Source organism: Candidatus Poriferisocius sp. (assembly GCF_965219775.1).
In the GTDB taxonomy this organism is placed as follows: Bacteria; Actinomycetota; Acidimicrobiia; order Acidimicrobiales; family Bin134; genus Poriferisocius.
This window is the reverse complement of record NZ_OZ244793.1, coordinates 1,089,317-1,145,812: the sequence shown is the minus strand read 5'-3', so window position 1 is coordinate 1,145,812 and position 56,496 is coordinate 1,089,317. Positions and strand designations below refer to the sequence as shown.

Genomic DNA, 56,496 nt, shown 5'->3' with positions numbered 1-56,496 from the left:
TGCCTGTGCCCGGAGGTCCGGGCCATCGGCGGTCTGTTCTCTGTGGCACTTTCCTTCGAGTCGCCCCGACTGGCTCACGCCAGCACCGTTGCCCTCTGGAGTCCCGACCTTCCTCAGCGTCGCCCTCCGGTGGCCGGACACCCGGTACCGAAACGACGACGCCGCGGCCACCCGGCCGACTCACCGTGCCCCCAGTCTGCCAGGCAGGTCTCCGGGATGCGAGAGGGTTTGGCCCGGACGCAAGGCGGCTTGGACCAACAGCAGATCACAGTCCGATGTCGGAGAGTTCCGGGTACCAGCGGGCGGCCCGGCCCACCGCGTCGTGCCAGCGATCGCGGTCCACGCCCTCGGCCGGTTCGACCACTGCCCGGGGCGACCACGTGTCGGCCACCTCCTGCCAACTCGACCATTCCCCCAGCGCCCGTCCGGCCAACACCGCCGCCCCCAGGGCGGTGCCCTCGGGCACCGGGCACAACTCCACCGTGCGCCCCAGGGTGTCGGCCAGGATCTGGGTGAACACCGGGTTCTGCGACATCCCCCCGTCCACCCGCAGCCGCTCCAGCCGGTGGCCGCTGTCGGCCTCGGCCGCCTCCACCAAGTCGGCGGCCCGCTGGGCCACGCCCTCGAACACGGCCCGCACGATGTGGGCCGCGGTAGTGCCCCCGGTCAGGCCGAACAGGGCGCCCCGGGCGCCGAAGTCCCAGTGCGGGGTGCCCAGCCCGTAGAGGGCCGGCACGTACACCACGCCGCCGGCGTCGGGCACGCTCGCCGCCATCTCCTCCGACTGGGAGGCGTCGCTCAACAGGCCCACGTCGTCGATCAGCCAGCTCATATTGGACCCGGCGGCGATCATCATGGCCTCCACCCCCCAGACCACCGCCCCGCTTTCCTGCCAGGCCACGATGGGGAAGGTGCCCCGGTCGCTGCGCTTCTCGGCGATGGGCCGGTCGCCGCCCATGCACACGTCGAGGAAGGCACCGGTGCCGAACGTGAGCTTGGCCTGCCCCTCCAGCACACAGCGTTGGCCGATCAGCGAGGATTGCTGGTCGCCGATGATGCCGGCGATGGGCGGGGCCCCCGGCAGGGCGGTGGCCGCTCCCACCACCCCGGTGGAATCCACGATCTCGGGCAGGCAGCCAGGGGGCACGCCCAGGCGGTCCAGGATCTCGGGGGACCAGCCCCCGGCGTCGTCGGCCAGCATCCCGCTCATGGCCGCGTTGGAGAGATCGACCACGTGGGCCGCGCCCTGCGAGAGGCACCACACCGCCCAGGTGTCCACCGTGCCGAAGCACAGGTCACGGGTGCGGTCGGGGTCGTGCTGGTCCAGCAGGTACACCAGCTTGGTGGCCGATTCGTTGGGCACCATGGGAAGCCCGTCGGCTTGCCAGGCCAGGCACTCGCCCACCGTGCGGAGGTCCTGCCAGCCCAGCGCCGGCCCCACCGGCTCACCGGTCCGCCGATCCCACACGATGGCCGACCCCCGCTGGTTGGTGACGGCCACCGCGTCCACCCCGCCCACCTCGTCGACCACCTCGGTGGCCGTGCGCAGGATCACCTCGGCCATCTCGGTGGCGTCGAACTCCACCAACCCCGGCTCGGGCATATCGGGCGGGGTCCGCTGCTGGCGAAAGCACCGCACCCCGGAGCCGTCGGTCACCGCCGAGCGGATACTGCTGGTGCCGACGTCGATGACACAGACCTTCATGGGGAACCTCCTGGGGGTGGGCCGGACCGTTCGGCTGGATTGTCTCGACACCGGCGAATTGGTCCACACTAAGCGAGTGAGTCTCGACCTGCATGGGGGATGGGCCGGCGTCTTTCGGCAGGTGACCACGGGGGGGAGCCTCTCCTCGGAGGCGGCTCATGCGGTGATGGCCGAGATTCTGGCGGGACAGGCCACCCCCGCCCAGATCGGCGGGTTTGTGATGGCCCTGCGCACCAAGGGTGAGACCGCCGACGAGTTGGTGGGGCTGCTGTCGGCCATGCGGGAGGCGGCGGAGACGGTGCCGGTGGACGCCGCGGTGCTGGGCTTGATCGACACCTGCGGGACCGGCGGCGACCACAGCGGCAGCATCAACGTGTCCACCGCTGCCGCGTTGGTGGCGGTGGGGGCGGGGGCCAAGGTGTGCAAGCACGGCAACCGGTCGGCGTCGTCACGCTGCGGGTCGGCCGATGTGCTGGAGGCCCTGGGGGTGGTGATCGACCTCGGCCCCGAAGCGGTGGCCCGGTGCGTGACCGAGGTGGGGTTCGGCTTTTGTCTCGCCCCCCGCTTCCACCCGGCCCTGCGCCACGCCGGACCCGCCCGCCGGGAGTTGGCGGTGGCCACGGTGTTCAACTTCCTCGGTCCCCTGGCCAACCCGGCGGGGGTGCTCCGCCAGGTGGTGGGGACCAGCGACCGGACCATGGCCGAGATCATGCTGGACGTGCTGGCGGCCACCGGGTCGCAGCGGGTGATGATCCTGCACGGCCACGACGGTTTGGACGAGCTGTCCACCACCGGCCCCACCGACGTCTGGGAGCTGCGCAACGGCGAGACCGGGCGCCACACGGTGGATCCGGCCGAGTTGGGGTTGGCCCCGGCGTCCGCCGCCGATTTGGTGGGGGGCGACGCCGCCGACAACGCCGGATTCCTGCGGCGGGTGTTGGACGGTGGGGCCGGTCCCCATCGCGACATCGTTATGCTGAACGCGGCCGCCGCCCTGGTGGTGGCCGAGGTGGTGGACACGCTGGCCGACGGCCTCGAAGCGGCCGCCGCCTGCCTCGACGACGGCCGGGCGGCCCGGGTGCTGGAGGACGTGGTCCGCGTCACCAACCACCTCACCAACCACGCAGCGTCCGCCGGAAAGGAGCAGTGATGAGTACGGAAGCGAAACCGGGCGATAGTCCCACCACCGAGGAGTTGCGAGAAACACTGATGGCCGCGGTAGAGGTGGCCCGAGCGGGCCAGAAGGAGAAGCCACCGGTTGAACCCCCGGCCCGCCTGAAGCAGCTCCTGGCCTTCCGCAAGTTTCCCGAGCGGGCCCTCGGTCAGGTGCGGGAGGTGGTGGAGGCCGACGAGGAGTTTCGAACCCGGGTGGTCGAGGCCCTCGAGGAATCCGAGGTAAGTCGGGTGGGATGGCTGTGGCTGGCCCGCCCCGAGGGTTGGGAGCAGGAGCGCCTTGCCCTGTCCGAGGAGGCCGAACGGGAAGCGGAGCTGGCCACCGAGGCCCAACGCCTCGTCGACTTGGAGCAGGGGCTGCACCGGGCCGAAGCGGCCCAGAAGAAGGCCGAGCGGCAGCGCGACAAGGCCGACCGGGAGCGGGATCAGGCCAAGTCGGAGGCCATTCAGGCCCGGGCCGACGCCCACCACGCCGAGGAGGCGGCCGGGGAGCTGGAGTCCCAGCGTGATCAGGCCCACGCCAAATTGGAGGCCGCCGAGAAGAACCTGGAGCGGGTACAGCGACGGGAGGCCCGCACCGAGGCCAAGCTCAAGAACGCCCGCACCCAGATCGACCGTCTCAACAAGGAGCTGCGGGATTCCCGCCAGCAGCACGACGAGGAGGCCGGCAGCCTCAAGCAGCGGTTGGCCACCGCCGAGGAGCGCCTGGCCATGGCCCAGGACGCCGGCTTCGAGTTGCCCCTCGAGGACGAACCCGTCTTCGTGCCCCCACCCCCGCCCACCCACCGAACCCCCGCACCCCTGCCCCCCGGCCTGCTCAAGGACACCGTGGACGCCGCCGAGCACCTGTTCCGCACGGTGCCCGAGTTGGTAGTGCTGATCGACGGCTACAACGTGGCCTTCAAGAGTTGGACCGACCTGCCGGTGCGGGAACAGCGGGTCCGCCTGATGCAGAAGTTGGGGGAGTTGAGTTCCCGCTACTCGGGGGCCGAGTTCGTGGTGGTGTACGACGGCACCGCCACCGACTACGACTACATCCCCACCACCGCCCGCTCGCTGGGGGTGACCGAGCGGTTCTCGAAGCCGGGCGTGGAAGCCGACGACGTGATCATCGACTTGTGCGACGAGTATCCGCTCAACCGCCACATCGTGGTGGTGTCGGAGGACAATCGGGTGCGCAGCGGGGCCCGCGACCGCGGGGCCAACCTCGTCCACCCCCGCAAGCTGCTGGAGATCATGGGCCTGGAGGTGGACGATCCCCAGGGGTGGGCCGGCTTCGAGGATCGGTGAGTTCGGTGGATGCCTCCCCAGGCGGCTCGGCATCGGTGAGCTCGGTGGATACGTTCCGGGTGTTGGCAGCCGGGCGGGCCGCCGGTCTCGACGCGGTGGGCGTGGCCCCCGCCGCCCCGTTCACCGGCACCCGGGCCACCCTCGTCGAACGGCGCCAAGCCGGCCTGCACGGGGGCATGGCTTTCACTTATCGCAACCCCGACCGCTCCACCGATCCTTCCCGAACCCTGCGCGGGGCCCGCTCGCTGGTGGTGGGCGCGCTCGGCTATCGGCGCCCGTGTCCACCGGCGCCCGACCGGGCCGTGGGCCGGGTGGCCGCCTACGCCCGCCGGGATCACTACGCGGTGTTGCGCCACGCCCTGGGCCAGGTGGCCGAGGTGCTGCGGGAGGCCGGGCATCGGGCGGTGGTGGTGGCCGACGACAACGCCCTGGTGGATCGGGAGGCGGCCTACCGGGCCGGCCTGGGCTGGTACGGCAAGAACAGCAACATCTTGCTCCCCGGCCAGGGGAGTTGGTTCGTGCTCGGTTCGGTGATCACCACCGCTGCGCTGGAGCCGTCTCGACCGGTCGAGGACGGGTGCGATCCGTGTCGGCGCTGTTTGGACGGCTGCCCCACCCAGGCGATCGTCGCCCCCGGCGTGGTGGATGCCCGGCGGTGCTTGGCCTGGCTGGTGCAGGCCGACGGCGACTTCCCCCTGGAGTACCGCGAGGCCCTGGGCGACCGGATCTACGGCTGCGACGACTGCCAAGAGGTGTGTCCCCCCAATCGGCAGGCGGGTACAACCGCCGATGGCCCAACCGATCCTAGGGGCACCGCGGGGGTGGACGCGGGGGCTGAGGTTGCCGACACCGCGGGGACCAACGCCGGAGCCGAGCCTTCGGAGGCCAAGGGGACCGACGCCGGAGCCGAGCCTGCCGACACCACGTGGGTGGACTTGGTGGCGCTTTTGGGGATGGACGACGAGGAGCTGATGGAACGGTTCGGCCGCTGGTACATCCCGAGGCGTGAGCCCCGCTACGTGCGGCGCAACGCCCTGGTGGCGTTGGGCAACTCCGGTCGGGGCCACGATCCCGAGGTGACCGCCACCGTCGACCGCTACCTCGGCGACCCCGATCCGATGCTGGTGCGCCACGCCGTCTGGGCGGCCGAACGCCTGGGCCGGGGCGTCCCCGCGGCGGTGTGAGCCATGGCCCGGCATTTGTTGGTCACCAACGATTACCCGCCCAAGCTGGGCGGCATCCAGAACTACCTGTGGGAACTGTGGCGACGGTTGCCGCCCGAAGAGGTGTGCGTGCTGACCCGTTCGCACCCCGGTGACGCCGCCTGGGACGCCCAGCAGAACCACCAGATCATCCGGTCGCCCAGCCAGTTTCTGTTGCCCACCAAGGCCATGGCCGCCGAGATCAACGAGCTGGCCGCCGAGATCGGGGCGTCATTGGTGCTCTACGACCCCGCCGTGCCCCTGGGGGCACTGGCTCCCCGGCTGTCCCACCCCTACGGGGTGATCATCCACGGGGCCGAGGTCACCGTGCCCGGACGTCTGCCCGGAGCCAAACAACAACTGGCCCGGGTGCTGCGGGGGGCCGAGGTGGTGATCACCGCGGGCCGCTACTCGGTGGCCGAGGCCGAGCGGGCCGCCGGGGGCCCGCTGCCCGCGGTCATCGTGCCCCCCGGTGTGGACGTGGACCGCTTCAAACCCCTGGATGACGCCCAGCGGCTGGCCGCCCGCCGCCGGTTCGGGCTGCCCACCGACGACCCGGTGGTGGTGTCCATCAGCCGGTTGGTGCCCCGCAAGGGCATGGACGTGCTGATCGGGGCCACCGCCCGCCTGGCCGACCGCCACCCCGGCCTGACCCTGGCGGTGGCCGGGGCCGGACGGGACCGGGCCCGGCTGGACCGCCTGATCGGTCGCACCGGGGCCCCGGCCCGGCTGCTCGACCGGGTGGACGACGCCGACCTGCCCGATCTCTACGGCTGTGCCGACGTGTTCGCCATGATGTGCCGGAGCCGGTGGGCGGGCCTGGAGCAGGAGGGGTTCGGCATCGTGTTCCTGGAGGCGGCCGCCGCCGGGGTGCCCCAGTTGGCCGGCCAAAGCGGGGGAGCGGCCGAGGCCGTGGATCACGGGCGCACCGGTCTGGTGGTGGATCAGCCCCACCACCGGCACGCGGTGACCGCCTCTCTGGACGCTCTGTTGTCGGATCCGGGCCGCCGCGGGCGGATGGGGGTGGAGTCCCGGCTGCGGGCGGTGGCCGAGTTCTCCTACGACCACCTGGCCGAACGCCTGCGCACGGTGATCGCCGAGGTCATCGCCCGGATCGAGAAGCCCTAGCGGGGTGCCTCGGGTGTCGGTATACGGCTGGTCGGTGACCAATCTGTCGATGCGCAGTCCGTCGGTGACCGGATTGTCGGGGAAGCCCTGATGGCATGGCCCGAGCGCTTGGTGCCCTCGTCGGTGGACGGCCGGGGCGTGTTGCGGGCCGCCTGGTGGGGCACCGGCGGCTTCACCGTGATGGCGGTGGCCATCACCGTGGTCGGCGATCCGTTGGCCGTGCCTTTTGCGGTGGTGTCGCTCGGACTCCTGGCCGTCGGCAGCGGGGCCATGCTCTGGGCCTTCCAGCGGGCCCTGCAGCGCAGCCGTCACCAGGTGATCGCGGTGGGCGGCCTGTATTTTCTGGCCGGTTGTGCGCCCCGTTCGGTGCGTTTCTCCATGATGGGAGCCCTCGTCGTGGAGCTGGTGGTGGCCCTGGCCACCGCCTCGGCGCGCCCCTACACCGCCGCCGCGTTCGGTATCCTGGTGCCCGTGTACGCATTGGGTCTGTCCGGCGCGTGGGGAGCCGCCCACGGCGAATTCCCGCCTCGCCCCACCGACGGCCGCAGCCCACCACGCCACGACCCCCGCAGGAACGGTGACGATGTTTGACCAGGCCACCAAGAGCATTTCCATCGAGGCCTCGCCCCAGCGGTGCTTCGACGTGGTGTGCGACTTCGAGTCGTATCCCGAGTGGGCCACCGAGGTCAAGCAGGCCGAGATTCTCCGGCGAGACGACGACGGTCGGGGCGGGCTGGTGTCGTTTCGGGCCGCGGCCATGGGCCGCAGCACCACCTACCTGCTGGAGTACTACTACGGGTCGAACCCCCTGCGGGTGTCCTGGCGGCTGGTACAGGGCGACCTCACCCGGCGCCTCGACGGGGAGTACTGCTTCAACCCGGTACTCGGCGAGCCCGACCGCACCGAGGTCACCTACCACCTGGCCGTGCAGATGGTGATGCCCCTGCCGGGGTTCGTGAAGCGCCGGGCCGAGGCCCGCATCATGCACACCGCCCTGGAGGATTTGCGCCGCCGATCCGAGGCCCCCGTCGGAAAGTAGGTTGGGCCGGTGGAGTTTCGTCGGATCAACAACCTGCCCCCCTATGTCTTCACCATCATCAACGACCTGAAGGTGGAGGGTCGCCGGGCGGGCCACGACATCATCGACCTGGGGTTCGGCAACCCCGACCTCCCGTCCCCGGACGTGGCGGTGGAGAAGCTGGCCGAGGCGGCCCGCAACCCCCGCAACCACCGCTACTCGGCCAGTCGGGGCATCCCCAAGCTGCGTGAGGCCCTGGCCGGCTACTACGCCCGCCGCTTCGGGGTGTACCTGGACCCCGACACCGAGGTGATCAACACCATCGGGGCCAAGGAGGGCTTCTCCCATCTGATGTGGACCCTGCTGCAGCCCGGCGACGCCGCCTTGGTGCCGTCGCCCTCGTACCCCATCCACCTGTACGCCCCGCTGTTCGCCGGGGCCGAGGTGCGGGAGATACCGCTCAGCACCGGGTCCGACTTCTTCGCCACCATGCAGGAGCGGTGGCAGTACTCCTGGCCCAAGCCCCGCATCATCGTGCTGTCGTTCCCCCACAACCCCACCGCGGCGTGTGTGGATCTGGACTTCATGGCCGAGGTGGTGGCCTTCGCCCAGGAGCACGACGTGCTGCTGGTGCACGACTTCGCCTACGCCGACCTGGGCTACGACGGCTACCTGCCGCCGTCGATCATGCAGGTGGACGGGGCCAAGGACGTGGCCGTGGAGCTCTACTCCATGACCAAGTCGTTCTCCATGGCCGGGTGGCGGGTGGCCTTCATGGTGGGCAACCCCGAGGTGGTGGCCGCACTGGCCAAGCTCAAGTCGTACCTCGACTACGGCACCTTCCAGCCCATCCAGATCGCCGCCACCGTGACCCTGAACGAGGCCCCCGGCTTTCCCAAGGAGGTGTGCGACATCTACCAGGGCCGCCGCGACGCCCTTTGCTCGGGCCTGAACCGCCTGGGCTGGCCGGTGGAGCCGCCCCAGGGGACCATGTTCGTGTGGGCCCGGATTCCCGAGCCCTACCACCAGATGGGGTCGGTGGAGTTCGCCTCCATGCTGGTCCGGGACGCCCGGGTGGCGGTGTCGCCCGGGGTGGGCTTCGGCCCCGGCGGCGAGGGGCACGTGCGGTTCGCCCTCATCGAGAACGAGCAGCGCACCGCCCAGGCCGTCCGCCAGCTCCGCCAGACGCTGACCGAACTCGGGTAGCGCGGGGAACCCGAAGCTGCCGGTGAGCGTCGCGGTGTTGGTGCAGCGCCAGTCGAGGGGTTGACGTCGTGCGAGTCGGGGTCTTGCCGCAATGAGGGTCGGGGTGTTGACCGGGGGTGGCGACTGTCCGGGGCTGAACGCGGTGATCCGGGCCATCACCCGCAAGGCCGAGCGTCACTACGGCGACACCGTGATCGGCTTTCTGGACGGGTGGCGGGGGGTGCTGGAGGGCGAGTTCATCGAGGTGGACGTGCAGCGCATGCGGGGGTCGCTCCCTCGGGGCGGCACCGTGTTGGGCACCTCCCGGCTGTCCCCCCGGATGTACGACGACGGGACCGAGCGGGTGCGGGCCACCATGGAGGCCACCGGTACCGACGCGCTGATCGTCATCGGCGGGGAGGGCACGCTGTCGGCCGGGGTGGCGATGAACGACGCCGGGGCGGCCAACGTGGTGGGGGTGCCCAAGACCATCGACAACGACATCGGCCTGACCGAGCTCACCTTCGGCTTCGACACCGCGGTGGGGGTGGCCACCGCAGCCATCGACCGGCTGCACACCACCGCCGAGTCGCACGACCGGGTGATGGTGGTGGAGGTGATGGGTCGTCACGTGGGCCACATCGCCACGTGGGCGGGCATCGCGGGAGGGGCCACGCTCACCCTCATCCCCGAGGAGCCCTTCGACATCGCCGCGGTGGCCGAGGCCATCATCACCCGCCACAAGCGGGGACGCTGGGCGTCCATCGTGGTGGTGGCCGAGGGGGCCCGGCCCAAGGAAGGGACCATGGAGCTGCCCGAGCCGGAAATCGATCAGTTCGGCCATGTTCGGCTGGGGGGCATCGGCCACACGGTGGCCGCCGAGATCGAGGCCCGCACCGGGTTCGACACCCGGGTGACGGTGTTGGGCCACGTGCAGCGGGGGGGCACCCCCAGCGCGCTCGACCGGGTGCTGTGCTCGTGGTACGGGATCGCCGCCATCGACGCCGTCCACGACGAGGACTGGGGCACGATGGTGGCCTTCCGGGGCGGGGAGATGGTTCGGGTGCCGCTGGTCGACGCCGTGGCCGAGCTGAAGCCGGTCAGCCCCGCCCTCTACGACGTGGCCCGGGCCTTCTTCCCCTGATTTCGGATTCGGGGTCTGCTGCCGCCGGGGACGCTCGGGGACGCCACCAGCCCTCGTAGCCGTGGGGTCTGGCCGCTCTAGGAGAAGTCGAGGGTGAAGCCGGGGGGCAGGGTGGGCTCGGGCTCCGGAGTGGGTTCCGGGGTGGGCTCGGTTGTGGCGGTGGGCGTCGGTTCGGGCGTCGGGGTGTCCGGTGGCGGGGTCGGTTCGGGGTCGGGGGCCGGGGTGGGGCTCTCGGTGGGTTCCGGTTCGGGTTCGGGCTGGTAGTCGGGGTCCACCGAATGGAAGTCGTCGCGTGAGACCGGCACGTCGCTCTCCCCGGTGTCGGTGGGCAGGGGCACGGGGTTGTCGTTCAGCAGCAGGGAGAATCGGGTGGAGTTGGTGGTCGCGGTGGCGGTGAACACCAACTGGGCCACGGCGAGCTGGCGGTTCTCGCCTTCCAACCGCTGCTCGAACACCTCCGACTCCAGGGCCACCGTCACCAGGTCGTTGGCCGAGTCGACGCTGACCGAGGTCACCTCCACGTCGGCCGGCAACGCGGTGGACAGGGCTTGCTCCGATTCGGCCTCGTTGGGGGCCGAGAACAGGGCCTCCAGCACCGCGGTGGCCCGGGCCGGGCTGGCCACGCTGCGGGCCACCGGGGCCAGCAGATTGTTCTCGTCGATCAGGTAGATGAGCACCTCCTGGGTGATCAGGGGGGTGGGTGCGGGCGACTCGGTGGGTTCGGCCAGCACCTCGGGCACGTGCGATTCGTCCAGGGCCCGGGGGCGGCTGTCCTCGGGCACCGAGCAGGCCGCGCCCACCAGCAGCATGGCCGCCACCGCGGCCCGTGCTGCTCGCCGGCGGGTCCGAGCCCGTTGCCGGTGGGTCCGAGCCCGTTGCCGGTGGATTCTGGCCCGGCTCATGGCGCGGCCACCGGGAGATACACCACGAATCTGGCGCCGGGCCGTCCGTCGGGCCGATCCTCGCACCACACCCGGCCTTGGTGCAGCCGTACGTGCTCGGCCACCAGCGCCAGTCCCAGACCCACCCCGGTGGTGGCTCCCCGCTCGCCCGCCCGGCGACCCCGGGAGAAGCGGTCGAAGATGCGCTCCCGCTCGTCGAGGTCCACCCCCGGTCCGGCGTCCTCCACCGCGATCTCGATGCCCCGGGGGCGGTAGCGCAGGAAGATCCCGGTGGCCCCCCCGGCGTACTTCTGGGCGTTGTTCACCAGGTTGTCGATCACCTGCACCAGCCGGCGCTTGTCGGCCCGTACCCGCACCCGGGCCGCCGCCGGGTCACAGGTGATGGGAATGGCCTCCGTGCTGGTGGCGGCCACCGCGTTCTCCACCAGTTCGAGCACGTTGAACACGTCCAGGTCCAACTCGGCGGTGCCCACGTCGAAACGGGAGATCTCCAAAAGGTCTTCCACCAGGTGCTCGAACCGGTCCACGTCCTCGGTGAGCAGGTCGAGGGCGGTCCGGGCCCGTTCCGGCAGCTCGGCCCGGCGGGTGTTCATCACCTCCACCGAGGCGCTGAGCGTCATGAGGGGCGATCGCAGCTCGTGGCTCACCTCGGAGGCGAACCGCTCGTCGCGGGCGATGCGGTCCTGCAGGGCGCTCACCATCTCGTTGAAGGAGTCGGTGAGGGCGATGAGCTCCCGGTCGGCCCCGGCCTCCAGCCGGGTGCTGAGATCGCCGTGGGCGATGGACCGGGCGGCCTCGCCGATGTCCACCAGGGGGCGGAGCACCCGGCGGCTGGCCCAAAAGCCCAGTCCGGCCGAGGCCAGGGTGACCCCTCCGCCCGCGCTGGCCAGAAGGATGCCCAGCGAGCCCAGGGTGTCCTCGATCTCGTCCAGGGGGGTGGCCTCGTAGTAGGAGGCGTTGTGGCCGGGGATGGGAATGCCCACCACGAAGAAGGGCTTGTCCCGCACCCGGTAGCGCATCCGGGCGGGGGAGCCGCTCTCCACCGCCCGGCGGAGTCGCTCGTTGATGTCGCCCTGCTCGAACTCGAACGACGGCTGGAACCAATCGCCGCCCACCCGCAGCACCGGGCGGGAGCCCTCGGGCGTGGCCAGGGTGCTGACCAGGTTCTGGAGCGCCTCGGATTCGATGTCGGGGCTGAGGCGGCGGTTGACCACCGAGGCGTTGAACCCCACCGTGGCCAGGGCGTCGTTCTCCCGCCCGTTGAGGAGGTTCTGACGGGTGACGGCGAACACGGTCACGCTGAGCAACGCCGACAGCAACAGCGTGGTGAACACGAAGGCCAGGATGATGCGGGTGCGCAGCCGCAGCCGTCGGGCCCGGGAGACGGCCCGGCGCCACCAGCGGGCCCGCCGTTCTGGGCGGCGGGTGTCGGTGCCCGACCGCGACCAGGGCTTCACCAGGTTGGCCACACCGCTAGGCGACGAGCTTGTAGCCGATGCCGCGCACGGTGACCACGTAGCGCGGGTTGGCCGGATCGACTTCGATCTTGGTGCGCAGGCGGCGGACGTGGACGTCCACCAGCCGGCCGTCGCCGAAGTATCCGAGATCCCACACCCGCTCCAACAGCACCTCCCGGCTGAGCACCTTGTTGGCGTTGGTGGCCAGCTCCACCAACAGGCGGAACTCGGTCTTGGTGAGGTGGGCCTCCTCGCCGCTCACCGTCACCACCCCCTGTTCGGGCAGGATCTCCAGGGTGCCGAAACGCAGGTCGCTCAGCGCGGTGTCGGCCGTGCGGACCCGGCGGAGCAGGGCCCGGATGCGAGCGGACAGCTCCTTGGGGGCGTACGGCTTGGTCAGGTAGTCGTCGGCGCCGGCTTCCAGGCCGGCCACCACATCGTGGGTGTCGGCTCGGGCGGTGACCATGATGATGGGGACGTCGCTGGTGCGGCGCAGGGTGCGGCACACCTCGAAGCCGTCGATGTCGGGGAGCATGATATCGATGAGCACCACGTCGGCCGGGGCCTCGGCGAACGCGTCGAACGCCTCTTGGCCGTTGGCCGCCTCCGCCACCTCCCAGCCCTCGTCCTCGAGGGCCAGGCGAACGGCGGTGCGGATCCTCTTGTCGTCCTCAATGGCCAGGATGCGAGTTCCCACCCCCAAATGGTGCCCGATTTCCGCGGGCAAAGGGTGGCACGGGCCGAGGTTGGGTTTTGGCTCGGGCCGACCGGCGCTTCTTCCGGCGCGGGATTCTTGGTCTCGGGGGGTGGGGGTGGTGTGGGAGCGGGCTACTGGGGCGCGCTAACTCGGCTCGACCTGATCGGCTCGGGTGCGTTGCAGCAGCTCCAGCAGGGCGGGGGCCACTCCGGGGGTGGCGGCGAAAACGAAGGTGGGGCTGGGCGGACCCCCGTGCAGGTCCTGCACGATGGCGCCGGCCTCGGCACAGATGAGGGCACCGGCGGCGTAGTCCCAGGGGTTGAGCCCCACCTCGAAGAAGGCGTCCACCCGGCCGCAGGCCACCGCGCAGAGGTCCAGGGCAGCGCCGCCCACCCGTCGGATGTCGCCGATGAGCGGGAGCACCTCGCGCAGGATCTCGGCCTGGCGGGGCCGTTGGTCGTGCCGGTAGGAGAAGCCGGTGGCCACCAGGGCCAGGGCCGGATCGGCGTCGGGGCGCACGGTGATGGGTGCGCCGTCGCGGCGGGCCCCGCCGCCGGAGTGGGCGGTGAACACCTGATCGAGCACCGGGTCGATCACCGCCCCGGCCACCACCTCGCCGTTCACCTCGGCGGCCACCGACACCCCGTAGCCGGGATGGCCGTACACGAAGTTCACCGTGCCGTCGATGGGATCGATGATCCAGCGCACCCCGCTGGTACCGTCGCGCCCGGAGCCCTCCTCGCCCAAAATCCCGTCGTCGGGACGGCGGGAGGCCAGGAACTCCACGATGGCGGCCTCGCAGGCCACGTCCATGTCGGTAACCAAGTCGGTGCGCGACGACTTGGCCGAGACCTGCCGTTTCGCCCCGGCTTCCTCCCGCAACAGCGAAGCCGCCACCCCCGCCGCCTCAACCGCCAGCACTTCCAGTTCGCCCGGTCCGGGCAGACCGGCAGATGCTTGGGCAGGGTTCCTCGACAGGCCTTCAGCACTCGACACCGCCAAGACCCTACGCGCCCCGCCGAGGGGCGTTGTGGCTGATTTCCTACGGGCGAGAGAAGCGACCCGACGATCTCTCCAGGCAATTCACCGAACGCGCCATGACCCTACGGCCCATCCCCGGTCGAGTCTGGGGCTTGCTCACGCACAAACTGGCCATCGACGGTGCGCAGCCTGATTTCTGCGGGCGGATCCAGCAATTCGGCGAGTGGCACCGGGGGGTGGGGGTCACCGGGGTAGGGGTCGAGACTGAAGGCCGGGAACGACACGGTGTCGGTGGTGTCCACGAATCCCAGTAGCCCGCCCCCGTGGAGCACACCGAACACGCCGGGCTCGTGGCTGCGGGCCTCGGCCTGCAAGGGCAAGGCAATCCGCTTGCCTTCGAGTTGGGTGGCGAGGGCGTCGATGTCGATCGGACTCAGCAGGGCCAAGCCCACGGTCAGACTCTTCATCCCGGCATGAGCCGGATCGAGATGAAGGGATTCCTCGACGGCAACCGAGAGGTGGATGGTGGAGACCTGGGCGTCACCGGAGTCGAAGTCGTGTACCTGCATGGTCGACGGCCAGCCCGACACTTGTGGGCCGTCGGGCCAGGAATACCCCTTGCCACCGGTCACCTCACGCACTGTTCCGACCACAAACAGGTCGGACACGGGTTCGACCCGAACCCCGTCAACGTAGAACGCGGTGAGCGGCGTTGTCTCCCGAACTGACGAGTACAACGGCTGAGCAAACGAACCGGAAGCACTGAGTTCCATAATCTGATCAACAACCGAAGCACTCGATCCCTTCCCTTCTCCGCCGTTGCTCCCACACCCCGCCACGACCAGCAGCAACGTACAGAAGATCACCGTGACCAAAGGCCAAGGAGTCGACCAAAGAGATCGAGACGTGGGTAAAGGGTAGCAAGATTGTTCCATTTGCTTTCCTAACCGGGTGATTGATGTGCCCTTCACAAAAAGAGATCGTCGCAACTTGGCAACTGCTTGCAGCTAAACCATTTGCCTGATGATAGGTCCAAGAATTCAAAACAACAAGATCCGTAAAGCAATTTGTCAAATCCATTCTTCGATTTAGCCTCTGGTTCTGTTTCAAATGACCAGTCATGGAAGAATGCATAACAACAGGTGTAATGATCCAACAGAGTGTTCAGAAGGTAGAGATATTTCCAGGACATCACGCTGCTAGGGTGGAAGCCGTTCGCTTGAATGCGATGCAGCCGCCGTGTGAGCCTTGGGATCTACAGAAGTGGTGTTGTAGGGACAAGGGCTGAAGTTTCGGAAATGGCTGCTGTGGCATCGAAGAGATGTCGAAAGACGGTCAATGCAGTTTACCGGTGCATCAAAATCCCAGGGGTACTGGCACACTTACGGATGTCCCGCTGATCGGTCAGGATGGCTCGTCCTCTGTCAGCGCGGCGCGGAGGAGTGTAGCCAGTTGTTCCTGTTGGCCAGTCGTGAGTGATGCCAGCGCCTGCGTTCGTTCGACTTGGAGGGAGGAAAAGGTCGCGTCGACGCGTCGGCGGCCAAGTGGGGTGAGTCGGATGTTGAGGCTTCGGGCGTCTTGCTCGGACGTGTGTCGTTCGATGAAGCCGGCACCGTGGAGACGCGAGAGTCGGCCTGTCATGCCGGCGCGGGTCACGAGCAGCTCATCGGCCAACGCGCTGGGAGTGGTGCCATGACCGTTGCGTCGGACTGCCGCACACACGGAGTAGTCGCCGTATGCGGCGAATCCGTGGGTCTTGACGGCTGCGTCGTATCGGGCGGCCAGGAGTGCCGCCAGGCACTGGATGCGTATCGCGATATCGAATACTGCGAGATCCTCTTTCGGGTGGAGGCGGCTCCAGGCCTCCCGGGTCACATCGGGGTCGTCAAACGTCTCGCCCATGTCCGCATGGTAGTTGACTTGACATCGTTCGTTAGGTGACTAACGTATCACAATAGTTAGTTAGCGTACTAAAGATAAGGGCCTACTGCGTGAGTCAGGTGAGGCGTTCGGATGGGAGGAGTGCTGAAGTGAGACTGATCAATTCTGCTGGGCGGACGACCCTCTTGGTTTGCCTCGTCATCGTCACGGTCGGCGCGGCGTGCGGGCCCTCGTCGGGAGATGATCCGCCGACTGTCGATGCCATCACCGTCCAAGGGGAGGAGCGGTACCCGATGGACACGTTGGCCGAGGCCCGCTCGTTCTCGAGTGCCTGGGCTGTTGTCGAGGTCAAGAGCGAGACGGCGGGCTCTGTTGCGGGTGGTGGAGCGCAGCACGGCGAGGGCTATGCCTCTCGAAGTGTTGAACTTGACGTGAAGTCGGTCGTCTGGAAGGCCGACTCCTCCGTGGCGATACCGGACACCATCAACCCCATGGTGACGGGCTACGCGGTGCGCGACGGCAATCGCATCCCGATGATTCTCGAAGGGGCTGAGCGCATGGAACTGGGCAAGGAGTACCTCGTGGGGTTGATCGCGGAACCAGAGGGGATCACTCTGGCGTCACCTCGGGCAGTCTTCTCAATGACCGATGACGTGGTCACGGCGTCTGAAGAAGGACATGGCCGCGGTCCCCTTGCCGACACCCTGGGAGGTCTGAATGCCGAGGAAGCCGGCCAGGCACTCGCCGACGCGACCCCTGCCGTCTCCGACAGCGTCGGTTCATTCGATGATCGACTGGAGCAGTACAACGACTGAAGGCCCGACAGCCACTGCCCATTCCAATATGTCTCCGTCTCCTTGGAGGCAACAGAAACGTCGAAGCGGCACAGGGCTTCTGAGTAGGGCCTACGTCGATTTCGGCCGACGCAGAACGAGCCAGCCGCGTCCACTGCCTCCCCGCCACCGTGGCCATGGCCCCACCAGTAGAATGTGAAGGTACCCCTCACCCCCCGAGCCCGGAGGCAATCACTCCACCAGTGGGGGAGGCTCTGAGGTCAACGTGACTGCTCAAGGCAAGAAGCGCAAGATCAGAATCGTGATCGTTCTTGCGGCTTTCTCGTTGTTGGCCGGTGTGGCCGTGGTGTTGGCTGTCAGCGGAACCAGCAAGGCGCCTTCCGGGGTCAGCGAGTCCGAGTTGTCCGCGGTTCCCGGCTTCGGTCGAGCGCCGGCCGACGTTGGCCGAGACGAGACCATCGCAGCGTGGGAGGCGCATCAGAGAGAGGAGTTTGTCGCGATGTGCATGGCCCAGGCCGGTTCCGCTGAGGCGGAGTGTCTGGGCGAGGCCCAAGCGGCGATCCCTGGAATCTGGGCGCTGCGTCGCGAGTTTCTCCCGGAGATCCAGGCTGAATTGGCAGACCTCCCCGACGGGCCGGAATTGGCGGCGACACGAGCAGAGCTGGCGTCATGTGCCGCCCGTTACGGAGTCAAGGCCGACACAATGGCTGATCTCGAGCAAAGCCTCATAGACGGCGTGTCGGGTGCCGGAGAGGCAGTGATGGCTTGCGAAGAAATCTGGATCGAGGGTTTCAGCCTTGCCCGAATCGAAGCCGAGAACGCTCTCGTCGCCCGCAAGTTCGCCAAGCAGCTCCAGGATCAGGCAGAGGCGTATGAGGGCGCGGTTGACCGAATCCGAGAAGACGGGGCTCTCGTCTCCCATGCCATCGGTGCAGTCGATGAAGCCGAACCGCGTGCCACTGGCAGCCCGCAGGACGGGGAGACTCCGATCGTGCCGCCGCGTGAGCATCAGACTGAACTCATCGTCGCGCTGGAGTCCCTCGGGTTGGGCGACATCTTGCTGGCCAGCACCGGCTCTCCTATGTCGGCCAGCATCTGGGCGAGCGAACCGGATGAGAGTGCTTCGTACCAGGTTGGCATTGTCCTCACGAACAAGGGCACACCCCTGGGGGACTATGAGTCGGTCAGCACTGAAGCCGTCGATGGTGTGGATGTCGAGATCCTAAATCGGAACGGCGTCGCTACTGTGTGGTTTGCCTGCCGCCAGGACCGAACGCTCGAAATCCGCATGCTGACCGGTTCCTTCGACCGGGCCAAGGAGCTTGTTCCCCGTCTGCACGACGTCCTCGGCTGCACGAACTGAACGCTCCTCTAGCCGGACACCACCTTCGGCGGGCCGTGTCGACGCCATCGACGCCCATTTGGCCAGCTTGGACCGGAAGGCCGACGAACGCCAACAGCCGTGCTCAGCGGGTTGAAGGCAGTACCACTATCGATACCATCCTGAGGTTGCGGAGATTGGCGGGCCCGTCGCGATAAAGCTCTACCAGGTGCGTCAGGTGCTCAAGGCAATCGACAAGTTGAAAGAGGTACAGAAGTGACTGATGTGAAGCACTACGCCTACCGGGTCGTGTGGTCCGCTGAGGATGATGAGTACGTGGCCACAGTCGCCGAGTTCCCCTCGCTGTTATGGCTTCACGCCGACCAAGGCAAGGCACTGCGCGGTCTCGTGGAGCTCGTTGTTCAGGTTGTCGCTGACCTGGAGTCGGCTGGCGAGTCCGTTCCTCAGCCGATCTCGGAGCGCCGGTTCTCCGGCAGATTCAACGTTCGGGTTCCCGAGTCTCTGCACCGTGCCCTCGTGCTGGCCGCCGCGGAGGAGGGGGTCAGCCTGAACCGCCTGGTCAGCGCACGCCTCTCCCAATAGTGGAGCCACCCACCCGAGCCGACAACCTCCGTGGGCAGAGCAGCAAGGGGGGCCGGGGTTGGAGCGATATCCAATTGAAGGTATGTCGGGCTGGGGTACGATGAGCAGGCTTCCCCGAGCGGCAAATCCGCTGGCAGATGGGTGACATGGCTTCCTACACCGTTCCGATCACGGCAGATGTACTCACCTGGGCTCGCGAGGAGGCCGGGCTGACTCAGGCAGAGCTGGCCGAACGCGTGAAGACCGACGTGGAACGGCTTCAGGCTTGGGAGAAGGCAGAGTGCTCGCCGACGAGGGGTCAGTTCAGCAAGCTCGTGAAGGCGCTGAAGCGGCCGTCCGCCTTGTTCTTCCTCCCCCAACCACCCAGAGACGCAGGCATGCCCACGGCGCTCCGCAAAGCCCCGGGGCTCGGGGACCGCAGGCTCAGTCCCAATGAGATTGACCAGATCCGCTGGGCCCGCAGATTGCAGGGTCTCATGGGCTGGGTGTTGCGGGACGCCGGCACCCCCAAAGTCGAATTGGCAAATTACCGGACGGTTGATGACCCGCTCCAGGTCGCTCGGGCGGAGCGATCAGCGTCGGGCGTCAACGCTGCTGAGCAGATCAAGTGGGCCACTCCGGCGGTGGCGTTTCGTGCCTGGCGCAGTTACCTGGAAGATCAAGGCATCTTGGTGCTGCAGCTCTCCATGGGCAAGGACAGTATTCGGGGCTTCAGTGCCTGGGATGACTTCGCCCCCATGGTGGCCGTCAACACCGCCTACCACCCGACCGCCCGGATCTTCACCCTCTTCCACGAGGTAGCCCATCTTCTGACTCGCACCGACGCCGCCTGCCAGAGCTTTGTGATCCCCGGCCAACAGAGTGCTTCAGTCGAGCGCTGGTGCGAGAGGTTCGCAGCAGCCTTCCTCTTGCCTGCAGACGATCTCAGGCAAGTGGCCCAGGCCTACGGCATCACTGCCGCCTCTCCGACTGATGATCCCGACACTGCACGCAGGATCGCCAAAAAGTTCTCCGTCAGCACACGCGCCACGGCCATTCGACTCCAAGAACTCGACCTGGCCAAGCCCACGCTGTATCCGGCCGTTGCCTCTCAGTTGGCTGGTCATGACTGGAACGCCCCAGGAGGAGGTGGCGGTGGTCGGCGTGCATCCCTCAAGCGGATCGGGCAGCTCGGAACTCGCCTGCCAGGCACGCTTATGGAAGCAATGGGTCGTGGCCGCCTGACGACCCGAGACCTCGCTGACCACCTCAAACTCACCACTGGCCAGCTCGAAGACCTCAAGGGAGAACTGGTTGGTTCATGATCCTCGGTTTGGGCCTTCTGCAAGGCGTAGGATCAGTGCTCCGACAATGTGGAGGGTGAACCATGCATCTGCACGTGAAGTGTTATGACCCCGGCCATGGGCGTTACCCTTCGCACCTCTGTCCGCCGTAACCCAACCCAGTAGTGGTTTGTCGTGGGAAGCCAGAAGGCCCCGGCTTATGGCTACCTCACCTCGCTTCTTTAAGTTTTCGGTCTCATCTCCGCAGCCCAAGGTACGAAAGGTATCTTCCAGCGCTGAAGTAGCATGGGTGATTGCGTCATCGTATCTTTGCTCTCGGATTGACCTTAGGGTATCCATGTAGAGGCTCTCGGCTTCTTGCAGGTCAGGCCGACCTGAAAGAAGAGTGACTGTGGGTTGGACCACTTCCTCATGCATCACTTGTTCAGAGCGGGGAATGAACTTCCCATTGATAAAATCGTGGTCTACTTCACCGTCTTCTAGTATCTGTTGAACTTCCCTTTCGAAGTGCCCTACCTCCCATATGACCTTTCTAAGTTCAATCCAAAATGCTTCCACCATCGAATAGATGAGTTCAACATCTGCAGATCGCATTTGAATTACTGCCAGAAACTGTCGACGCCGTTGTTTGTCTATGCTGTCGAGTCCATTGAACCTCGCAGTATCATCTAAAGTGTATAGCCCCAATTGTCGGCAGACAGTCAAATAAGCTCCAGAAAAAAGTGCATCATACCCCTTGTAGTACGTCGAATAATCCGATGCAAAAGCCTTGAGAAGATGGAAGATTCGTGCACAAGTACGGTCAGATAGCTCACTCCTAAAGGGCCCCTTATGTAATTCTCTCCTTTTGGCAAGCTGCCGCCGGTGCTTCCTCAGTGCAAAGATAGCACTGTGGTTAGTGTCTGAATCAGTGCTTGAGGTCGTGTCATTCAGTACACTATGGAAGTTGGTCTGAGAAAATACCATGTTCCGATAATATCATCTATGTGATTTGCCTGTCAAGTGAGTTTCTTGGGGGGTTTGCGTTGGTGGGGTTGGGGGGTGGGGAGGGAGGACGTGGGGATGAGGGGGGAGTCGAGGATCTCGGAGAGGAGGGTCTTGGCGGTGGGGGTGACGTCGACGGTGTGTTGGAGGATGGCGAGGACGCGGAGGAGTTCCTCGGATTGGGTCCAGCGGGTGGGGCGGATGTCATCGAGGGGACTGGATCTCCGACCCTTGCGCTTCTTCATACGGTAGCCGAGCCATGATCGCAGAACCTCGAGGCCGCTGACCTGGAAGTCCCAGACTTCGGGGCTAACCGGGGCGAAGACACCGGTGCCAACGGTGAGGTGACCGGTGCTCGGGTCGTAGGCGAACTTCTCGGGCATTCCCTCAACCGGCTTGATCTGCTGGGTTTCGCCCGCAGGGAGGCCAGTGGCGCCAGGGGGTGCGAATCGCTCGCCCCAGGTATGCCACCAGAGCAGGTCGCGACCCAGCTCGATGGCCCGCTGGAACAGCTCGGATTCGGCGGTCATGGGAATGTGGACGGGCCCAGCCCTTTCGGCCAGGATGCCAGCGAACTGCTCACAGAAAGCCGGAGTGCCGCAGAGGCCATACACGTAAGCGGCCACGTCCTCGCTGTTCACCGGCAAGCCGAGATGCTTGCCGAGGGCGTCGACCAGACCTGCAGCGATGTTGGGCTCCGAGCCCTTGCCATCTCGGTACAAGGGCATGATGCTCTTGGCACCGTAAGAGCCACGAAAGTGATCCAGGTCGGGCACATAGGGGGTCGCCGTAGCCGCCGGTCCGTTGCCCAGATTTGTGGAGGTCAGAGTAGTGAGGTACACCTGTTGTGAACCTCGGACTTGCCAAAGCAATGGCCCAGGCATATCAGCTAACCTATGGTCCGCGATGACCCACTGGCGATCAAAGCTGCGATAACCGTATTGCTGGTAGCTTTCTGGGAGGTCTTCGCGATCAAGCCGTTCGACTGCAACTAGGCGTGTTTCATTTCGCAACAATGGAAGTGGCGTCGTTGTTGTATTTCTATCTCGAGTCTCCTTTAGGAGTTCAAGTCTGTGACGTGGTATGGCCGAAACAAGCTCCCTCCATCTGCGCCTTAGCAGAGTATGGCTCTCAGCAATAGGCCAGGTTCTCTGGAACTTTGAGCCAGATCTTATCCATGGAAACAGATCTGTGACCTCCGGCCAGTCGTAGTATTGGTTGGGGCTGCGCGGCGTAAGGGGGTCCATTGCTTGGCCGGGGACCTTCTGGGAGATGTCGTCCAGCGACAATTCCTCAAGTTGACTGAACTTTTCACTTCGAGTGCCTAATACGCGGTAGTAGTGTGCATTGCAAGTCTCAGTAGCTTCTGATCCCTTGCAGACTGCTATAGCAATGGCAACTGGAGTTTGTATGTCAAACACGTTATCCTCTGTGAGAGCACCGCGGCCCTCTCCTCCTAAATCAATAATCCACAGGTCGTCGAAAGAGCTGCGCAGCAGGTGGCGAAGACCCCCCATCGAGACTCCTTGGAGATATGACGAGGCAGTGATGAACACAACCACCCCCGGGCCTTTGGGCAACTCGGTGGCCTGCCATTCGGCCCAGCGCCAGAAGTACACATAGTCGTTGTAGAGATTCTTCACGTGTACACCGAGACCGGCTTGGCTCATTGGTTCGATCACTTTGCTCAGCAAGGCCTCAAGACCGGGACTACCGTGGCGAACCACGCCTCCTTTGCGCTTGCCCGCGTCCCCGGTGACGCGATCGTAAGGGGGATTGCCAATGACTACAGTGAACCGCTTTGACTCTTTGAGTTCAGCCGCTCGCTGGCCTTCGGCGGCCAACGGGTCTTCTGCCAACGGAATCTGGATTTGCTTACCGTGGTATTCGAGCGTGTCGGTCAGGAGGATTGTTGCGCCCCCGTGGTCGATTCCTTGGGCGAGAAGTTCCATAGCCACCTTGAGGTGAGTTATGGCGTAGGGGCCGAGCATGAGTTCAAAGGCATGCATCTGTGGAAGCACGACTCTGCGCAGGTGGTCAGTCCAGCCGTCGGACGTGCCTCCTGCATTCCCATATGAGCTTTTGGCGTGGCGGAGCCAGGCCACCAGGAACGTACCGGTTCCGGCGGCGGGATCGAGCATAGTTACGAACGGCGAGTCAGGGTCCAAGCTCTCGGGCACCTTGAAGCCATTGCGGTCGGACGCTTCCTTCCACGTGGCGTCATCGGCGATACCGGCGGGCAGGTGGAATTGCTGTCGTAGCACCTGGTTCACGGCCCGAACCATGAAGTCCACGACCGGCTGGGGGGTGTAGAAGGCCCCGGCGTCGGCCCGCATATCGCTGTCGTACTGCTTGAGGAATTCCTCGTAGAAGTGGATGACCGGGTCGCCACCCTTGGAGGAGTTGCCGAACTGGTCAAGGATCGACTCGACATCCGTTACTCGCAGGTCGGCGACGAAGTCTTCAATGCCGCTGTCAACGAGGTCGAGGGTGGCGGCTTGGTCGTGAACCTGTTCGAACAACGCGGCCAAGAAGGGATTCGCCAGCGGTACGGCGGAGAATATCGGTGAGGAACCGAATCCCTCGGGGTCGGTGACCCGACTGGAGAGCGTGCCGTAGACGAGGGTCTGGGCGCACATGTCGGCGAAGCGGTCAACGTCCACGTCGGCCACCAGCCTTTCCTTGACCTCAGACATCAATTTCGTGAAGGGGCCGGAATCTCCTTCCTCGCAATCGGTCTCGCTTTCCTTCCGCAGTTCCGAAGCGATTTGGTCTCGCAGGTCGCGGGCCGTTCGGGCCATGCGGTCGGCGAGGCGGCTGGCATCCTTGATGACCTGCCCAGGCTGAAGCTTGAATGCTGATCGCCACTTGTCGCGCCATCGCTCCGTATCGGCCGTTTCGTCGGGCCAGCAGAGCTTCGGCAGTAGGTAGTTGGCCAGGCGCCTCAGATATTGAGGGGGAGAGTGGTGGGGTAGCCAAGTCAACGTGCGGACAGATGGGAGGCGGCTGCCCTCATCAAAGAAGGCAACGAAGTGCAATTCTACGGTACGGCCGCTGCCGGTGAACACGATGAATAACAGGTCGTCACGCTTCCACGCTGGCAGGCTTGTGGTGGTCTGGTTTCGCCTCTGTCGGACGAGAGCGCTGAGCAAGCGCCGGAGTTGGGTGATGAGAAGCCTCGGGCCCTCGAACTGCACGAGAAAAATGCCCCAGTGTTGTTCCGCAGTGAAAGGCCGAAATTGTTGGAGCCGCTTCATGTTGCCGACGATGGCGGGGTCTATGCCCAGCTCTTCGGCATTCCAGTCGTAAGTAATGGCGCTGAGATTTTCGTCGTCGAGGTCGTCTCCCGTCAGTGGCCAGTGGAGTTCTTCACGCAGGAAGACGGATACCTGGGTGAAGGTGCGGATATCCTGTAGTGCCCGTATTCGTGCATCCAAGTCGGTGGGCATCAATTCATCTCCATCCAACAGAGCAGTTTGGGTTTGGGAGCGTCGAGGGGGGCGTTGACCTGTTTGAGGTACGTGTTGCGGATATGGGCGAGGATCTGAGTTCGTATGTCCACCAGCGAGGACTTCTTCATGGTGCAGTGTCGCGGCGTGCTGGGGGTGGAGCGGATGCTGGTGGCGATGTCGCCGGGGGCCTCGATCACCTGGTCGAGGTGGAGATCCCACAGGTACCAGCGGGTTGGGCCGGCTTCGAGGGTGAAAGCGGTTTGCTGGGTGTCGAGTGCGGGTAGCGAGTAGCAGAGGAACACGCCGCGGGCACCGTTGGATGCTCTTCGCCGCCCGGAGAACACCGAGGAGGGGAATCGGTCGAGCCGATCGGCGAGGTGGGGGTACTGCTTGAGGAGCTTCTGATACTCCAGGTGAAGGTCTTCCACCGGGGTTCTGGTGCCCTCGTAGGCGGTATTGAATTCCCTCAGAGGGTCGTAGTCGTCATCTGGGGTCAGCAGCTTCTCTCCCTCGATGCCCAGAGTCTTGGAGATTAGCAGGGCCTTGTGGGTGACCCTTTCGTAGAGGGCGAGCAACCGGTCCAACTCCTCCGGGGGTAGGAAGTTCCAGTACTGGACGGTGCCGCGGTCGTGAGCCGTCTCGGGATGGTCGGTGGCGATGCGGGCCTCGACCTCTGGATCCATGCGGCGGTCCACCCGGCCGATGCGCTGCATGAGGCGCACGGGGTTCCAATGAATGTCGTAGTTGACGAGCCGGTCGGCGTCCTGCAGGTTGAGCCCTTCCGACAGTACGTCGGTGGACACCAGCACCCTGGTTTCGGTGAGGCCATCAGCAGCCAGGTCGGCTGAGCTTGCACCGTTGTAGTAGGGGGAGAATTGGCGGATGGCCTCGGCTCGATTCACTTCCGAGCTGCCGTCGATCTGCGCAAGCCCGCTGATGCCTCTCTGGCGCAGGTGTCGGGCGACGTAGCGGGCGGTGTCGGCGAATTCGGTGAACACCAGCACCTTGCGGCCCGACAGCTCCTCGGAGGTGAGCAGGCGCGTGAGCTGCTCCAGCTTGTCGTCCTCAGCAGGGGTGAATCGCTGGGAGCACTTCAAGAGCACCACCATCAAGTAGAGATCGTCATAGACACTCTGCAGGATTTCGGGCACGTCGTACTCGTCTCGTGAGAGTTCCTGGTCGGCAGCGGCATCGAGCATTTCCCGAGGAATGAGGTCTTCCTCGGGGTTTTGGTCGTCTGCGGTGTCGTCCGCGTCGATGGCCTCTCCCTCGGGGCCGAACTGCTCCTCAGGTCGATGGTGGATGACTCTGGCGTGATCACGCTTCCACTCTTCGAACCGGTTCACCTCTTCGTCGGTCTTGCTGTGGACCTCAAGGAAGGCGAGGAGTTTGTGCAGCAGCCTCTTGAGGGACTTCTCGAAGGCGTACGCCGAACTCTCGAACCGCTTGAGGATCATGGTTCGGATGAGCCCCACCACTTGGCACTGCCGGTTCTTCTCCAGGGGGTCAATGTCGCTATCGGGACCGATGTAGTAGGCCAGGGGATAGTAGATGGCGAGTGTGAACAGCGGGTCACCCCGCTCGAATGCGCCTTCGCAGTGGTTGAGAATCTCACGGTACGCCGAGACCATGGAGTAGGCGGCCACTTGAGGTGGCTGTCGCTGCGGAAAGGCCGACGACTCGCCTCGCTCTTGGACTTGGCTGGCCTTGGCGTAGGCCCGGCTGCGTTGCACCACCAAGGCCTCGAAGATCTCGTCGCCGGAGAGGGCATCGCGAACCTCGGGGCCGTAGCCCTCGGGAAGTGCCCTCGTGGCGTCGCCAATCGATTCCTGAAGGTGACGCTCCATCACGCTGAAGTGGTCCGTGAGGTTGTGGACTCCCAGACTGGGGCCAAAGTAGGCCTCGTCACCCTGGGAGAACAGCTCCACCAAGTGGCGGAAGTCGGCCAGCCGATTGTTGACCGGCGTGGCGGTGAGCATGAAGAGCTGCTTGGTGCGGCCCTTCTTGTTCAACAGGTCGTACAGACGCCAATAACGGGACCGGCGGTCTCGCCCGTCCTCGTTGCCGTGTTCGCCGCGGGACCCGCGGTTGCGGAAGTGGTGGGCCTCGTCGATGATCACTGCGTCGGCCAATTCGGCGATGCGTTCGAACCGCTCAGGGAACTCGCCGGTCCGAGTGAGGTCGGTGTGGCTGAACAACGTCAGGTTGGAGAAGTCGGCGTTGCCGCCGATTCCGCCGATGTGTGGCAGCCAGCGACGCAAGTGGGGCTCCCACACCCCTTCCTTGGCCGCCTTGGGGGCGAAGATCACCACCCGCTTGTTCTCGTGCATCACCAACCGCTCTACCAGCATCAACCCGACGAAGGTCTTGCCCAAGCCCACCCCGTCGCACAGGAAGGCGCCGCCGTGCTGGCGGGCGATCTTCATGAGCGACCAGTAGGCCTCCTTCTGGTACTGATCAAGGTGGCCGAACATGCGGGAGTCGGTCTGGTCCCACTGGCCGGCGGTGAGTTCCCGACCCCGGAAGAACTCGTGCAGGGCCTTGGCGTAGATGTCGAACGGGCTGAACTCGGCGGTGTGACGGGTGATGGTCCGCAGCACCTCCTCGGTGACATCCTCGGCTTGCTCCCAATGGGCATCGAACCACTCCTGAAGTTGGGCCACCTCCTGGCCGCTCTGGATCTGGATGTTCAGCTCGACGTTCTGGGTGAGGCCCGGCCGGGTGAAGTTGCTGGAGCCCACCAGGGCCTGGGCGCCGACCACGTCGAACTTGGCGTGGGTGATGTAGGCCTTGGCGTGGAACTTCTCCCGGCGGTACACCCGGCACTCGATTCGACCCGACTCCAGAGCCTCGACCACCGCTCCCACACCGTCGAGGAAGGGATTCGGGCTCTTTTCGTTTTCCAGGCTGTCATCGAGACGCTGCTGCTTGTCCTGCAGGGCCTCCTTGAAAGCCTGGCGGGTTCGCAGCGACACCTCGTCGCCCATGAGGATTCGGATTTTGTCGAGCTGCTGCCAGGTGCCCTCCATGGCCAGCAGGGCGCCGATCTCGAAGAAGCCGGTGGCGATATCGAAGGAGCGAGCAATCTCGGTCCACTGGCGCAGGTACTCCAGCCCGGTCCACCCCGACTCGCTGTTGTCGACGATGAACAGTCCGCCGCCTCCTTGATCCCTCATGGTGGCAACTTACCCCGAGGGGGTGACAGTTTCGGCCCACGGGGGGAGCCGGGGAGTCCGGGCTGCTCGGGTGCTCTTCAGCTTCGCAGCTAAAAGTGGCTCACTCTCAGACCGGCCCAGGGGGATGTTGTCACTGGTGTCGGTAGGGTGGTTGGTATGGATTCTGGGGTTGTGACCAGGGGAAACGCCGGCGGCGGTGGTGGCGTGGCGGCTGCCGTTGGTGGTGTGGCTGTGGGCGATGTGTCGGCGGATGTCGGGACTGCTTTCCCGGCTGCTGGTGGGGAGGCCGGTGTTTGGGTGGGTGTGGTGGATGTGGGTGGGTTGGATGATGCGGGGTTGGATGCGAGGTTGGGGTTGTTGGGTCGGGCTCTGAGTCGTTTGGAGGGGTTCTTGGCTGAGGCGGTGGCGGAGAAGCAACGCCGGTGCGGGTCGTATGACACGGCGCAGGCGATACGGAAGGGGTTGCGCCATTCGGGACAGAAGGCGCATCGGGTCATGCGCGACGCCGAGCAGCTCAGCGAGGTGCCCGCCGCCCGGGACGCGTTGTCGCAATCGCGGATCACTTCGGAGCACGCCCGTATTTTGGGTGGGGCGGCCAAGGCCGGGCCTTTGGACGAAGAGTTGATGGTGAAGGCGGCGGAGACGCAGACACCGGAGGAGTTGCGGCGCACGGTGCGCGACCATCAGGACGAACTCGCCGGTGATGTTGACGGCAAGAAGCGGCTCCAGCGTCAACAGAGGGCGCGTATGGCGACGTTTTGTGAGCAGGACGACGGGATGTGGAGGTTGTTCGCGTTGTTCGACCCGGTCACCGCCCAGGGGATCCGGGCGGTGTTGAACAAGAAGACCGACATGGCCTGGCACCAACACACCGGAAGAGAACGATTGGACGCCCGCCACCGCCGCGCCGACGCCATCGCCGAACTGTTGACCCGCACCGGTGGCGGTGAAACCGGTGACCAACCCCAAACGGCCAGCGTGGTCATTGTCGCCGACTACGACACCGTGGACCAACAGCTCCGCAGGCCACGGTTGTCGGACGGTACCCGGTTGCCGGCCGAGGAGTTCCGCCGGCTGGCGTGTGACGCCGAAGTGCTCACCGGCATCTTCGACACCGACCTGCAATGCCTGTCACTGGGCCGTCAACGCCATCCCAGCCCCCAACTCCGCGCCACCCTCATCGCCCGGGACCAAGGATGCATCGGGTGCGGCAAAGAACCCGAATGGTGCGTCACCCACCACATTCACCACTGGGAACACGGCGGACCCACCCAACCCGACAACCTCGTCCTCGTCTGCGGCGACTGCCACCACAAAGCCCACCACCGCAACTGGACCGTCGAACACCACCCCGACACCCGCCGACCCTACCTACGACCACCCTGGCAACAACCCCCCACCCCACCCCAACGACGATAGAAGCCACCTGGAGCGAGTTGGGACTGCCGAACGGCCAGCATCGCAGTCATCTCGCCGGGAGATCAGCGCTCCAGTGCTGCATTCCGGTGGTCCGACATTGAGTCGCCATTGCGGGCCGGATGGCCGGCTAGGTCCGCAGGACGCTGCGGCATCGGCCTTGATGGGAAGGGGAGAGCAGGCAGGGCTTGTTCGTCTTCATGACGATCTGGCCGCACTTCTGGATTGGCTCATCTGCGGGCGACGCTTTGGCCGCATGAGGTGAGGGCTCCCTCCCACTCAAGGGTTGGCCAAGATCGTCGGTCGAGGGGTTTCCGGAGTGGGGGATCAGTGTGAGGATGTCCACGGGTTCGTCGGCGATGCTGAGGGAGCGGCCGAGGGCTCGCAGTACCTGAAAGACCAGTCCGATCTCGACGGTGGCCTTGCCGTTTTCGACGTTGGACAGCCACGGGGTGGAGACCCCCGCCATCTTGGCCAGGTTCCTCTGGGTGAAGCCCTGCTCCTTGCGGAGGTTGCGAATCGCTTGGCCCAACTGGCCGGCATGCATCATTTGCTTCACGCCTGATCCTCCAATTGGCTTACATCTTTGTTCGCTTATGTTAGCGGACAATTCTGGCAATTTCAACGAACGGCGAAGTTGCTGTCCTGTGGGGACGTCGCTCCCATGGCGGTTACCCCCAATGCCACTGCTCTCAGGGGCGGTGGCCGCAAGTGATGCATACGGAAATCTTGGCAAGGCGTACGCTGGGGGGCGATGGGATTTGAGGGGGTGGTGGATCTTCGGTCGGACACGGTGACCCGGCCGACCGAGGCGATGCGCCAGGCCATGGCCGCCGCCCCCGTGGGTGATGACCGCTACGGGGAGGACCCCACCGTCAACCGGCTGGAGGAACGGTACGCCGAGCTGGTGGGCAAGCCCGCCGCCATGTACGTGCCGTCGGGCACCATGGCCAACCAGATCGCCCTGCGGTTGCACGGCACGGCGGGCAGCAACGTGGTGGTGGGTCGCCGCCAGCACGTGGTGGCCTACGAGAGCGGGGCCGCCGGGCTGAGCGGGGCCTTTCAAATGCACGCGGTGGACGATGCCGGCGGGCTGGTGAACATCGACGCCGTGGCCGAGGTGGTGGCCGCCGGACAGGGCGGTTTCTGGCCGCCGGTGTCGCTGATCTGTGTGGAGAACACCCACCTGGCTTCGGGGGGACTGGCCGTCGAGGCCGACTCCCTGGCCTCGGTGGCCGCGTTGGGGGTGCCGGTGCATCTCGACGGCGCCCGCTTGTTCAACGCGGCGGTGGCCCGAGGGGACACCGTGGCCGAGCTGGCCCGGTCGGCCACCACGGTAATGAGCTGTGTGTCCAAGGGGTTGGGTGCACCGGTTGGTTCACTATTGGCCGGTCCGGACGATTTGGTGGCCAAGGCCCGGTTGCATCGTCGGCAAATGGGCGGGGCCATGCGCCAGGCCGGCGTGATCGCCGCCGGTGGGCTGTACGCCCTGGATCACCACATCGAGCGGTTGGCCGAGGATCACCACCGGGCCGAGCGGTTGGGCGAGGTGGTGGCCGAATTGTGGCCCGGTGCCCGCTTGGGCGCCGACCAGGCCAATGACGGGGCCAACAGAGCAGCCAACAAGGCCGCCACCGGTCGCTCGTTCACCAACGTGGTGGCCTTTCGACACACCGACGGCCCCGCGCTGCTGGAGCACCTGGGCCGGTCGGGCATCCGGGCCGGACTGTTGGCCCCGGGCATCGTCCGGCTGGTGACCCACCTGGACGTGGACGACGCCGACATTGCTCGGGCGGTGGCTGCGCTGGCGTCGTTCGCCGGTTGAACTCTTCCGGGTGAACCCTTCTCCGAAGTGTTCTCGGAGGAGCTACCGAAGAGCTGCCGCAGGGTTACCTTCTCCGGCGGAAGAACCCTCCACCAAGGGGTCCGTCTTGGCGTCGGCCCCCGAAACGGTGCCACTCGTCCATGGCCCGCAGGGTGAGGTTGGCCACCACGGCCAATCCGGCGGCGCCCACCACCGCGCCGATGAGCGCCCCCAGCCCGTTCCACAGACCGCAGTTGCCGTCGCACTGGAGGTCGATGTAGGCGAAACCGATGAGCCCGCCGCACAGGCCGCCCATCAGAATCGAGATGAAGGCCAGCCACCGCGCCGCGCGGGGGGGAAGCGCTGATCGTTCCTGCGGTGAGGGCGACCCGTCCACCCGGCCATGCTACCGGGGCAAGCCCATTGGCCCTATTGGCCGCCAAGTTTGATTCTGCGGTCACGGGCACCGGCCATACTGGGGGGATGCCGGGAACGCGGTCGGGGCCGATTCGGGATTGGTCGGTGGCCGGGGGCGTCGTGCTGCGGGGCGAGCAGTTGCTGTTAGTGCGCAATCGCCGCCGCAACGACTCGGTGGAGTGGAGCACCCCCGGCGGGGTGGTCGATCCGGGCGAGACCGTGCTCGAGGCCCTGGGTCGGGAGGTTCTGGAGGAGACCGGACTGCAGGTGCATCGCTGGCAGGGGCCGCTGTACGAGATCACGGTGGATTTCACCGACCTGAGGTGGCGGCTGCGGGTGGAGACCCATCGGGCGGTGGACTGGCAGGGCGAGATCGTGCTGGAAGACCCCGACGGCATCGTGGACCACGCCGACTTCTACGACCCCCAGGACTGCGAGGTACACCTGGACGCCAGCCCCCGCTGGGTGCGCGAGCCGCTGATGGAGTGGTGCCGGAGTCGTCCCGACCGGCCCTTGAGCTTTCGCTACCAGGTGGCCGGCACCGAGATCCACGATCTCACGGTGACCCGCCGATAGCGGCGGTTGGGCCATGGTCGCCGAGCGTCCCGACGCCAGTGCCCGACCCGGGAGCCGCTCAACCGACCACACCCGTTCCGGCCACCCCCCGTCGGGGTCCATCCTGCACGCCGACATGGACGCCTTCTACGCATCGGTGGAGCTGTTGCGATGTCCAGAACTGCGGGGGCTGCCGGTGGCGGTGGGCGGTCCCGGCAGCCGGGGGGTGGTGGCCTCGGCGTCGTACGAGGCTCGGGCCTACGGGGTCACCTCGGCCATGCCCGCCACTCGGGCCCGCCGATTGTGCCCCGACATCGTGTTCCTCCCCGGCGATCACCAGCACTACATCGAGGTGAGCGAGCGCATCATGACGATCCTGCGTTCGTTCACCCCGCTGGTGGAGCCCCTGTCGCTGGACGAGGCCTTCCTGGACGTGTCCGGCGCTCATCGGCCTTCGGTGGAGATCGGCCATCGGATTCGCCGGGAGGTCCGCGAACAGGAGGGGATCCACTGCGCGGTGGGGGTGGCGTCGGTGAAGTTCCTGGCCAAGATGGGCTCCAAGTTGGCCAAGCCCGTTCCCACCACCTCGGGCCCGAAGGACGGGGCCGGGGTGTACGAGGTGCCGGTGGGCCGGGAACTGTCGTTTCTGGCACCCCGCCCGGTGGGCGATCTGTGGGGGGTGGGGCCGGCCACCTCGGCCCAGCTCAGCCGTATCGGGATCGCCACCATCGGGGAGCTGGCCCGGTTCCCCCTGGAGCGGTTGGAGGAAGTCGTCGGCCAGGCCCACGGCCGGCACCTGCACAACCTGGCCAACGGCGTGGACCCCCGCCCGGTGATTCCCCAGACTGCGGCCAAATCGATCAGCCGAGAAGAGACGTTTCTCCACGACCGGCACACCCACGACGACCTGGGCCCCACGCTGGTGACGTTGAGCGATTCGGTGGCCTCCCGGTTGCGGGCCGCCGGGGTGGCCGGGCGGACGGTGACCCTCAAGGTCCGCTTCGGTGACTTCCGCACCATCACCCGCTCGCACACGCTGGCCGATCCCGTCGATTCCGGGGTGGTGCTGGCCCGGGAGGCCAAGCGGTTGCTGGCGGCCGTCGACGTGGCCCCCGGTGTGCGCCTCATCGGGGTGGGGGTGTCGGAACTGGAGGACCCCGATCAACGCCAGCTCTCGCTGGACGAGGTGGCGGACGCCTCGTGGCACGACGTGGACCGGGCCATGGACGCCATCCGGGATCGCTTCGGCACGGGGGCGATCCACCCGGGAGGCACCGCCGACGCCCACCCCCGGGGAGTGGGGTGGACCCGGCCGAGATGAGGGCCGGCGTGTGAGCGCCGAGATGAGGCCGATAAGAGGGGCGAGATGATGGCCGACGTGGCGGCCAACCAGACCGAAACAAGATCCAGGACAGCCGAACCATGGCGGGCGGCATTGTCTCCGGGGTCGGCCTGTGCGACACTGATGGGGTGCCACTCTCCGAGGATGAGCAACGGATTCTCAGCGAGATAGAGGAGCAGCTCTACGAGACCGATCCGGCGCTGGCCCGCGAGGTGGGCCGGACCACGGTCTTCACCCATCCGGCCCGCAATCTCCGACTGGCCATCCTGGCCGGTATCGCCGGGCTGGTCTTCATGTTCTTGACCCTGTCCACCTCCTACTGGCTGTCGTTCCTGGGCTTCCTGGTGATGCTCGGGGCGTCGCTTTGGGGGTGGAGCAATCTGCGTCGACTGGGACGATTCGGGCTCCAGCAGATCAGCGACAGCATCAACCGGGGTGACGTGAGCAGCTACCTGCGTTCCCCCGGCCGTCGCATCGTCAACCGCCTGCGCCGCGGCGGCGCCGACCGACCCGGCCGGGACTAGCCACCGGTCAAACTCCAGCCCAGACCAGCCCCGGACGGGAAACTCTCAGATCACAGCTCGGTTGCGGGCGGGTCGGGGACCGGGCTGCGGAAGGCGAAGGCTGCGGCCAGCCGTTGTCGGCGGCTCACCCGGAAGTCGACCTCGGAGCGCACCGACAGCGACCACGTCCGGGCCAGCCACTGATGGCGTTCGGTGGGCTCGGTCGGGGCGAACGACGCCGCGGCCACCAGCTCACCCAACAGTCGCAAATCCGGACTGTGCAGGGGCACCTGGGCAATGGCCCGACGGGCGAACTCGGTATGGGTCTCGTCGGGTCGGGGGATCATCCTGATGAGGGCCAGCGATTCCACCGCCTCGGCCCACAGCAGCCTGATCCGGTCCCGGTTGCCGGTGAGCTTCCCGTAGCGCCGCCGCCGCTGCCGCCGTCTGATCCAGGGAAACAGCAGTATCGCCAGGACCACCAGCGACGGCACCAGGATGATGACCCAGGTGGAGGCCGCCGTCCCCCCGCCGGGGCTCGATGCGGAGTCCGTGCCGTCGCCCAGGGCCTCGAAGGGCGGGGGGATGAGGCTCTCGAAGTCGATGGGCGCCTCAAAGGGGCCGGTCGCGTCGTCGAATGTTTGCTCCTCGGCTGCGAACTCCTCGAGTCCCGCGATGGCCTGGCTCTCGGCCACGCCGGTGTAGTTCTGGGCACCGGGCGCACCCCGACCGGGGGTGGGCTCGAAGGCCACCCAGCCCACTCCGTCCAGATACACCTCGGGCCAGGCGTGGGCGTGTCGGCCCCGCACCACATAGAGGTTGGGATCGTCGGGGTGGGCTTCGCCCACGGTGAATCCCACCGCCACCCGGGCGGGCAGGCTCAGCGAGCGGGCCATGGCGGCAAAGGCCCCGGCGAACTGCTCGCAGTAGCCGCGGCGGGTGGTCAAGAAGTCCTCCAGGCGGTTTTCCGAGTGTCCGGGCATCACCGCGGCGTCGTAGGTGAACGTCCCGTTGCGGAAGAAGTCCTGCAGGGCCAGGGCCTGCTCGTAACCCGGTGATGCTCCGGCGGTCACCTGGGCGGCCAGGGCCCGCACTCGGGGGCTGAAGTCGTCGGGCAGGGCGGTGAGGATGTCGGCCAGCTCACCGGTGAGAGCGCCGGAGCCCGAGTCGGCAACTGCCGCGGTCGACATTGCCGCCGCGTCCGAGAAGATCTGAGCATCCGTGAAGCCGGGGCCATCCGGGGAAAGACCCCGCAGCGCCTCGGGGTCGAAGCGGGGCAGGGCCGAGGTCACCGTGTAGGTCAGCCCGTTGGAGTTGGTCAGCGAGCGGCCCACGATGAGGGTGGACGACGTGGGTTCGTAGCTGATCTCGGTGGTGGCCGACACCAGGGCCCGGGGCTCGAAGGCCGCCGGAAGCCACACCGCCCCGAGTTGTTCGATGCGGAACTGCTGAACCGACTCCTGCACGCTGGTGCCCGACCGGAACAACGACGGCAACTGGGTGGGTCGGGCGGCGTAGTCGGCTCGAGATGTCCAAACCCGTCCGTCGAAACGGTCCAGGGCGGTCAGGCGCCAGTAGGAGCGTTCGTCGCTCCGCACCTGGAACATCACTGCGTCGGACTGGTTCACCAGTCGGCCCCTGATGTCCACCAGCGGGCTGATCACGATGCGTTTGGGAAGCGAGCGGCCCCGCTCCAGGCTCAGGCTCACCACGGGGTCGTCGTGGTTGCCCACCACCGGTCCGGCCACCAGGGCGCCGCCGATGGCCACCGCCGCCACGGCCACGCCCGTGCGCAGCAGGGCCCGGCGCCCGCCGGCTGCTCGGCGTTGTCCTCCCAGCCATGGTGCGGCGGCGGTGTCGGCGGCTACCCGGTGAACGGTGACGAACACCAACAGGGCGGCGATGAAAACCCCGATGGTGAGCATCCGGTGTTGGTGGTCGCCCACCAGTCCCACAAAGGCGAAGGCGGCGATGGGCAACAACAGCGGCCCGAACCGCCACCGGCTGCGCATCGCCGAGGCGTCGGTGACGAAGGCCAGCAGCCACACCGCGGCCATGGCGCTCACCACGAACCCGTTGAGGGGTTCCACCGGGGGGCTGAGGTCGCCGAAGTCCCTCCAGGCCTCCTCCAGGTCGTCGGCCAGGGCCCTGGCGGTGTCACCGCTGGGGAGCCACCACCGGGTGGTGTCCCAGAACCGGGCCCAGGTGACCGTGAGCGCCAGACCGATTCCACCGATCACGGTGGCTGTCGCCCGGCCGCCGGGAATCCGTCGCACTGTCACGGCCAGCCCGTGACCGGCAGCGGCGGCCACCACCACCGGCAGAATCCACGTGCTCCCCGCGAGCACCCGCATGAGGCTCACGGCGGTGGCCGCGGTGAGGATCGGCCCGGCCAGCTCCCGGGCAATGGCCCAGGCAGGTGTTGGTCGGGGGCGGCTCATCGCCGCCGTCCGGGGGGGCCGACCGGCGATGATCCCATCGCTGGTGCCATCGGAAGGCCGACCGGAGACCGGGATTCGCTTTGGGCATCGGCGTGGGCGGTCCACACCTCGGGGAAACGCTGGGGTTCGCTCACGACGACCAGGCTGGTGGCGGTCAGGCTGGTGTCGGAGAAGCCGCCGAAGTGGGGAACGTCGGTGGCCGCCGGTGCCGGCGTCGGGGTCGGTTTCCCGCCCGCGTCGCCATCGCCGTCGCCGCCCGCGTAGCCGTCGCCATCGGTGTTGGCGTCGGTGAACACCACCACCGTCTTGGAGCTGTAGAGGGCTCCCAGGGGGGCCAGCACCCCGGCCTCGGTGCCGTCGACCATGGCGGCCACCACCACCACCTGCCCGCCGGGTTGGCGGCTCAGCCGTTCAACGGCGCCGACCAGGGTGCCGTCGCCGGGGGTCACCAGGGCCAGGTGCTCGTAGATGAGATGGAGGTGGGTGTGGCCCTTGCCGAAGCCGCTGTCGAAATCGGCGGGGGTGGTCAAGCGGATGTGGTCGCCCCGACGCCGCCCCGCTCGACAGATGCCCGCCGCGGCCGACACCATGGCTTCGAACCGTTCGGCGCCGCCCTCGGCGTCGAGTTGGGCTCGGCGGGTGTCGAGCACCACGGTTGTGTTGATCTCGGAGAACTCCTCGAACTGCCGCACGATGAGTTCATCGTGATGGGCCGAGAGCCGCCAGTGAATGCGCCGGGGATCGTCGCCGGTTTGGAACGGGCGCAGGCCGTAGAGTTCCTCTCCGCTTTGGGCGATGGGGCTGCGGCGCACGGCATCGGACGACCTGGCCGCCAGATGCGGGGGAGGGGGCACCGAGAACACCGCCGGGTACACCAGCGCCTGGGATCGACCGCCGAGCTCAACCTGTCGGGCGGCCAATGACCAGGGATCGCTGACCGTGCAGGTGAGCGGCCCGACCGTCACCAGGCCCCGCTCGTGGGTGGGCAGCCGGTAGGTGACGGGCAGCGGGTCGCCGGACGGTACCGGGGCCACCAGCAGATCGAGACCGGGTTGGGCTGACGCGGTGGTGGGGTTGCCGGCGGCGTTGCCTGCTGCGGGGCCGTTCCCGGTCGGGTCGTGGGTGGCGCGTGTCACAGGGTCGGCCAAACGCAGAACCGGGGTGCGTCGGCGCCCGGCGTTGGTCAGCTCCAGGCTCACGTGGCATTCCTGGCCCACGTGGACGGGCTGGGGTCGCAGCGAGCGGTTGTCGAGCTTCAGGGGCCTACGGATTCTGACGTAGGCGAAAGAGCAGATCACCACGGCGATCCCGGCAACCCCCACGGCCGACAGCTCGACCGAACCGAACACCCGGCCCGCCCCCGCCAGCAGCGCCGATCCGAGGAGCAGCAGCTTGCCGGGGGGATGCAACATGGAATTGGCGGCCAAGTGCAGCTAGGCCGCTAGTGGTGTGTCGCAGAAATAGCGACGTGGCATGCGACGGCAGCGGGGTTCCTCGCAAGGCGCGACGACGAAGCCATACTCTCTGCGTACGGCAAGGAGACGCAACGCAGCGAGGGGCGCCGATGCCTAGCAGGACATGCGCGATTATTTCTGCGACACACCACTAACCCACCGGAGTGGCGACCGAGCCCATGATCTCGTCCACGATGCGGGCCCCTGGCGTGCCCTGCGCCCGGGCCTGCGGGCTCAACATCAGCCGATGGGCCAGCACCGGCACGGCCAACTCCTTGATGTCGTCGGGGAGCACGTAGTCCCGCCCCTGGGCGGCGGCTCGCACCCGGCTGGCCTGCTGCAGGGCCAGGGTGGCCCGGGTGGACATGCCCAACACGAGGCTGGGATGTTGCCGGGTGGCGTTGGCGATCTGCACCAGATAGCGCCTGATGCCCGGTGCGGTGAACACCGAGGCCGCGTGATCGGCCAGCGTGGCCACCGCCTGGGAGTCCAGCACCGGTCGGAGGGAGTCCAGCGGGCTGTTGACGCTGTGGGCGTCGAGGATGTCGAGTTCGGCCTGGGCCGACGGATAGCCGACCTCGATTCGCATCATGAATCGATCCAGTTGGCTCTCGGGCAGGGGGTAGGTGCCCTCGTGCTCCAGGGGGTTCTGCGTGGCGATCACCATGAAGGGGCGGGGCAGGTGGTGGGTGGTGCCGTCCACGGTGACCTGCCGCTCGGCCATGGCCTCCAGCAGGGCCGACTGGGTCTTGGGGGAGGCGCGGTTGATCTCGTCGGCCACGATGATGCCGGAGAACACCGGGCCGGGCTGGAAGTCGAGGGTATTGGCCACCCGGTTCCAGATGGTGGCCCCCACCACGTCGGTGGGGAGCAGGTCGGGGGTGAACTGGATGCGCCCGAACTCGGCCTGCACGGTGATGGCCAGGGCCTTGGCCAGGCTGGTCTTGCCCACGCCGGGGGCGTCCTCGATGAGGAGATGGCCCTCGGCCAACAGACAGGTGGCCGCCAACTCCAGCACCTCGTGCTTGCCCAGAATGGCCTGGCCCACGTTGGCCACGATGGCCTGGAACTGCTCGGCGAAGAGATCGTCCTGAGTCGAAGCTTCTTGGGGCAAGCCGCCTCCGGGCAGATCGCCTTCGGGCAGATTGTCTTGGGGCACGTCGTGTTGGGGCAGATTCTGTTGGGGGTTGTCCAGAGCCACTGTGTCGATCTTCTCAGGTGCCGGAGAGCTGCGGCCAGCGGGCGGGCATGTCCACCAACATCCCGTCGGCGCTCGGTCCGTGGTCGCGCAGGGTGCCCCGGCGTCGGAAGGCCACGTGGTACCGCTCGGGTTGGGAGGTCCAGCACACGCCGGGCACCAGGCCGGACTCGATGGCGTCGTCGCAGTCCTCCAGCTCGCTGCGCCGGGCACTGCAGAGCCAGGTGGTGCGCTGCAGCACCCAGGCGGCCTCGGCGTCGTCGGGGTCAAGGTGCTGTTCGCACCAGCGGACGAAGCCGCCCTTGAGGGCGCGACCGGCGAACGGCGGGGGGGAGGCGATCTCCATGGTGGTGGCCATTCCCCAGCGGTGGATCTCTTGTCCGTCCCGCTCGATCCAGGAGTCGAACGGGGGCTCGTCCCAGTCGGGCACGGTGGCGTCGTACTGGCGGGTGCCGAGTTGGCCCCGGGCGGCGTGCAACACGCCCAGCACCCCGGCATCGAACAGGTGCGTACACTGCCGGCGGACGTCGGTCCAGCGGAACACCTCGGAAGCGGTGGTGGTCAGCGGGCAGCCCACCAGCACGTTGAGCTGGTCGAGGGCTCCCGAACATGGCTCCCAGGGCATACGAGGGCCCTGGGCGTTCACCCCGGTGATCTGCTTGCCGTCGTGAATGAGGGCGACCTCGTAGTGGTGCATGTCGTCCTCGAGGCCTACCACCACCGTCGCGGCGTCGGGGGCGACCATCCGCAGCCGACGACGAAACGCCCCACTGCCGTGTCGATTGCGGACCAGCTCATCCACCACCCGATGTTCCCACACCCACCCCGCCCCAGTTGGGTTGAGCATCGCCGCCCGGCCAATCTCGTTGGGTGTTCGCTGATGACCCTTGGTTCAAGGACAGTTCTCTAGAGTAGCCATTCACGCATGCATTTTGTAGACTTACCCGGCATGGGGAATGCTGCTCGCACGACGACGATTCGGATTGACGCTGAGACTCATGCCCGGTTGGTGGAGCTTGGTGATGCATCGAACACCTCATTGATCGACACGGTGCGTCAGGCCGCTGAAGCCCTCCGACGCCAGCGCTTTGCCCGCCAAGTGTCAGCAGAATTGGCGGAATTGCGGCGTGACCCCCAAGCGTGGAATGCCTACTTGGCTGAAGCAGATGCCACCTCCGTAAACGATGGCCTCAGTTGATGATCTGTGGTTGGTGGACTTCGGTGAACCATACCCGGGTGAGCCTGCCGCCTACCGTCCCGCCGTTGTATTGGGACCCCCAGTTGCCTTCGGCGCCGATCTACCCTTTGTGATCGTCGCTCCTCTGACCACGACCTGGCGGGGGCTCTCGCTGCACATCGAGGTTGAAGACAGTTCTGAGACCGGCCTCGACGAGACCAGCTACGTCCAGTGTGAGCTGATCCGATCGGTCAATCGTCGTCGTCTTGTCCACCGTCTCGGCCACGTTGGGGCCGACACCAGTGGCCAAATCGCCTCTGTAGTCAAGACGCTGCTCAACCTCTAGCCACTGGTCAGGGTCGGGCTGGGTGGGTGGTGGTAGAGGGAAGTGGAGGTTCTTGAGATTGCGTGACTGGCAAGGGGAAACGAGGTCTCCGCTGGAGCGCGGGGGTCGGGTGGGGGGGATTTGGTGGCGTAGGGTGGGGTGATGGTGGGGGAGGCTGGATTGCGGCCCAACGTGTTGTTGTTGATGACCGATCAGCAGCGGTGGGACTCGCTGGGGTGCGTGGGGGGATGGGTCGACACCCCGAATCTCGACCGGATCGCCTCCCGGGGGGTGCGGTTCAGCCACTGTGTGACCACCTCGCCGATTTGTGTGCCCGCCCGAGTGAGTTTGGCCACGGGGCACTATCCCCACAACTTCGGCGTGTGGGGTCACGTGGACTACACGCTGGACCCCACGACGCCCACCTGGATGCAGGCCGTGCGGGACGCCGGCTACCGCACCAGCGTCTTCGGCAAGACCCATCTGCACGCCCACGTCGGTGACCTGCGGGAAAAGGAACACCTGCTGCACGCCTACGGCCTCGATGACGTGGACGAGATCGCCGGCCCCCGCCTGTCGGCCACGGTGATGAGCCACATGACGGCTCGCTGGGCGGAACTGGGCCTGCTCGATGCCTATCGGGCCGACGTCGAAGACCGTATGACGACCAAGCCGTGGGTGGTGCGACCCTCACCCCTGCCGCTGGAGGAATACGCCGACGTCTACGTAGGCCGTCGGGCCCGGGAGTATTTGGCCGGCTGCCAGCGGGACGAGCCCTGGTTCTGCTGGGTCAGCTTCGGCGGTCCCCACGAGCCCTGGGACACCCCCGAGCCCTGGGCGTCGCACCACGACCCCGAGGCCATGCCCCCGCCCTTGCCGCCGTTGAAGCGGGGCGACCCCTGGCCCGACGGCAGCCTCGACCGGTGGTTGGCGTGGCTGGGCCAGCCGTTCACCCCCGAGGAGATCCAACGGATGCGGGCCGACTACGCGGGCAACGTCAGCCTGATCGACGACCAGATCGGCGGGATCCTCCGTACCATCGAGGAGCGGGGAGAGCTGAATCGCACCGTGATCGTGTTCACCTCCGACCACGGGGAGATGAACGGCGACCACGGCCTGATGTACAAGATGAACTTCTTCGACGGCTCGGTGCGGGTGCCGCTCATCGTGAGCACCCCGGCGGTGGCCTCCTCCCCGGCAGCAGGCACCACCGACGCCACGCCGGTGGAATGGATCGACGTGGGGCCGACCATCGTCGAGGCCGTCGGGGCCGAACTCTCCCACCACCAGTTCGGAACTTCGCTACTACCCGCACTGGAGGGGCAACGGGTGCGAGAGGACGCCCTGAGCGAATTCGAGGGCGAATTCATGCTGCTCACCGACGACTGGAAGCTGGCGCTCAACGATCGCGGCGAGCCCTACCTGCTGTTCGACCGTCACGCCGACCCCGACGAGGCGGAGAACCTGGTGCTCGACGGGGCCACGTCGTCGGTGCGGACCGACCTCCGGCTCCGCATGCTGGACCGCCTCGTCACCGCCCAGGTCCAGCACCGCTGACAAGCCTCAAGCCGGGTTGGCCCCTCGCCGCCATCGTGATGGTGCGAGCCGTCACCCGATTGGGTCGGTAGGGGAGGGGGTGGGGCCAAGTACTGTCGGTTGATCGTGTCCGACCCGCCCTCTGCCCTGCGTGCCCTGTCCCACCGATCGTTCCTGCTGTTCTTCCTCGGGGTGTCGGTGGCCACCACCGGGCAGTTCATGCAGTCGCTGGCCGTGCCCTTCTATGTGAAGGAACTCACGGACTCGAACTTCTGGGTGGGAAGTACGGCGTTCGCCGTGCTGATCCCGTCGCTGTTCATGACCCCGGTGGCCGGCATCTGGAGCGACCGGGTGAGCCGCAAGGCTCTCCTGTTCGGCTCGTTCGCGCTCCAGCTCGTGGCCTCGGTGGTCTACCTGGTGTTGTACACCAGCGACCTGTTGACCCCGTGGCTGATGCTCGGCCTGCAGTTCGCCGTCGGGGTGGCCTCAGGCTTCCAGTGGGCCCCCACCCAGGCCATGACCGTATTGCTGGTGCCCCCCGAGGATCTGGTGGCGGCAGTGCGCTTCGTCTCCTTGTCATTCACCGCCGGGCGGGCTTTGGGGCCGGCCATGGCCGGGTTGACCCTGTTGTTGTGGGGGCCGGGGCCGGCCTTCCTCATCACCACCATCGGCTTCACCCTGGGCATGGCCCTTATGGCGCCGATGAAGCTCCGTCCGCCGGTGGAGGTGAAGCGGGAGCCGTTCTGGGTGCAGCTCCGACAGGGAATGGACTACATCCGGCAGCGCCCGGCCATGCGCCTGATCATGGGCACCTCGTTCGTGGTGGCCTTCAGCGGAGCGGTGTTCGCCTTTGCCCTGGTGGCCAGCGTGGCCGACGACGTGTTCTCGCTCCCTGATGGCGGCCTGGGCTTCCTCACGGCCATCTTCGGGGTGGGGTCGTTGGTGATGGGGCTCTACGTCATCCGGTTCGGCAATCGCCACCTTCGGTCCCGCGTGGAAGCCGCGTCGGTGGCGGTGTATTCGCTGGGGGTGCTGCTGGTGGGGGCCACCCCGTGGCTGGCGGTGGGGTTGGTGGGCTACTTCATCTTGGGACTGGCCCACATGGGCCACGGGGTGACGGTCAACAGCGCCCTGCAGGTGCAGGTGGATGAGCGGTTCCGGGGTCGGGTGATGTCGGTGTGGCTGATGTCTGTGTTGCTTGGGCTCCCCCTCGGTTCGCTGGTCGGCGGATTCCTGGGTGATCTGGTGTCGATGCAGTTCGTGCTGCTGTTGTTCGGGGGGCTTCTGGCCGCCCTCTGGGTGGGGGTGGTGTTGGTGCGCCCTGACGGCTTCGCCGGTCTGGACGGTGGCCCCGACTGAGTCGACTGGTCCGACTGACCCGAATGAACGGCAGGGTGGCCGGCGCCGACTGAGTCGACTGGTCCGACTGACCCGAAAGAACGGCAGAGTGGCCGGCGCCGGGACGGCCGCAGGCCGGCCACGGGCCGGTGGGGGTTCGTTGACGATAGGGCCTCCGACCGAGCCGTCGCATGGCCGCCGGGCCTCGGCCACTACCGTGGGGCGGGTCGGGCGAACCAGCACCGACGCCGAGGGGCAGGCGACAGGGAGGCATCGCCATGAGGACACGGGCCGCGGTCTACCGGGAGCCGAATGTGCCGCTCGACATCGTGGAGGTGGACATCTGCAAACTGGCCGCCCAGGACGTGCTGGTGCGGATCACCCACAGCGGCATCTGCCACAGCGACCTCCACGTGTACCACGGCAACCGGGAGTGGGAGACCCCCATGATCCTGGGTCACGAGGGGGCCGGAGTGGTGGAGCACGTGGGGGAGGGCGTGGCCGGGGTCCGGCCCGGCGACCGGGTGGTGCTGTCGCTGGTGGCGAGCTGCGGGCGGTGCCGGTCGTGCGCCTCGGGATTCGCCAACCGCTGCTCGGCGTACATGGGATATCCCATCGGCACGTACTACGACGGCGGCCACCGCTTCGAGCGAGACGGGGAGGTCCATCACTCGTTCTGCACCGTGGGCTCCTTCGCCGAGCACGCCGTGGTCCACTACTCCAAGGCGGTGGTGGTGCCCGACGACGTGGGGTTGGACGTGGCCTGCTTGGTGGGCTGCGGGGTGCCCACCGGGGTGGGCTCCGCGGTGAACACCGCCCAGGTCCGCCGTGGCAGCACGTGCGTGGTCTACGGGTGCGGCGGGGTCGGGCTCAACGTGATCCAGGGGTGCCGACTGATGGGGGCCGCCGAGATCGTGGCGGTAGACCTGCTGGCCGACAAGCTGACCCTGGCCGAGCGATTCGGCGCCACCCACACCGTGAACGCCACCGACCACGACCCGGTGGCCGCGGTGATGGAGATGACCAGGGGACGGGGGGCCGACTACGCCTTCGAGGTGATCGGCTCCGGGGCCACCTACATGAACGCCTGGCACTCCATCGGCATGGGGGGCTTGGCGGTGATGGTGGGCGGCCCGCCCGCGGGCACGCCGTTCCACATCGACGCCACCGAGATCTACTTCGGCAAGGCCCTCACCGGGAGCATGTACGGCAACTCCTCCCCGGCGCGGGACTTCCCGTGGATCTTCGACCTGTACCGATCGGGCGAACTCCTCCTCGATGAGTTGATCACCCAGCACCGCCCCCTGGAGGAGGTCACCGCCGCCCTTGACGAGTTGGACACCGGCGGCGTGGTCCGCACCGTGTTGGACATCGGCCCGGAGTAGGCGGTCCGCACCGTGTTGGAGATCGGCCAGGAGTAGGCGGGCGTCGGCATGTGTGGGGGAGAAGGGGTCGGCGGCAGTACTGTCGGGGCGAGCTGATGGGACGCCAATCCGAGATCCGGCTGATCGCCACCACCGAGGTGCCCACCAACTGGGGGCGGTTCACCTGCCACGCCTACCAATCGCTGGACGACGGCGAGGAGCACGTGGCCTTCGCCCTGGGTGCGGTGGATGCCGCTGACGAGGTGCTGGTTCGGGTTCACAGCGAGTGCCTCACCGGCGACGTGTTCGGCTCGTGGCGCTGCGACTGCGGCGCCCAGCTTCACACGGCCATGGACGCCATTGCCGATACGGGCACCGGTGTGCTGGTGTACTTGCGGGGCCACGAGGGGCGGGGCATCGGCATTGGCCACAAGATGCAGGCCTACGCCCTGCAGGACCGGGGCCACGACACGGTGGACGCCAACTTGGAGCTGGGTCTGCCGGTGGACGCCCGCACCTACGGCATCGGCGCCGCCATCCTGGCCGATCTGGGGGTCAAGCGGGTGGCGCTGATGACCAACAACCCCACCAAACACGACGACCTGGCCTCGTTCGGCCTCGAGATCATTCGCCGGGTCCCCTTGGCGGTCCGCCCTCTTACGGACAACGCCGACTACCTGCGCACCAAACAGCAACGCCTCGGCCACCTTCTCGACCTGGGCTGACGCCCGGGATCGACCGGGGGGGTGGGGGGGGAAGCCTCAACCCAGAGGTGTGCCCTGCGAGAGCATCGCCGCCGCCTCTGGATCGAGCATGACGCGGACGTCGGGGTGGGTTTGCAAAGCGGAGGCGGGGATCTCGGGCGTCACCGGGCCTTCCAGGGCGTCACGCACCGCAGCGGCCTTGTGGGGGCCCAGGGCGATGAGGAGAATCTGCTCGGCCCGAAGGATGGTGCCGATCCCCTGGGTGATGGCCTGGCGGGGTACGTCGTCCACCGAGTCGAAGAAGCGGGCGTTGGCTCGGCGGGTGGCCTCGCTCAGCGTCACCACCCGGGTGGCGGAATCCAGGGGTGACCCCGGCTCGTTGAAGGCGATGTGACCGTTGCCCCCGATCCCCAGGATTTGCAGGTCGAGGTGGGCCGAGCCAACGACCTCCTCGTACCGCCGGGCTTCACCGTCGAGGTCGGACGCGTTCGGGTTCGGGGCCACCAGGGCCTCGGTGGGAAGGTCGACGTGATCGGCAAGACTCACCCGGATGACGTTCCGAAAGGCTTGGGGGTGCCGGTCGTCGAGGCCGACGTAGTCGTCCAGCAGGTAGGCCGTGGTGCGGGCGAAGCTGAGCGAACCGTCCCGGCAACGTTCGACCAGGGCCCCGTAGACGCCGACCATGGTGGCCCCGGTGGCCAGCCCGATGCGGGGGTGAGGGGACGCTTGCACGACGGCCGCCACCAGATCGGCGGCCACCTCGCCGGCGGCGCGGGCATCGGGGGCAACCATCACCTTCACCGGTCGCGACTCCTGCTCACACCGCGCGGCGAGCACCGGTGATATAGGAGACAAGTTCGTCCTTGTCCACATCGCCGACGCTCACATCGGCGCACACCCGACCCTGGTACAACACCACCGCCTGATCGCACACCGCCAGCACCCGATCCATGTTATGGGTGATCAACAGCACCGCCACCCCCTGGTTGCGCGTTGCGTCCCTGGAGGAACATTTCGAATCCGATTGTTTCGGTCCAGGAGTGGACTCTGGGGGGGTTAGGGGGAGAAGGCGGGGGCGATGGTTTGGGCGAAGGTGTGCATCCAGGCGTCCTTGTCGTCCATGAATTGGGCCAGGACCAACCGGTTGACGCCCCGCTCGGCCAGTTCGCTCAGGCGGTCGATGCAGTAGCCCGGTGGTCCGGCGATGGTGCCCCGGGTGGCCAGGAACTCGGTCAGGCCGTGTTTGTCGGCCAACCCGGCGTTGACGTTGGCCCCGTCGGCGTAGGCGTGGTGGCGGCTGTCGTACTCGGCCATCATGGCGGCCAGGCGGGGTTTCACGTCCTCGGGCAGGCCCTTGCCGTCCATGTGGAAGCGGTACACGTGGTTGGCCGTGCCCGCGATGAGGAACTTGATCTGCTCCAGCCCGGCCTCCTGCGTCTCGGCGAACAGCAGGTTGGCGAACCACCACACCTCGACCTCGTCGGGATCCCGACCCACCGAGCGGGCTCCCGCGGCGATGTTGCCCAGGGCGATCTCGCACACGTCGGCGGGCAGGCTGTTGGACAAGATGACCCCGTCGGCGATCTGTCCGGCCATGAACTGGGTCCGGGGCCCTTCGGCGGCGATCCACACCGGCACAGGGGCGGGTCCCCAACGCATGTGGAGGTCGTGACCTTGCCAGGTGGCTTCCTGTCCGCCGCTCAAGGCCTTGACCGCGGCGGTGTAGTCCCGCAGCTCCTGCACCGAGGCGGGTCGCTCCCCGATGTTGACCAGCGCGCTGTCGCCCGACGCGATGCCGTAGCGGAACCGGCCCCCGGAGATCTGCTGGACGGCCATGGCCGCCGAGGCGGCGGCGGCCGGGTGGCGGGTGACCGGGTTGGTCACCGTGGTGGCCAACAGGGCGTTCTCGGTGTGGTGGGCGGCCAGGGTCAAGGTGATGAACGGGTCGGCCCACAGGGATTGGGAGTCACCGGCCACCACCATGGAGAACCCGCTGTCCTCCACCCGCCGGGCCCACTCCCCGTAGGTCGACAGATCGTCGGGGACTTTTCCGGTGCCGAAGGAGATGGTGGGGCTCATGGCCCGAGGTTAGAGGCAACCGGCGTAGCGGTGGCGGGGTGGCGGGGGAGACAGGTCGGCAGGGCCTCAGGTTGGCGGGGCGACGGGGAGGCGGGAGGGGATCTAGCATCGTGGGCGATGGCGGCGGACTACGAGGATCTCTCGGCGTGGGGGTTGGATGCCGCCGCCGAGGAGGCCATGCTGGCGGTCCAGACGGAGTGCACCTTCATCTGGGCCAACCGGGAGGGGTGGCCGGTGGGGGTCATCATGAGCTTCATCTGGCGACAGGGTCGGTTCTGGCTGACGGCCAGCGGCCATCGGGCCCGCATCGCCGCGGTGCGGCGCGACCCCCGGGTGTGCGTGGTGGTGACCAGCACCGGGGCCGCCGGGGTACCCCGCCGTCAGACGGTGACCTACAAGGGCCGGTGCCGCATCCACGAGGACGACGCCACCAAGGCCTGGTTCTATCCCGAGTTGGCCGCCGCCCTGCATCCCGACCCGGACCGGCAACGTCACTTCGCCCGCTTCCTGGATTCCCCCCAGCGGGTGATCCTGGAGGTGGAGCCCACCCAGCGCATCGCCTTCGACGGCACCAAGCAGGCGGCCGACACCACGGCGTGGATCGAAGAGGGCCTCTGAGCGGGACCTCCCGGTGACTGCTCAGACGGCGGCCGGTGGGCGCAGCCGGTCGGCCACGGCCCGGGTGAGGCGGTCGAGAATGCCGGCCAACAACACGATGGCGATGCCCGCCTCGAAGCCCCGGCCCACCGCGTCGCTGCGCCGCAGGCCCCGCACCGCCTCCAGGCCCAGCCCGCCGCCGCCCACCAGGCCGGCGATCACCACCATGGCCAGGATGAGCATGATCACCTGGTTCACCGCCACCATCAGCTCGGGGGCGGCCAGCGGCATCTCCACCCGGCGCAGGCGCTGCCACCGGGTGGCCCCGAAGCTCTCGGCCGCCTCGTGGATCTGGGCGGGCACCCGGCGCAGGCCGAGATCGGTGTAGTGGACGGCGGCGGGCAGGGCGTAGATCACCGAGGCGATGATGCCGGGGATGCGGCCCACGTGGAACAGGGTGATCACCGGCACCAGCAGCACGAAGCTGGGAATGGTCTGGAAGAAGTCCAACACCGGCTTCAGGGCGGTGCGCAGCCAGTCGTTGTGGGCCGACAGGATGCCCACCGGCACCCCGATCAGCAGGGTGACCGCCACCGCCACGATGGTCTGGGCCAGGGTGTCCATGGACAGCTCCCACATGCCCAGAAAGCCGATGGCGAACAGCGCGGCCCCGATCCCCAATCCCAGGCGAATCCCCCCGGCCCACAGTCCGAGGATCACCCCGATACCGATCATGGCCGGCCACGGGATGCCGGTGGCGAAGAACTCCTCAAGCAGCCAGAAGAAGTCCAGCGTGTCGGCCACCCAGGAGGTGGTCACGGCATTGCCGGAGAACAGATTCCGCAGCGGGGTGACGAACTGCAGGGTCACCCAGTCGCTGAAGGGCCCGGTGCCGATCCCGGAATCCCCGATGTCGTACAGGTGATCCCGGGCCCAGTCGGTGGCGTCGTTCACGTAGGGGGCCAACTCCCAGTGCAGGGCCTCGGGAAACGTGCGGTGCTCGGCGATCCCGCCCCCCACGGCCGCCCCGACGGTGGCCACCCCCAAGAGCCGCATGGCGGTGGCGTCGGAGCCCGCCGCCGCGGTGGCCAGCCCGGTGGAGAAGCGGTCGAGCACGATGGCCATGATCACGATGGCGATGCCCGCCTCGGTGGCCAGGCCCACGTTGATGTTCTGCATGGCCCGCAACACCTCTTGGCCCAGCCCCCCGGCCCCGATGAAGGCGGCGATCACCACCATGCTCATGGCCAGCATGGTGGTCTGGTTCATGCCCGCGCCGATGGCCGGTCGGGCCTGGGGCAGGCGGACCAGCCACAGGGTTTGGCGCTCGGTGGCCCCGAACATCTCGGAGGCCTCCACCGTGGCCGGCGGCACCGTGCGCAGCCCCACCTCGGTGAGCCGCACCACCGGCGGCAGGGCGAAGATGACGGTGGAGATCATGGCGGGCACCCGACCGAACCCGAACAACAACACGAAGGGGATGAGGTAGACGAAGCCGGGCATGGTCTGCATGGCGTCCAGGGTGGGGCGCAGCAGGCGGTTGACCCGGTGGGAGCGCCAGGCGGCCACCCCCAGGGGGATGCCGATGACCATGGCGACCAAAACCGACACCCCCATCAGGGCCAGGGTGGCGAAGCCCTGCTCCCACAGGTCGAAGATGCCGATGACCATCACCCCGGCCGCACCCATCACCCCGGCCACCCGCCCACGGGTCCACCACAGGCCGAGCCCGGTCAGGGGGGGATAGGCGTACCACGGGAGCCACTTCAGCAGGTCTTCCAGGCGCCGGATGCCCCCGTCGAAGGCGTCGGACAACGGATTCAACAAGGCGGTGTAGAGCCAGTGGGAGGTTTGGTTGTTGATGAGCCACCGGCGGCCCCGATCGATGGGATCGGCCAAGCCCACGTTCCAGGAGTCGGGGAAGATGCCGAAGTTGGTGAAGAAGACGAACACCGCCAACAGCACCGCGATGGCGCCCGCGGCCATCGGGGCCCGTGGGGTCACGGCCCGCTCACGGTGATGGCGTCGGCCACGTCGTCACCGTGCAGCAGCCCGACGGGGCTGCCGTCACCGTCGACCACCACCACCGGGTGGGTGGAGCCCAACAGCAAAGGGAGCACGGTCTCGAGCGAATCGGTGGCGCCCACTTTGGTCCACGCCGGATCGACGGATGTGCCGTTGAGGGGCCGCATGAGCGAGCAGGCCTGGAGCACCTTGGCCACCGGGGCGTCCTGGGTGAAGGCCTGCACGTAGTCGTCGGCCGGGTTGGTGAGGATCTCCACCGGGGTGCCCACCTGCACGAAGGCGCCGTCGTTCATGATGGCGATCCGGTCGGCCAGCTTGAGGGCCTCGGCGAAGTCGTGGGTGATGAACACCAGCGTGCGCTGCAGCTTCATCTGCAGATCGATGAGCTCGTCCTGCATGTCGCGGCGGATCAGGGGATCGAGGGCGGAGAAGGGCTCGTCGAAGAACAGCACCTCGGGGTCCACGGCCAAGGCCCGGGCCAGGCCCACCCGCTGTTGCATGCCGCCGCTGAGCTGCTGGGGGTAGTGGTCGCCCCAGCCGTCGAGGCCCACGGTGTCCAGCAGCTCCCGGGCCCGGTCCTGGCGGTCCTGGCGGCTCACCCCTTGCACCTCCAGACCGTAGGCCACGTTGTCGACCACCTTGCGGTGGGGGAACAGGCCGAAGTGCTGGAACACCATGGCCATCTTCTGGCGGCGCAGCTCCCGCAGGGTGGCGTCGTCGGCATCGGTGAGATCGGTGCCGCACACCTCGACCCGGCCTTCGGAGGGCTCCACCAGATGGGAGACGCAGCGAATCAGGGTGGACTTGCCCGATCCCGACAGCCCCATGACCACGAACGTCTCGCCGGGGGCCACCTCGAAGCTCACGTCGCGCACGGCCACCACGCTGCCGGTGGCGGTTTGGATGTCCTCCCGGCTGGCCCCGGATTGGGCCATCTCCTTGGCCTCGGTGGCCTGGCGGCCGAAGATCTTCCACACCCCCGCCACGCTGACCTGCGCAGCAGTGTCGGCTTGCGCCGTTCCCGCCACAGTGGGCTCGGCCGTATCGGAGCCGGTATTGGCGGCTGTTTCGGCGGCTGGGTCCGTGCTCTGGTTTGTTCTGTGGTTGGCGCTCTGGTTTGTTCCCGTGCTCATTGTCCCCCCGATTGCGACTTTACCGTCCGTACGGACGGGTATGGGCGTGGGCTACCCTGACCCGACGATGGCAGACACCAGCAGCACCCCCGGCTCCGGTGCCGACGCAGGCACCTCGGCGGGCCGGGCCGGTGGGCGGACCCGGAACCAGCCGGTGCAGGAGCGGGCGGTGCTGACCCGCGACCGCATTCTGCAGGCGGCCACCGAGGTGATTCGACAAGAGGGCGTGTCGTCGTTGACCTTCGACAAGGTGGCCGCCCGGGCCGGGGTGAGCAAGGGCGGCTTCCTCTACCACTTCGGCTCCAAGGACGCCCTCATCGTCGGACTGCTCAACCAGGTGATGAGCGTGCTCGACCGTGAACTCAACGTGCTGGCCGAGGGGATCGGCGAGCAACCGGGGGCGTTCGCCCTGGCCTACCTGGACTACGTGCGGGAGCCCACCAAGGCGGCCACCGACACCGCAGTGTCGATCCTGGCCGCCGCCGCGGTGGACGACGACCTGCTGGACAGCACCCGGGCCACCTTCACCGGTTGGCAGGACCGTTTGCTGCACGACGACAGCATCGGTGAGGTGGAGGCGTTGTTGGCCCGGTTGGTGGGTGACGGGCTGTGGCTCATCGACCTGTTCGGCCTGGCGCCGCCCAGCGCCCAGGAGCGTCGCCGAGTGCTGGACATGGTGTCGGCCATGATCACCGGCCAAGGCACCAGCGACGGCCCGGGCGGTGACCGGGAGACCGACGGGCATCATGGCCCGGCGGATGATCCGGCGGGCTCGACGGGTTTGCCGGAGTAGACGGGGGCGTCCTCGGGGGCCAGGGGCTGGTTGCCCAAGATGAGGTCGGCCGCCTTCTCGGCGATCATCATCACCGGGGCGTAGATGTTGCCGTTGGTCACGGTGGGCATCACCGAGGCGTCCACCACCGTGAGCCCCTCGGTGCCGTGGACGGCCATGGTGGCCGGATGCACCACCGCCTGGTCGTCGGTGCCCAGGCGGGCCGTGCCCGAAGGATGCAGGGCGGTCTCGGCGTCCTGGGCCACCCAGTCCATGATCTGCTCGTCGGTGGCCACCTCGGGGCCGGGCGACAGCTCGCCGTCGTTGTAGGGGGCGAAGGCGGGCTGGTTCATGATGCTGCGGGCCACCCGAATGGTCTCCACCCACTCCCGGCGGTCCTGTTCGGTGGACAGGTAGTTGAACAAGATAGCGGGCTTCACCCGGGGGTCGCGCGACGTGATCCGCAGGCGGCCCCGGGAGTCGGAGTACATGGGCCCGACGTGGACCTGGTAGCCGTGGCCGCTGCTGGGGGAGGTGCCGTCGTAGCGGACGGCAAGGGGCAGGAAGTGAAACATCAGGTTGGGATAGGACTCCTCGGGGTTGGAGCGCACGAAGCCGCCCCCCTCGAAGTGGTTGGTGGCTCCCGGTCCCCGACGGGCCAGCCACTGCAGGCCGATCCAGGGTCGGCGCCACAACTTCAGCGCCGGTTGCATGGACACCGGTTGGCGGGAGGCGTACTGGATGTACACCTCCAGGTGATCCTGGAGGTTCTCGCCCACACCGGGCACGTCGGCCACCACCGGGATGTCCAACTCCTGGGAGAGGGCCGCCGGTCCCACCCCGGAGAGCTGCAGCAACTGGGCCGAGCCGAAGGCCCCGGCGCACACCACCACGTGGGCCCCCCGGGCCGTGTGGGTGCGTCCCCGCCTTCGGTACTCCACCCCCACCGCCCGGCTGCCGTCGAACAGGACCCGGCTGATGAGGGCGCCGGTGGTCACCTCCAGGTTCTTGCGGTGGGCCACCGGGTGCAGGTAGGCCCTCGACGCGGAGAGCCGCCGCCCCCGATGGATGTTGCGGTCGAAGGCCGCGAACCCCTCTTGGCGGAAGCCGTTGACGTCGTCGGTCAGCTCGTAGCCCGCCTGCTGCACGGCCTCGAAGAAGGCGGTGAACAACGGGCTGTCGGCCGGCCCCCGCTCCAGCACCAGCGGGCCGTCGCCGCCCCGCCACTCATCGGCGCCGGCCAGGCAGGTCTCCATGCGCTTGAAGTAGGGCAGGCAGTGGCGGTAGTCCCAGGCCTCCATGCCGGGCTGGGTCGCCCACTTGTCGTAGTCGGCCGGGTTGCCCCGCTGGAAGATCATGCCGTTTATGGAGCTGGAGCCCCCGAGCACCTTCCCCCGGGCGTGGTAGACCCGCCGGCCCCCCATGTGGGGCTCGGGCTCGCTCTGGTACTGCCAGTCGTAGAACCGGCTGCCGATGGGAAAGGCCAGCGCCGCGGGCATGTGGATGAACACGTCCCAGCGGTAATCCCGGCGCCCGGCCTCCAGCACGAGCACCCGGTTGGCGGGATCGGCGCTCAGGCGATTGGCCAGGGCGCAGCCCGCGGACCCGCCTCCGACGATGATGAAGTCGTACAACGACTGCTCCTCGACTGTTCTTCGGCCACTTCTGGGTGTGGGAGTCGAAGTCTTTGAATAACCGGTGCCGGCGGCTCCCCCAGCCGCCGGCACCGGCTTTCAGCCGGAGGCTAGGAGGGGAGCCAAGCGCTCCAGACGGCCTCGTTGTCGGCAATCCACGCCGCCGCGGCTTCGTCCACCGAGAGCCCGTCGCCTTCGACGGCGGCCAGCATCTGGATCTGGTCGGCGGTGGAGTAGCTCATGGCCCGCAGGAAGGCATCGGCGGCCGGGGCGTTCTCGGCCAGGTCACGGCCGACGATCTTGAAGAGCACGTCTTCGGGATAGTCGCAGTCGATGCCGCCCTCGGCGTCGCGGGCGTAGCACTCGTCGCTGTAGGCGGGCAGGGCCACCCGGGTGAGGTCGTAGTTGTTGAACGCCGAGTGTGGGGTCCAGAAGTAGAACAGCACCGGATCCTGGCGGCTGTAGGCCGCGTCCAGGGAGGCCAGGATGCCCGCTTCGGAGCCGACGTAGACGATCTCCAGCGGGAGATCCAGATTGTTGATGATCTGCTCGTCGTAGATGGTCCAGCTCGGGTCGCCGCTCAGGAACTGGCCTTGGTCGCCGGTCTCGGCGGTGGCGAACAGGCCGGCCAGTTCGGGATCGGCGAAGCCCTCCCAGGTGGCCAGGGCCGGATTCACGTCGAGCATGTAGGTGGGCATGAACCAGCCGATCTCGCCCACCGGGCCGATAAGACCGGCGTTGTCCACGCCACCGTCGGGATTGTCGATGAAGTCGGCCACGTTGGCGGCGTGGCCCGATGGCCACACCTCCAGCGAGGCGTCGATGTCGCCGGTGTTGATGGCGGCCCACTGGGCGTTCTCGTCGATGTCCACCCGCTCCACTGAATAGCCGAGTTCGCTCTCCAGGAGTTGGGCGGCCACGGCCACGTTGACCGCCGAGCCGTTCCAGGGATTGACCGCCAAGGTGATGGTGGTCTGTGAACCCCGGGGGTCGGCCGGTTCCGGTTCGGGCTCGGGTTCCGGATCCGGGGCCGGGTCATCAGCCGGTTCCGGTTCGGGATCCGGTGCGGGAGCGGGATCGTCGCTGTCGGCCGGTGCCGGGTCGTCCGCCGGGGCCGGATCGTCGGCCGGTTCGGGATCCGGGGCGTCGGTGGCCGCCGGGGCCGGGGCCGGGGCAGAGCTGCCGTCGTCATCGTCGTCGCCGCAGCCTGCCGCCACCAACGCCAGTACGGCGAAGAGGACGGCGATGATCCGCCAGGTCCGAAACGGTCTTGTCTTGGTGGTCGACATGGATATTCCCCTCCATTGGTTGGATCCATTTGTTGGCCCGAAGTCGGCCGAACAAAACCGGCTAACTGGACTGTTTTGGAAACCTAGCACACCAGTCGGGCGCGCGCCAGGGTCTCTCCGGGATCAGCCCCGATCAGCCGTCGAACAACTCGGAGAGGGTCTCCACCACGTAGCCGACGTCGTCGGAGCCGAGGCCGTGATGGGTGGGGATGGACAGGGCGTGGCTCATCACCAGGTCGGCGTTGGGGAAGCCGTCGGCCGGGGCCCGGTGGTCGATGCCCGCGAAGCCGGGCTGGCGCAGGATGTTGCCCGTCCAGATCATGCGGGACTGCACGTTGCGGTCCTCGAGGAAGTTCTGCACCTCGGTGCGGTCGTAGCCCGCCTCGGGGCGCAGGATGAAGCCGTAGCGCATCCAGGTGGTGTCCACCTCGGGGGTGGTTCGGGGCAGGATCACCTTGTCGGTGTGGTTGACCAGAAAGTCGTTGTAGCGGTCGCAGGCGTAGCGGCGGCGGGCGTTGAACTCCTGGAGCTTGGAGAGCTGCACCAGCCCGTAGGCCGCCCCCAGCTCCGACGGCTCGAAGTTGTAGCCGATGTCGTCGAAGATGAAGATCTGGTCGTACATGGTGCCGTCGTCCAGCGGACCCCACCGGGTGTCCTCGCCCTGGCGCGAGCCGTAGAGGTACGACTCCGAGCGCCGCCCCCAGCGCCGCCGGGTCAGGCACTTGTCGTGGAGTTCCGGGTCGTCGAGGGCCACCATGCCGCCGTTGCCCGCGCAGGTGAGCGAGTGGGAGATGGCGAAGCTGGTCACGCTGATATCGCTGCGGGTGCCGATGCGGGTGCCCCGCAGGTGGGTGTCCAGCACGTCGCAGGAGTCCTCGATCACCTTCAGCCCGTGCTCGTCGGCGATGGCCCGGATCACGTCCCAGTCGGGGCAGTTGCCCATCAGGTTGGGGGTCATGATGGCCTTGGTGCGGGGGCCGATCATCTCGGGGATGCGGCTCACGTCGATCTGGAAGGTGTCGGGCTCCACGTCCACGAACACCGGCACCAGCCCGAGTTGCACCATGGGGGCCACGTCGGTGGAGAAGGTGAGCACCGAGGTGATGATCTCGTCGCCCGGTGCCAGGTCCAACAGCCCGATGGCCAACAGCAGCGCCGAGGAGCCGGAGTTGACCATCACCCCCCGTTCCTTGCCCAGCACCGTGGACACCTCGTCCTCGAAGCGGGCCACGTTCTCGCCGATGGCCAGGTTGCCCGAGCGCAGCACCGCCATCACCGCCTCGATCTCGCGCTCATCTTGGATGGCCCCGGCGGGGGGCAGGGTGCGAACGGGTCGGTTCTCCATGGCTGCGTGTTCCTTGGGTGTCGGGTGGCGGGGGGTGTTGGGTGGCGTCGGGGGTGTCGGTTGTCGGGGGATTGGCCGGGGATGGCGCCGGGCGCTGCTAGGCCGGGCGCTTCTCCACCAGCCGGATCAGGGGGATGCGGCGGTGAGGGGCCTTGGCCTGGTACTCGGCGTACCAGGCCCGGTCGGCCACCAGCCCGTCCCAGGTGGCCTGGTAGTCGTCGCCGTCGCAGATGTCCACCTCGGCCCAGAACTGCTGGTCCTTCTCGGTGACCAGCACCTCGGAGTTGACGTCGGCGTCGGCCAGGTTGAAGTACCACGACGGGTGGGCCTTGGCGCCGGCGAACGACGCCACCACGATGCGGTGGCCGTCGGGGTCACGCCAGTAGGGGAGGGCCACCTTGTGCTCCTTGCCCGACCGTCGCCCGATGGTGCGGATCATCACATGGTGCATACCGGCTTGGCCCCACACCTCGGGGTCGTCGCTGGTCTCCATGGCCTCCACGTGCATCTTGGAGATGACCGGGATCTCCTCCAGGGACGGGGTCTCCCAGGTCTGTACCACTCGTTGGTCGCTCATGAAATCCTGCCCTCCGTTTGGGGTGTTCTTTGTGTGGTGAGCATCTTGTACCGGAAAGTCCGGCCAGTCCAGCCCAACCGGCCCGCGGCGTCAAT

50 protein-coding genes and 1 other RNA gene (1 of these 51 running past the window's edge) are annotated in these 56,496 nt (G+C 67.3%); 25 read left to right on the top strand and 26 right to left on the bottom strand.

Annotation, left to right across the window (positions count from 1 at the left end):
* An RNA gene (gene rnpB / locus ACOQPQ_RS05245) (RNase P RNA component class A) lies at positions 1–183 on the bottom strand; it reaches 204 nt to the left of the window's first position.
* An 82-nt stretch (positions 184–265) separates the two neighbouring features.
* A complete protein-coding gene (locus tag ACOQPQ_RS05240) occupies positions 266–1,705 on the bottom strand; it encodes an FGGY family carbohydrate kinase (RefSeq protein WP_420638392.1) in 1,440 nt (479 codons plus the stop codon).
* Positions 1,706–1,781: 76 nt separating this feature from the next.
* Here ACOQPQ_RS05240 and trpD point away from each other — a divergent pair, with 76 nt between their 5' ends.
* From trpD to ACOQPQ_RS05200, 8 genes are all read left to right on the top strand, one after another.
* On the top strand, positions 1,782–2,855 hold the full coding sequence (gene trpD / locus ACOQPQ_RS05235) for an anthranilate phosphoribosyltransferase (protein ID WP_420638391.1): 1,074 nt from the start codon (positions 1,782–1,784) through the stop codon (positions 2,853–2,855).
* Positions 2,855–4,168: an NYN domain-containing protein gene (locus ACOQPQ_RS05230; RefSeq protein WP_420638390.1), complete on the top strand. Its 1,314-nt coding sequence runs from the start codon at positions 2,855–2,857 to the stop codon at positions 4,166–4,168. Before trpD ends, ACOQPQ_RS05230 begins: the two co-directional genes overlap by 1 nt.
* Positions 4,169–4,203: 35 nt before the next feature.
* Positions 4,204–5,352 (top strand): tRNA epoxyqueuosine(34) reductase QueG, encoded by a 1,149-nt coding sequence (gene queG / locus ACOQPQ_RS05225; protein WP_420638389.1) that lies wholly within the window; start codon positions 4,204–4,206, stop codon positions 5,350–5,352.
* A gap of 3 nt (positions 5,353–5,355) precedes the next feature.
* Entirely contained in the window at positions 5,356–6,498 is a 1,143-nt protein-coding gene (locus tag ACOQPQ_RS05220) for a glycosyltransferase family 4 protein (protein ID WP_420638388.1), read from the top strand.
* A 90-nt stretch (positions 6,499–6,588) separates the two neighbouring features.
* Positions 6,589–7,089, top strand: a complete 501-nt coding sequence (locus tag ACOQPQ_RS05215) for a hypothetical protein (protein WP_420638387.1) — start codon at positions 6,589–6,591, stop codon at positions 7,087–7,089.
* Complete coding sequence (locus ACOQPQ_RS05210) at positions 7,082–7,537, top strand: SRPBCC family protein (RefSeq protein ID WP_420638386.1); 456 nt, start codon at positions 7,082–7,084, stop codon at positions 7,535–7,537. The genes ACOQPQ_RS05215 and ACOQPQ_RS05210 overlap by 8 nt, the downstream gene beginning before the upstream one ends.
* A gap of 9 nt (positions 7,538–7,546) precedes the next feature.
* The gene (locus ACOQPQ_RS05205; RefSeq protein ID WP_420638385.1) at positions 7,547–8,722 is read left to right on the top strand and encodes an aminotransferase class I/II-fold pyridoxal phosphate-dependent enzyme; all 1,176 of its coding nucleotides are present in this window, start codon (positions 7,547–7,549) and stop codon (positions 8,720–8,722) included.
* Positions 8,723–8,813: 91 nt separating this feature from the next.
* A complete protein-coding gene (locus ACOQPQ_RS05200) occupies positions 8,814–9,845 on the top strand; it encodes a 6-phosphofructokinase (RefSeq protein ID WP_420638384.1) in 1,032 nt (343 codons plus the stop codon).
* Positions 9,846–9,922: 77 nt separating this feature from the next.
* Here the strand turns inward: ACOQPQ_RS05200 and ACOQPQ_RS05195 are convergent, their stop codons facing one another.
* The 6 genes from ACOQPQ_RS05195 to ACOQPQ_RS05170 all read right to left on the bottom strand — a co-directional run bounded on the left by ACOQPQ_RS05195 (position 9,923) and on the right by ACOQPQ_RS05170 (position 15,784).
* The gene (locus ACOQPQ_RS05195; protein ID WP_420638383.1) at positions 9,923–10,747 is read right to left on the bottom strand and encodes a GerMN domain-containing protein; all 825 of its coding nucleotides are present in this window, start codon (positions 10,745–10,747) and stop codon (positions 9,923–9,925) included.
* Entirely contained in the window at positions 10,744–12,216 is a 1,473-nt protein-coding gene (locus ACOQPQ_RS05190) for a sensor histidine kinase (protein ID WP_420638382.1), read from the bottom strand. The genes ACOQPQ_RS05195 and ACOQPQ_RS05190 overlap by 4 nt, the downstream gene beginning before the upstream one ends.
* A gap of 4 nt (positions 12,217–12,220) precedes the next feature.
* Entirely contained in the window at positions 12,221–12,901 is a 681-nt protein-coding gene (locus tag ACOQPQ_RS05185; RefSeq protein ID WP_420638381.1) for a response regulator, read from the bottom strand.
* 144 nt (positions 12,902–13,045) lie between these two features.
* Positions 13,046–13,897, bottom strand: coding sequence for an inositol monophosphatase family protein (locus tag ACOQPQ_RS05180; protein WP_420638380.1), 852 nt, complete (start codon positions 13,895–13,897; stop codon positions 13,046–13,048).
* Between the two features lie 107 nt (positions 13,898–14,004).
* Positions 14,005–14,550 carry a hypothetical protein gene (locus ACOQPQ_RS05175; RefSeq protein ID WP_420638379.1) on the bottom strand — a complete coding sequence of 182 codons (546 nt, stop codon included), beginning with the start codon at positions 14,548–14,550 and terminating at the stop codon, positions 14,005–14,007.
* Positions 14,551–15,286: 736 nt separating this feature from the next.
* Complete coding sequence (locus tag ACOQPQ_RS05170; RefSeq protein ID WP_420638378.1) at positions 15,287–15,784, bottom strand: MarR family winged helix-turn-helix transcriptional regulator; 498 nt, start codon at positions 15,782–15,784, stop codon at positions 15,287–15,289.
* 128 nt (positions 15,785–15,912) lie between these two features.
* Between ACOQPQ_RS05170 and ACOQPQ_RS05165 the strand changes: the two genes are divergently transcribed.
* From ACOQPQ_RS05165 to ACOQPQ_RS05150, 4 genes are all read left to right on the top strand, one after another.
* Positions 15,913–16,578 (top strand): hypothetical protein, encoded by a 666-nt coding sequence (locus ACOQPQ_RS05165; protein WP_420638377.1) that lies wholly within the window; start codon positions 15,913–15,915, stop codon positions 16,576–16,578.
* Between the two features lie 244 nt (positions 16,579–16,822).
* Positions 16,823–17,920: a hypothetical protein gene (locus ACOQPQ_RS05160; protein ID WP_420638376.1), complete on the top strand. Its 1,098-nt coding sequence runs from the start codon at positions 16,823–16,825 to the stop codon at positions 17,918–17,920.
* 234 nt (positions 17,921–18,154) lie between these two features.
* Positions 18,155–18,481, top strand: coding sequence for a type II toxin-antitoxin system HicB family antitoxin (locus tag ACOQPQ_RS05155; protein ID WP_420638375.1), 327 nt, complete (start codon positions 18,155–18,157; stop codon positions 18,479–18,481).
* Between the two features lie 146 nt (positions 18,482–18,627).
* A complete protein-coding gene (locus ACOQPQ_RS05150; RefSeq protein WP_420638374.1) occupies positions 18,628–19,785 on the top strand; it encodes an ImmA/IrrE family metallo-endopeptidase in 1,158 nt (385 codons plus the stop codon).
* Here the strand turns inward: ACOQPQ_RS05150 and ACOQPQ_RS05145 are convergent.
* The 3 genes from ACOQPQ_RS05145 to ACOQPQ_RS05135 are packed head-to-tail and all read right to left on the bottom strand — an operon-like array spanning position 19,780 to position 27,376.
* Complete coding sequence (locus ACOQPQ_RS05145; protein ID WP_420638373.1) at positions 19,780–20,730, bottom strand: hypothetical protein; 951 nt, start codon at positions 20,728–20,730, stop codon at positions 19,780–19,782. The two genes, ACOQPQ_RS05150 and ACOQPQ_RS05145, sit on opposite strands and share 6 nt — an antisense overlap.
* 32 nt (positions 20,731–20,762) lie before the next feature.
* Positions 20,763–24,197, bottom strand: coding sequence for a type ISP restriction/modification enzyme (locus ACOQPQ_RS05140; RefSeq protein WP_420638372.1), 3,435 nt, complete (start codon positions 24,195–24,197; stop codon positions 20,763–20,765).
* Positions 24,197–27,376 carry a helicase-related protein gene (locus ACOQPQ_RS05135; protein ID WP_420638371.1) on the bottom strand — a complete coding sequence of 1,060 codons (3,180 nt, stop codon included), beginning with the start codon at positions 27,374–27,376 and terminating at the stop codon, positions 24,197–24,199. Before ACOQPQ_RS05135 ends, ACOQPQ_RS05140 begins: the two co-directional genes overlap by 1 nt.
* Before the next feature lie 156 nt (positions 27,377–27,532).
* Between ACOQPQ_RS05135 and ACOQPQ_RS05130 the strand changes: the two genes are divergently transcribed.
* Positions 27,533–28,795 (top strand): DUF222 domain-containing protein, encoded by a 1,263-nt coding sequence (locus ACOQPQ_RS05130; protein WP_420638370.1) that lies wholly within the window; start codon positions 27,533–27,535, stop codon positions 28,793–28,795.
* 127 nt (positions 28,796–28,922) lie between these two features.
* Here the strand turns inward: ACOQPQ_RS05130 and ACOQPQ_RS05125 are convergent, their stop codons facing one another.
* On the bottom strand, positions 28,923–29,342 hold the full coding sequence (locus ACOQPQ_RS05125; RefSeq protein ID WP_420640360.1) for a helix-turn-helix transcriptional regulator: 420 nt from the start codon (positions 29,340–29,342) through the stop codon (positions 28,923–28,925).
* 204 nt (positions 29,343–29,546) lie between these two features.
* Between ACOQPQ_RS05125 and ACOQPQ_RS05120 the strand changes: the two genes are divergently transcribed.
* Positions 29,547–30,617 (top strand): threonine aldolase family protein, encoded by a 1,071-nt coding sequence (locus ACOQPQ_RS05120; protein WP_420638369.1) that lies wholly within the window; start codon positions 29,547–29,549, stop codon positions 30,615–30,617.
* A gap of 64 nt (positions 30,618–30,681) precedes the next feature.
* Here ACOQPQ_RS05120 and ACOQPQ_RS05115 read toward each other — a convergent pair whose 3' ends face one another.
* Positions 30,682–30,993 carry a hypothetical protein gene (locus tag ACOQPQ_RS05115; RefSeq protein ID WP_420638368.1) on the bottom strand — a complete coding sequence of 104 codons (312 nt, stop codon included), beginning with the start codon at positions 30,991–30,993 and terminating at the stop codon, positions 30,682–30,684.
* Positions 30,994–31,079: 86 nt separating this feature from the next.
* On the opposite strand from ACOQPQ_RS05115, the gene ACOQPQ_RS05110 reads away from it, so the two are divergent.
* The 3 genes from ACOQPQ_RS05110 to ACOQPQ_RS05100 all read left to right on the top strand — a co-directional run bounded on the left by ACOQPQ_RS05110 (position 31,080) and on the right by ACOQPQ_RS05100 (position 33,434).
* Positions 31,080–31,589: an NUDIX hydrolase gene (locus ACOQPQ_RS05110; protein WP_420638367.1), complete on the top strand. Its 510-nt coding sequence runs from the start codon at positions 31,080–31,082 to the stop codon at positions 31,587–31,589.
* A 13-nt stretch (positions 31,590–31,602) separates the two neighbouring features.
* Complete coding sequence (locus ACOQPQ_RS05105) at positions 31,603–32,889, top strand: DNA polymerase IV (RefSeq protein WP_420638366.1); 1,287 nt, start codon at positions 31,603–31,605, stop codon at positions 32,887–32,889.
* Positions 32,890–33,038: 149 nt separating this feature from the next.
* The gene (locus tag ACOQPQ_RS05100) at positions 33,039–33,434 is read left to right on the top strand and encodes a DUF3040 domain-containing protein (RefSeq protein ID WP_420638365.1); all 396 of its coding nucleotides are present in this window, start codon (positions 33,039–33,041) and stop codon (positions 33,432–33,434) included.
* 50 nt (positions 33,435–33,484) lie between these two features.
* Here ACOQPQ_RS05100 and ACOQPQ_RS05095 read toward each other — a convergent pair whose 3' ends face one another.
* From ACOQPQ_RS05095 to ACOQPQ_RS05080, 4 genes are all read right to left on the bottom strand, one after another.
* Positions 33,485–35,854 (bottom strand): transglutaminase TgpA family protein, encoded by a 2,370-nt coding sequence (locus ACOQPQ_RS05095; RefSeq protein ID WP_420638364.1) that lies wholly within the window; start codon positions 35,852–35,854, stop codon positions 33,485–33,487.
* Entirely contained in the window at positions 35,851–37,266 is a 1,416-nt protein-coding gene (locus ACOQPQ_RS05090; protein ID WP_420638363.1) for a DUF58 domain-containing protein, read from the bottom strand. Before ACOQPQ_RS05090 ends, ACOQPQ_RS05095 begins: the two co-directional genes overlap by 4 nt.
* A gap of 193 nt (positions 37,267–37,459) precedes the next feature.
* Entirely contained in the window at positions 37,460–38,509 is a 1,050-nt protein-coding gene (locus ACOQPQ_RS05085) for an AAA family ATPase (protein ID WP_420638362.1), read from the bottom strand.
* Between the two features lie 13 nt (positions 38,510–38,522).
* The gene (locus ACOQPQ_RS05080) at positions 38,523–39,308 is read right to left on the bottom strand and encodes a DUF2889 domain-containing protein (protein WP_420638361.1); all 786 of its coding nucleotides are present in this window, start codon (positions 39,306–39,308) and stop codon (positions 38,523–38,525) included.
* A gap of 147 nt (positions 39,309–39,455) precedes the next feature.
* Between ACOQPQ_RS05080 and ACOQPQ_RS05075 the strand changes: the two genes are divergently transcribed.
* From ACOQPQ_RS05075 to ribA, 6 genes are all read left to right on the top strand, one after another.
* Positions 39,456–39,704, top strand: coding sequence for a hypothetical protein (locus ACOQPQ_RS05075; RefSeq protein WP_420638360.1), 249 nt, complete (start codon positions 39,456–39,458; stop codon positions 39,702–39,704).
* Positions 39,691–40,029 carry a type II toxin-antitoxin system PemK/MazF family toxin gene (locus ACOQPQ_RS05070; RefSeq protein ID WP_420638359.1) on the top strand — a complete coding sequence of 113 codons (339 nt, stop codon included), beginning with the start codon at positions 39,691–39,693 and terminating at the stop codon, positions 40,027–40,029. The genes ACOQPQ_RS05075 and ACOQPQ_RS05070 overlap by 14 nt, the downstream gene beginning before the upstream one ends.
* 141 nt (positions 40,030–40,170) lie before the next feature.
* The gene (locus tag ACOQPQ_RS05065) at positions 40,171–41,565 is read left to right on the top strand and encodes a sulfatase (protein WP_420638358.1); all 1,395 of its coding nucleotides are present in this window, start codon (positions 40,171–40,173) and stop codon (positions 41,563–41,565) included.
* 105 nt (positions 41,566–41,670) lie between these two features.
* On the top strand, positions 41,671–42,903 hold the full coding sequence (locus ACOQPQ_RS05060; RefSeq protein ID WP_420638357.1) for an MFS transporter: 1,233 nt from the start codon (positions 41,671–41,673) through the stop codon (positions 42,901–42,903).
* A gap of 257 nt (positions 42,904–43,160) precedes the next feature.
* On the top strand, positions 43,161–44,267 hold the full coding sequence (locus tag ACOQPQ_RS05055; RefSeq protein ID WP_420638356.1) for a Zn-dependent alcohol dehydrogenase: 1,107 nt from the start codon (positions 43,161–43,163) through the stop codon (positions 44,265–44,267).
* Positions 44,268–44,362: 95 nt separating this feature from the next.
* Entirely contained in the window at positions 44,363–44,971 is a 609-nt protein-coding gene (gene ribA, locus ACOQPQ_RS05050; RefSeq protein ID WP_420638355.1) for a GTP cyclohydrolase II, read from the top strand.
* A gap of 36 nt (positions 44,972–45,007) precedes the next feature.
* On the opposite strand, the gene ACOQPQ_RS05045 is transcribed toward ribA, so the two are convergent.
* The 3 genes from ACOQPQ_RS05045 to ACOQPQ_RS05035 form a co-directional block, all read right to left on the bottom strand.
* Positions 45,008–45,742, bottom strand: coding sequence for a glucosamine-6-phosphate deaminase (locus ACOQPQ_RS05045; protein ID WP_420640359.1), 735 nt, complete (start codon positions 45,740–45,742; stop codon positions 45,008–45,010).
* A gap of 25 nt (positions 45,743–45,767) precedes the next feature.
* Positions 45,768–45,923, bottom strand: coding sequence for a hypothetical protein (locus ACOQPQ_RS05040; protein ID WP_420638354.1), 156 nt, complete (start codon positions 45,921–45,923; stop codon positions 45,768–45,770).
* Between the two features lie 83 nt (positions 45,924–46,006).
* The gene (locus ACOQPQ_RS05035) at positions 46,007–47,029 is read right to left on the bottom strand and encodes an LLM class flavin-dependent oxidoreductase (RefSeq protein ID WP_420638353.1); all 1,023 of its coding nucleotides are present in this window, start codon (positions 47,027–47,029) and stop codon (positions 46,007–46,009) included.
* Positions 47,030–47,146: 117 nt separating this feature from the next.
* On the opposite strand from ACOQPQ_RS05035, the gene ACOQPQ_RS05030 reads away from it, so the two are divergent.
* Positions 47,147–47,647 carry a pyridoxamine 5'-phosphate oxidase family protein gene (locus tag ACOQPQ_RS05030; RefSeq protein WP_420638352.1) on the top strand — a complete coding sequence of 167 codons (501 nt, stop codon included), beginning with the start codon at positions 47,147–47,149 and terminating at the stop codon, positions 47,645–47,647.
* Positions 47,648–47,668: 21 nt separating this feature from the next.
* Here ACOQPQ_RS05030 and ACOQPQ_RS05025 read toward each other — a convergent pair whose 3' ends face one another.
* Positions 47,669–49,630 (bottom strand): ABC transporter permease, encoded by a 1,962-nt coding sequence (locus tag ACOQPQ_RS05025; RefSeq protein ID WP_420638351.1) that lies wholly within the window; start codon positions 49,628–49,630, stop codon positions 47,669–47,671.
* Positions 49,627–50,679, bottom strand: coding sequence for a quaternary amine ABC transporter ATP-binding protein (locus ACOQPQ_RS05020; RefSeq protein ID WP_420638350.1), 1,053 nt, complete (start codon positions 50,677–50,679; stop codon positions 49,627–49,629). Before ACOQPQ_RS05020 ends, ACOQPQ_RS05025 begins: the two co-directional genes overlap by 4 nt.
* 172 nt (positions 50,680–50,851) lie before the next feature.
* Between ACOQPQ_RS05020 and ACOQPQ_RS05015 the strand changes: the two genes are divergently transcribed.
* Positions 50,852–51,577 (top strand): TetR family transcriptional regulator, encoded by a 726-nt coding sequence (locus tag ACOQPQ_RS05015; protein ID WP_420638349.1) that lies wholly within the window; start codon positions 50,852–50,854, stop codon positions 51,575–51,577.
* On the opposite strand, the gene betA is transcribed toward ACOQPQ_RS05015, so the two are convergent.
* From betA to ACOQPQ_RS04995, 4 genes are all read right to left on the bottom strand, one after another.
* A complete protein-coding gene (betA, locus tag ACOQPQ_RS05010; RefSeq protein WP_420638348.1) occupies positions 51,529–53,190 on the bottom strand; it encodes a choline dehydrogenase in 1,662 nt (553 codons plus the stop codon). The genes ACOQPQ_RS05015 and betA overlap by 49 nt on opposite strands.
* Before the next feature lie 110 nt (positions 53,191–53,300).
* Complete coding sequence (locus ACOQPQ_RS05005) at positions 53,301–54,479, bottom strand: glycine betaine ABC transporter substrate-binding protein (RefSeq protein ID WP_420638347.1); 1,179 nt, start codon at positions 54,477–54,479, stop codon at positions 53,301–53,303.
* Positions 54,480–54,612: 133 nt separating this feature from the next.
* Positions 54,613–55,824: a DegT/DnrJ/EryC1/StrS family aminotransferase gene (locus ACOQPQ_RS05000; protein WP_420638346.1), complete on the bottom strand. Its 1,212-nt coding sequence runs from the start codon at positions 55,822–55,824 to the stop codon at positions 54,613–54,615.
* A gap of 97 nt (positions 55,825–55,921) precedes the next feature.
* Entirely contained in the window at positions 55,922–56,401 is a 480-nt protein-coding gene (locus tag ACOQPQ_RS04995; protein WP_420638345.1) for a nitroreductase/quinone reductase family protein, read from the bottom strand.
* Between the last annotated feature and the right edge of the window lie 95 nt (positions 56,402–56,496).

Bases quoted from the DNA above. Each gene is read 5' to 3' on its own strand.
- ACOQPQ_RS05240 (WP_420638392.1), bottom strand. From the start codon at position 1,705: ATGAAGGTCTGTGTCATCGACGTCGGCACCAGCAGTATCCGCTCGGCG.
- ACOQPQ_RS05230 (WP_420638390.1), top strand. From the start codon at position 2,855: ATGAGTACGGAAGCGAAACCGGGCGATAGTCCCACCACCGAGGAGTTG.
- ACOQPQ_RS05220 (WP_420638388.1), top strand. From the start codon at position 5,356: ATGGCCCGGCATTTGTTGGTCACCAACGATTACCCGCCCAAGCTGGGC.
- ACOQPQ_RS05215 (WP_420638387.1), top strand. From the start codon at position 6,589: ATGGCATGGCCCGAGCGCTTGGTGCCCTCGTCGGTGGACGGCCGGGGC.
- ACOQPQ_RS05210 (WP_420638386.1), top strand. From the start codon at position 7,082: ATGTTTGACCAGGCCACCAAGAGCATTTCCATCGAGGCCTCGCCCCAG.
- ACOQPQ_RS05200 (WP_420638384.1), top strand. From the start codon at position 8,814: ATGAGGGTCGGGGTGTTGACCGGGGGTGGCGACTGTCCGGGGCTGAAC.
- ACOQPQ_RS05195 (WP_420638383.1), bottom strand. From the start codon at position 10,747: ATGAGCCGGGCCAGAATCCACCGGCAACGGGCTCGGACCCACCGGCAA.
- ACOQPQ_RS05170 (WP_420638378.1), bottom strand. From the start codon at position 15,784: ATGGGCGAGACGTTTGACGACCCCGATGTGACCCGGGAGGCCTGGAGC.
- ACOQPQ_RS05150 (WP_420638374.1), top strand. From the start codon at position 18,628: ATGGCTTCCTACACCGTTCCGATCACGGCAGATGTACTCACCTGGGCT.
- ACOQPQ_RS05145 (WP_420638373.1), bottom strand. From the start codon at position 20,730: ATGGTATTTTCTCAGACCAACTTCCATAGTGTACTGAATGACACGACC.
- ACOQPQ_RS05140 (WP_420638372.1), bottom strand. From the start codon at position 24,197: ATGCCCACCGACTTGGATGCACGAATACGGGCACTACAGGATATCCGC.
- ACOQPQ_RS05135 (WP_420638371.1), bottom strand. From the start codon at position 27,376: ATGAGGGATCAAGGAGGCGGCGGACTGTTCATCGTCGACAACAGCGAG.
- ACOQPQ_RS05130 (WP_420638370.1), top strand. From the start codon at position 27,533: ATGGATTCTGGGGTTGTGACCAGGGGAAACGCCGGCGGCGGTGGTGGC.
- ACOQPQ_RS05125 (WP_420640360.1), bottom strand. From the start codon at position 29,342: ATGATGCATGCCGGCCAGTTGGGCCAAGCGATTCGCAACCTCCGCAAG.
- ACOQPQ_RS05120 (WP_420638369.1), top strand. From the start codon at position 29,547: ATGGGATTTGAGGGGGTGGTGGATCTTCGGTCGGACACGGTGACCCGG.
- ACOQPQ_RS05110 (WP_420638367.1), top strand. From the start codon at position 31,080: ATGCCGGGAACGCGGTCGGGGCCGATTCGGGATTGGTCGGTGGCCGGG.
- ACOQPQ_RS05105 (WP_420638366.1), top strand. From the start codon at position 31,603: ATGGTCGCCGAGCGTCCCGACGCCAGTGCCCGACCCGGGAGCCGCTCA.
- ACOQPQ_RS05095 (WP_420638364.1), bottom strand. From the start codon at position 35,854: ATGAGCCGCCCCCGACCAACACCTGCCTGGGCCATTGCCCGGGAGCTG.
- ACOQPQ_RS05090 (WP_420638363.1), bottom strand. From the start codon at position 37,266: ATGTTGCATCCCCCCGGCAAGCTGCTGCTCCTCGGATCGGCGCTGCTG.
- ACOQPQ_RS05075 (WP_420638360.1), top strand. From the start codon at position 39,456: ATGGGGAATGCTGCTCGCACGACGACGATTCGGATTGACGCTGAGACT.
- ACOQPQ_RS05070 (WP_420638359.1), top strand. From the start codon at position 39,691: ATGGCCTCAGTTGATGATCTGTGGTTGGTGGACTTCGGTGAACCATAC.
- ACOQPQ_RS05065 (WP_420638358.1), top strand. From the start codon at position 40,171: ATGGTGGGGGAGGCTGGATTGCGGCCCAACGTGTTGTTGTTGATGACC.
- ACOQPQ_RS05055 (WP_420638356.1), top strand. From the start codon at position 43,161: ATGAGGACACGGGCCGCGGTCTACCGGGAGCCGAATGTGCCGCTCGAC.
- ribA (WP_420638355.1), top strand. From the start codon at position 44,363: ATGGGACGCCAATCCGAGATCCGGCTGATCGCCACCACCGAGGTGCCC.
- ACOQPQ_RS05045 (WP_420640359.1), bottom strand. From the start codon at position 45,742: ATGGTTGCCCCCGATGCCCGCGCCGCCGGCGAGGTGGCCGCCGATCTG.
- ACOQPQ_RS05035 (WP_420638353.1), bottom strand. From the start codon at position 47,029: ATGAGCCCCACCATCTCCTTCGGCACCGGAAAAGTCCCCGACGATCTG.
- ACOQPQ_RS05030 (WP_420638352.1), top strand. From the start codon at position 47,147: ATGGCGGCGGACTACGAGGATCTCTCGGCGTGGGGGTTGGATGCCGCC.
- ACOQPQ_RS05015 (WP_420638349.1), top strand. From the start codon at position 50,852: ATGGCAGACACCAGCAGCACCCCCGGCTCCGGTGCCGACGCAGGCACC.
- ACOQPQ_RS05005 (WP_420638347.1), bottom strand. From the start codon at position 54,479: ATGTCGACCACCAAGACAAGACCGTTTCGGACCTGGCGGATCATCGCC.
- ACOQPQ_RS05000 (WP_420638346.1), bottom strand. From the start codon at position 55,824: ATGGAGAACCGACCCGTTCGCACCCTGCCCCCCGCCGGGGCCATCCAA.
- ACOQPQ_RS04995 (WP_420638345.1), bottom strand. From the start codon at position 56,401: ATGAGCGACCAACGAGTGGTACAGACCTGGGAGACCCCGTCCCTGGAG.